General features: G+C 54.7%; 48 protein-coding genes and 1 tRNA gene (1 of these 49 running past the window's edge). 17 read left to right on the top strand and 32 right to left on the bottom strand.

All coding sequences use genetic code 11. The features are described 5' to 3' along the window. The 5 genes from K9N21_05570 to K9N21_05550 form a co-directional block, all read left to right on the top strand. Positions 1-420, top strand: partial view of a branched-chain amino acid ABC transporter permease gene (locus tag K9N21_05570; GenBank protein MCF8143371.1) — the 3' portion only. Its footprint begins 624 nt before the window's first position; 420 of the gene's 1,044 nt are visible here — the last part of the coding sequence; the start codon falls outside the window, past its left edge; the stop codon is at positions 418-420. Positions 421-551: 131 nt separating this feature from the next. Next, positions 552-1,730: an ABC transporter substrate-binding protein gene (locus K9N21_05565; protein ID MCF8143370.1), complete on the top strand. Its 1,179-nt coding sequence runs from the start codon at positions 552-554 to the stop codon at positions 1,728-1,730. A 174-nt stretch (positions 1,731-1,904) separates the two neighbouring features. After that, positions 1,905-3,809 (top strand): AMP-binding protein, encoded by a 1,905-nt coding sequence (locus K9N21_05560; protein ID MCF8143369.1) that lies wholly within the window; start codon positions 1,905-1,907, stop codon positions 3,807-3,809. 46 nt (positions 3,810-3,855) lie between these two features. Then, on the top strand, positions 3,856-4,662 hold the full coding sequence (locus K9N21_05555; GenBank protein MCF8143368.1) for an ABC transporter ATP-binding protein: 807 nt from the start codon (positions 3,856-3,858) through the stop codon (positions 4,660-4,662). Positions 4,663-4,762: 100 nt separating this feature from the next. Continuing rightward, the gene (locus K9N21_05550) at positions 4,763-5,566 is read left to right on the top strand and encodes an ABC transporter ATP-binding protein (GenBank protein ID MCF8143367.1); all 804 of its coding nucleotides are present in this window, start codon (positions 4,763-4,765) and stop codon (positions 5,564-5,566) included. Positions 5,567-5,630: 64 nt separating this feature from the next. On the opposite strand, the gene K9N21_05545 is transcribed toward K9N21_05550, so the two are convergent. From K9N21_05545 to K9N21_05485, 13 genes are all read right to left on the bottom strand, one after another. Next, the gene (locus K9N21_05545) at positions 5,631-7,274 is read right to left on the bottom strand and encodes an acyl--CoA ligase (GenBank protein MCF8143366.1); all 1,644 of its coding nucleotides are present in this window, start codon (positions 7,272-7,274) and stop codon (positions 5,631-5,633) included. Positions 7,275-7,338: 64 nt separating this feature from the next. Continuing rightward, positions 7,339-8,085: an ATP-binding cassette domain-containing protein gene (locus K9N21_05540; protein ID MCF8143365.1), complete on the bottom strand. Its 747-nt coding sequence runs from the start codon at positions 8,083-8,085 to the stop codon at positions 7,339-7,341. Positions 8,086-8,177: 92 nt separating this feature from the next. Further along, on the bottom strand, positions 8,178-8,948 hold the full coding sequence (locus K9N21_05535) for an ABC transporter ATP-binding protein (protein MCF8143364.1): 771 nt from the start codon (positions 8,946-8,948) through the stop codon (positions 8,178-8,180). Next, entirely contained in the window at positions 8,927-9,850 is a 924-nt protein-coding gene (locus K9N21_05530; protein ID MCF8143363.1) for a branched-chain amino acid ABC transporter permease, read from the bottom strand. The genes K9N21_05535 and K9N21_05530 overlap by 22 nt, the downstream gene beginning before the upstream one ends. Positions 9,851-10,013: 163 nt before the next feature. Then, on the bottom strand, positions 10,014-10,886 hold the full coding sequence (locus K9N21_05525) for a branched-chain amino acid ABC transporter permease (protein ID MCF8143362.1): 873 nt from the start codon (positions 10,884-10,886) through the stop codon (positions 10,014-10,016). Positions 10,887-10,918: 32 nt separating this feature from the next. Then, positions 10,919-12,199 (bottom strand): ABC transporter substrate-binding protein, encoded by a 1,281-nt coding sequence (locus tag K9N21_05520; GenBank protein MCF8143361.1) that lies wholly within the window; start codon positions 12,197-12,199, stop codon positions 10,919-10,921. A gap of 394 nt (positions 12,200-12,593) precedes the next feature. Continuing rightward, entirely contained in the window at positions 12,594-13,871 is a 1,278-nt protein-coding gene (locus K9N21_05515) for an ABC transporter substrate-binding protein (GenBank protein MCF8143360.1), read from the bottom strand. Further along, on the bottom strand, positions 13,868-15,289 hold the full coding sequence (locus tag K9N21_05510; GenBank protein MCF8143359.1) for a sigma-54 dependent transcriptional regulator: 1,422 nt from the start codon (positions 15,287-15,289) through the stop codon (positions 13,868-13,870). The genes K9N21_05515 and K9N21_05510 overlap by 4 nt, the downstream gene beginning before the upstream one ends. Beyond that, on the bottom strand, positions 15,286-17,118 hold the full coding sequence (locus tag K9N21_05505; GenBank protein ID MCF8143358.1) for a HAMP domain-containing protein: 1,833 nt from the start codon (positions 17,116-17,118) through the stop codon (positions 15,286-15,288). The genes K9N21_05510 and K9N21_05505 overlap by 4 nt, the downstream gene beginning before the upstream one ends. A gap of 405 nt (positions 17,119-17,523) precedes the next feature. Continuing rightward, on the bottom strand, positions 17,524-18,726 hold the full coding sequence (locus tag K9N21_05500) for a porin (protein MCF8143357.1): 1,203 nt from the start codon (positions 18,724-18,726) through the stop codon (positions 17,524-17,526). Between the two features lie 480 nt (positions 18,727-19,206). After that, the gene (locus K9N21_05495) at positions 19,207-19,632 is read right to left on the bottom strand and encodes an acyl-CoA thioesterase (GenBank protein ID MCF8143356.1); all 426 of its coding nucleotides are present in this window, start codon (positions 19,630-19,632) and stop codon (positions 19,207-19,209) included. 100 nt (positions 19,633-19,732) lie between these two features. Continuing rightward, positions 19,733-20,566, bottom strand: coding sequence for a phosphoribosylformylglycinamidine synthase subunit PurQ (locus tag K9N21_05490; GenBank protein MCF8143355.1), 834 nt, complete (start codon positions 20,564-20,566; stop codon positions 19,733-19,735). Then, complete coding sequence (locus K9N21_05485) at positions 20,563-23,556, bottom strand: phosphoribosylformylglycinamidine synthase subunit PurS (protein ID MCF8143354.1); 2,994 nt, start codon at positions 23,554-23,556, stop codon at positions 20,563-20,565. Before K9N21_05485 ends, K9N21_05490 begins: the two co-directional genes overlap by 4 nt. A 433-nt stretch (positions 23,557-23,989) precedes the next feature. Between K9N21_05485 and K9N21_05480 the strand changes: the two genes are divergently transcribed. Continuing rightward, positions 23,990-25,801: an AAA family ATPase gene (locus K9N21_05480; protein MCF8143353.1), complete on the top strand. Its 1,812-nt coding sequence runs from the start codon at positions 23,990-23,992 to the stop codon at positions 25,799-25,801. Between the two features lie 72 nt (positions 25,802-25,873). Here the strand turns inward: K9N21_05480 and K9N21_05475 are convergent, their stop codons facing one another. The 6 genes from K9N21_05475 to larE form a co-directional block, all read right to left on the bottom strand. After that, entirely contained in the window at positions 25,874-26,320 is a 447-nt protein-coding gene (locus K9N21_05475; GenBank protein ID MCF8143352.1) for a hypothetical protein, read from the bottom strand. Between the two features lie 169 nt (positions 26,321-26,489). Continuing rightward, a complete protein-coding gene (locus K9N21_05470) occupies positions 26,490-26,825 on the bottom strand; it encodes a hypothetical protein (GenBank protein ID MCF8143351.1) in 336 nt (111 codons plus the stop codon). Further along, positions 26,822-27,160, bottom strand: a complete 339-nt coding sequence (locus K9N21_05465) for a hypothetical protein (GenBank protein MCF8143350.1) — start codon at positions 27,158-27,160, stop codon at positions 26,822-26,824. Before K9N21_05465 ends, K9N21_05470 begins: the two co-directional genes overlap by 4 nt. A 139-nt stretch (positions 27,161-27,299) precedes the next feature. Further along, positions 27,300-28,607, bottom strand: a complete 1,308-nt coding sequence (locus tag K9N21_05460; GenBank protein MCF8143349.1) for a histone deacetylase — start codon at positions 28,605-28,607, stop codon at positions 27,300-27,302. Between the two features lie 2 nt (positions 28,608-28,609). Continuing rightward, entirely contained in the window at positions 28,610-30,277 is a 1,668-nt protein-coding gene (locus K9N21_05455) for a hydantoinase/oxoprolinase family protein (GenBank protein ID MCF8143348.1), read from the bottom strand. Between the two features lie 53 nt (positions 30,278-30,330). Further along, complete coding sequence (gene larE, locus K9N21_05450; GenBank protein MCF8143347.1) at positions 30,331-31,161, bottom strand: ATP-dependent sacrificial sulfur transferase LarE; 831 nt, start codon at positions 31,159-31,161, stop codon at positions 30,331-30,333. A 455-nt stretch (positions 31,162-31,616) separates the two neighbouring features. Here larE and K9N21_05445 point away from each other — a divergent pair, with 455 nt between their 5' ends. Beyond that, positions 31,617-32,630: a peptidylprolyl isomerase gene (locus K9N21_05445; protein MCF8143346.1), complete on the top strand. Its 1,014-nt coding sequence runs from the start codon at positions 31,617-31,619 to the stop codon at positions 32,628-32,630. A gap of 91 nt (positions 32,631-32,721) precedes the next feature. Continuing rightward, positions 32,722-32,807 (top strand) — tRNA-Ser (locus K9N21_05440). Positions 32,808-32,895: 88 nt separating this feature from the next. On the opposite strand, the gene K9N21_05435 is transcribed toward K9N21_05440, so the two are convergent. The 12 genes from K9N21_05435 to K9N21_05380 form a co-directional block, all read right to left on the bottom strand. Further along, on the bottom strand, positions 32,896-34,239 hold the full coding sequence (locus K9N21_05435) for a replication-associated recombination protein A (GenBank protein ID MCF8143345.1): 1,344 nt from the start codon (positions 34,237-34,239) through the stop codon (positions 32,896-32,898). Continuing rightward, positions 34,236-35,828 carry a PAS domain S-box protein gene (locus K9N21_05430; GenBank protein MCF8143344.1) on the bottom strand — a complete coding sequence of 531 codons (1,593 nt, stop codon included), beginning with the start codon at positions 35,826-35,828 and terminating at the stop codon, positions 34,236-34,238. Before K9N21_05430 ends, K9N21_05435 begins: the two co-directional genes overlap by 4 nt. 363 nt (positions 35,829-36,191) lie before the next feature. Then, positions 36,192-36,821, bottom strand: a complete 630-nt coding sequence (locus tag K9N21_05425; GenBank protein ID MCF8143343.1) for a GAF domain-containing protein — start codon at positions 36,819-36,821, stop codon at positions 36,192-36,194. A 98-nt stretch (positions 36,822-36,919) separates the two neighbouring features. Beyond that, positions 36,920-37,210: a hypothetical protein gene (locus K9N21_05420; GenBank protein MCF8143342.1), complete on the bottom strand. Its 291-nt coding sequence runs from the start codon at positions 37,208-37,210 to the stop codon at positions 36,920-36,922. A 100-nt stretch (positions 37,211-37,310) separates the two neighbouring features. Continuing rightward, complete coding sequence (locus K9N21_05415; GenBank protein ID MCF8143341.1) at positions 37,311-37,478, bottom strand: hypothetical protein; 168 nt, start codon at positions 37,476-37,478, stop codon at positions 37,311-37,313. Between the two features lies 1 nt (position 37,479). Continuing rightward, positions 37,480-37,701: a hypothetical protein gene (locus K9N21_05410; protein ID MCF8143340.1), complete on the bottom strand. Its 222-nt coding sequence runs from the start codon at positions 37,699-37,701 to the stop codon at positions 37,480-37,482. Positions 37,702-38,244: 543 nt separating this feature from the next. Next, on the bottom strand, positions 38,245-38,922 hold the full coding sequence (locus tag K9N21_05405; protein MCF8143339.1) for a response regulator transcription factor: 678 nt from the start codon (positions 38,920-38,922) through the stop codon (positions 38,245-38,247). Next, positions 38,915-40,060, bottom strand: a complete 1,146-nt coding sequence (locus K9N21_05400; GenBank protein MCF8143338.1) for a PAS domain-containing protein — start codon at positions 40,058-40,060, stop codon at positions 38,915-38,917. Before K9N21_05400 ends, K9N21_05405 begins: the two co-directional genes overlap by 8 nt. 131 nt (positions 40,061-40,191) lie before the next feature. Further along, the gene (locus K9N21_05395) at positions 40,192-42,288 is read right to left on the bottom strand and encodes a molybdopterin-dependent oxidoreductase (GenBank protein MCF8143337.1); all 2,097 of its coding nucleotides are present in this window, start codon (positions 42,286-42,288) and stop codon (positions 40,192-40,194) included. 351 nt (positions 42,289-42,639) lie between these two features. Further along, a complete protein-coding gene (locus K9N21_05390; protein MCF8143336.1) occupies positions 42,640-43,794 on the bottom strand; it encodes a (Fe-S)-binding protein in 1,155 nt (384 codons plus the stop codon). Next, a complete protein-coding gene (locus K9N21_05385; protein MCF8143335.1) occupies positions 43,791-45,179 on the bottom strand; it encodes an FAD-binding oxidoreductase in 1,389 nt (462 codons plus the stop codon). The genes K9N21_05390 and K9N21_05385 overlap by 4 nt, the downstream gene beginning before the upstream one ends. Before the next feature lie 17 nt (positions 45,180-45,196). Further along, complete coding sequence (locus K9N21_05380) at positions 45,197-46,210, bottom strand: (Fe-S)-binding protein (GenBank protein MCF8143334.1); 1,014 nt, start codon at positions 46,208-46,210, stop codon at positions 45,197-45,199. A 263-nt stretch (positions 46,211-46,473) separates the two neighbouring features. Between K9N21_05380 and K9N21_05375 the strand changes: the two genes are divergently transcribed. From K9N21_05375 to K9N21_05365, 3 genes are all read left to right on the top strand, one after another. Continuing rightward, a complete protein-coding gene (locus tag K9N21_05375) occupies positions 46,474-47,844 on the top strand; it encodes an FAD-binding oxidoreductase (protein MCF8143333.1) in 1,371 nt (456 codons plus the stop codon). A gap of 54 nt (positions 47,845-47,898) precedes the next feature. Next, a complete protein-coding gene (gene coaE / locus K9N21_05370; protein ID MCF8143332.1) occupies positions 47,899-48,516 on the top strand; it encodes a dephospho-CoA kinase in 618 nt (205 codons plus the stop codon). Between the two features lie 78 nt (positions 48,517-48,594). Further along, positions 48,595-49,569 (top strand): MBL fold metallo-hydrolase, encoded by a 975-nt coding sequence (locus tag K9N21_05365; GenBank protein ID MCF8143331.1) that lies wholly within the window; start codon positions 48,595-48,597, stop codon positions 49,567-49,569. 144 nt (positions 49,570-49,713) lie between these two features. Here K9N21_05365 and K9N21_05360 read toward each other — a convergent pair whose 3' ends face one another. Then, positions 49,714-50,403 carry a methyltransferase domain-containing protein gene (locus K9N21_05360; GenBank protein ID MCF8143330.1) on the bottom strand — a complete coding sequence of 230 codons (690 nt, stop codon included), beginning with the start codon at positions 50,401-50,403 and terminating at the stop codon, positions 49,714-49,716. A gap of 352 nt (positions 50,404-50,755) precedes the next feature. Between K9N21_05360 and K9N21_05355 the strand changes: the two genes are divergently transcribed. The 6 genes from K9N21_05355 to K9N21_05330 form a co-directional block, all read left to right on the top strand. Beyond that, positions 50,756-51,367, top strand: a complete 612-nt coding sequence (locus tag K9N21_05355) for a TetR family transcriptional regulator (GenBank protein MCF8143329.1) — start codon at positions 50,756-50,758, stop codon at positions 51,365-51,367. 47 nt (positions 51,368-51,414) lie between these two features. Continuing rightward, complete coding sequence (locus tag K9N21_05350) at positions 51,415-53,457, top strand: hydantoinase/oxoprolinase family protein (protein MCF8143328.1); 2,043 nt, start codon at positions 51,415-51,417, stop codon at positions 53,455-53,457. Further along, on the top strand, positions 53,454-53,783 hold the full coding sequence (locus K9N21_05345) for an acetone carboxylase subunit gamma (protein MCF8143327.1): 330 nt from the start codon (positions 53,454-53,456) through the stop codon (positions 53,781-53,783). Before K9N21_05350 ends, K9N21_05345 begins: the two co-directional genes overlap by 4 nt. Before the next feature lie 2 nt (positions 53,784-53,785). After that, positions 53,786-54,730, top strand: a complete 945-nt coding sequence (locus K9N21_05340) for a uroporphyrinogen decarboxylase family protein (GenBank protein MCF8143326.1) — start codon at positions 53,786-53,788, stop codon at positions 54,728-54,730. A 28-nt stretch (positions 54,731-54,758) separates the two neighbouring features. Further along, positions 54,759-56,903 (top strand): hydantoinase/oxoprolinase family protein, encoded by a 2,145-nt coding sequence (locus K9N21_05335; GenBank protein ID MCF8143325.1) that lies wholly within the window; start codon positions 54,759-54,761, stop codon positions 56,901-56,903. 68 nt (positions 56,904-56,971) lie between these two features. Further along, positions 56,972-57,671: hydantoinase B/oxoprolinase family protein (locus K9N21_05330; GenBank protein ID MCF8143324.1), on the top strand; the 700-nt coding region annotated here is incomplete at its 3' end.

Genomic DNA, 57,671 nt, shown 5'->3' with positions numbered 1-57,671 from the left:
TCGGCTGAGATCATCGGGATCAATCTTTTCAGGTATAAGCTCAGTTCCTTTGCCATCAGCTCTTTTTATGCAGGCGTGGCCGGCGCCCTGTGGATGACCTTTCTCAAGGTGGTGACGCCGGATCATTTCCCTTTCATCCTGAGCATTCAGTACCTGGCCATGATCATCGTTGGGGGACTGGGGAGTGTTTTGGGCTCTATCTTTGGCGCCATATTCATCACCTTAACGCCTGAATTCCTCAACTATCTGTCAGAGGTCGTAAAGGCCAGTGCCCCTGGGTATGAAGAAATCTTTGTCCCCATGAAAGAGGTGATTTTTGGTCTTCTCATTGTCCTTTTTCTGATCTTCGAGCCGAGGGGCCTGGCTGAAATCTGGAACCGGATAAAGGTGTTTTTCAGGCTGTGGCCGTTTTCTTATTAGGCAGGCCGGGTTGGTAAAGAGAGTCTGGGACCGACGCTTGGAGAATTTCTGCCAAATTTGTGAAAGGAGGTGAACCAGCATTTATTTCAGATAGGGGGAATCAACCATCCAATTATGCAAAGGGGGGAATCATGATGAAAAAAATTGGCGCTTTGCTTTTCTGTATCATGGTGACGTTGGGAGGTCTGAGCATCAACACGGCCATGGCCCAGGATGAGGAACCCATCATCTGTGGGGTCCACCCATTCACGGGCCGTTTTGCCTTTGCAGGCATTCACGGCGCGGATGCCATGGAAGATGCTGTCGCCATGGCCAATGAGGCAGGAGGGGTCAACGGAAAGAAGATCAAATATTTCTGGGCCGATGGGGAATACAAAAATGACGTGGGCATTGCCGCCTTCAAGCGTCTTTATGCACAGCACAAACCCCAGGCCATGTGGGGACAGAGCACGGGCATGACCGAGGCACTGGGACCGGAGATCAAGGACCGTTACAAAGTACTGTATTCTGCCTATACCTTTGCCGAAATTGCCGCCGACCCTGCGAAGAACCCATACCTGTTTCTTCCCGGACCCACCTATGTGGAGCAGTTCGGTATTCTGTTGAAATACATCTCCGAGCAGAAACCCGGGGCCAATATCGCCTTTTTTTACAGCGACACCGAGTTCGGGCGTGAACCCATCCCGGCGGGCCGAGAGATCTGCAAAAAGCTGGGTCTCAACCTGGTTGCTGAGGAGGTTGCCAAGGTAGGGGGCGTTGATATCTCCACCCAGGTTCTGGATATGAAGCGGAAAAAGGTGGACTACTGCATTTTCCAGGGGTTTGTCACCACGCCGATTACCGCGGTGATGAAACAGGCCAAAGATTACGGATTGAAGGCCCAGTTTATGGGGACCTTCTGGTCAACCGAGAAACACCTGCTGGACCAACTGGGACCCATGGCCGATGAATATGTGGGCGTCACAGCCTATTCCTATTACTACCAGGATGAAAACCCGATGATCCAAAAGATCCGTGCCTGGACTGAAAAGCATCACCCAAAAACAGCCGCATATCGTTCTCAGGCCTACATGCAGGTCTTCATGGGGACGCAACTCATCATTGAAGCCTACCGGATTGCGGCCAAAACCGGCGCCATCGACGGGACCAGTCTTGCCAAGGCCCTCCAGTCCATCAAGGGTTTTGACGTGGGCGGTCTCATGCCCCCGGTGACCATGAAGAACAACAGCATCCCCGTGGGAAGGATCGTGCGGGGCAATTCAAAGACCATGCAGTTTGATCCGATTTCCGACTGGATGACGCTGGATTGAGGTAACCGCTCAGCTTACAATAAAACCCTGACGGGTAAACTCCTTAGCCGGTTTTAAGCCCTGGTGTATTAATTCTTTGGAGTTAAGCCTTTTGCATAACCGGTCCATTTCAATGATTCTCCTGTCCTTGAAACCGCACAGGACAGGAGAATCTTGGATCATGAGATTGCTTTTATGGACATACTAACGCTTCCAGCCCTGTTGCATCGGAACGCCCAGACATACGGCGATTCCCGTGTGGCCATCCGGGAGAAAGAATACGGGATCTGGCAACCGGTCACCTGGAGGGGGTATTACGAAAACGTGCGGGATTTCGCCCTTGGACTCCACTGTCTGGGCTTCAAGCCGGGGGACAAGCTCGCCTATGCCGGGGACAACCGGCCCGAGGGACTTTATTCAGAACTGGCGGCCCAGTCCCTGGGTGGGACGATTGTGGGGATCTATCCCGACAGCAATCTGGACCAGGTGGAATACATCCTGAATCATTCAGACGCCGTTTTTGCCGTGGCGGGCGATCAGGAACAGGCCGATAAGATCCTGGACATCAAAGAGAAATGCCCCCTGGTTCAAAGGGTGATCGTGGATGATCCAAAGGGGATGCGTCGCTATGATGACCCGATCCTTCTCTATTTCAGGGATGTTCAAAAAGAGGGTCGCGAGTTATTTGAAAAGGAACCGCACCTCTTCGAAGAAATGTGGCGTAAGATCACCCCCGATGATGTCGGCATGATCAACTACACATCAGGAACGACCGGAGTCCCGAAGGGGAGCATGATCACCCAAAAGAACATGTACAGTGTGGCCAAGGGCCAGGACGATGTGGATGCTGCAGAAGATACCTTCGAGTATGTATCCTTCCTCCCCTTTCCCTGGATAGGGGAACAGGAATTCGGCGTCTACTGGTCACTGTATAAGGCCTTTACAGTCAACTTTCCGGAAAAGGTGGAAACGGTGCGCGAGAATATCCGGGAGATCGGCCCCCATATCATGCTGGCCCCACCTCGAATCTGGGAGCGCATGTGCTCGGACATTCAGGTCAAAATCCAGGATGCCGCCTGGATCAAACGCCTGGCGTACAAGATTTTCCTTCCCGTTGGCTACCGGATGTCCGAATTCAAACTCAAGAAAAAGGCCCTCCCCTTTCAATGGAAGCTGCTCTATGGATTGGGGCATTTGTTTCTGTTTCGTGCACTCAAAAACTACCTGGGGCTTGCCAGGCTGAAACACGTGTACACCGGTGGGGCCCCGCTGGGGCCGGAGATTTTTCAGATGTTCCAGGCCCTCGGCGTCAACATCAAGCAGGCCTACGGCATGACCGAGCAGACCGCTGCCTCCATCATCCATCGCACGGACGACATCCGTCTCGACACGGTGGGACAACCCTTGCCTGGAATCGAATTTAAGGTATCCGATACCGGCGAACTCCTCTCACGGGGGCCCACCATCTTTAAGGGGTATTACAAGAACCCCGAGGCCACTGCAGAGGCCCTCAGAGAAGGATGGTTTCATTCGGGAGATGCAGCGCTTATCGAAGAGGACGGCCACATCATCATTATAGATCGGATGTCCGATGTGATGAAACTGGCGGACGGGAGCAAATTCTCGCCCCAGCTCATTGAAAATAAATTGAGGTTCAGTCCCTACATCCTGGATGCCGTGGTCATCGGCCAGGAACGCCCGTTTATTACGGCCATGATTGCCATCGATATGCCCAACGTGGGCAAATGGGCGGAGAACAACCAGATCCCTTATACGACCTTTACAGACATCTCCCAGAAGCAGGAAACCTATGATCTGATTGCCCGGGAAGTGGCCAAGACCAATGAGTCATTGCCAAAGGTGGCCAAAATAAGGAAATTTGTCCTTCTCTACAAGGAACTGGATGCGGATGACGATGAATTGACCCGAACCCGCAAAGTGAGAAGAAAATTCGTTGCAGAGCGGTATAAAGATCTGATCGAGGCCCTGTATGGGGACAAGGAAGAGCTGCAGATTGAAGCGGATATCCGATATCAGGATGGAAAGGGATTCCGCATGAAGACCACTGTCAGGGTCAAGCAGGTGGACCCCGGTGAATAGAGTAGAAATGGACATCCAACATTCAACATCGAACGTCGAATCCTGAATGGAAAATAACGAAGAATATCAGCTTCAAGTTAAGGATATTCACCTCAGTTTCGGGGGCCTCATGGCGCTTAATGGGGTGACCACCGGTGTCAGGAAGGGGGAGATCTTTTCCATTATCGGCCCCAATGGTGCGGGCAAGACCTGCCTCCTGAACTGTATCAATCGATTCTACCATCCTGAAAGGGGGAGCATCCTTTTCGAAGGGCGGGACATCTCCCGGACGAAGCCGCACAAGATTGCCGGAATGGGCATCGCACGTACATTTCAGAACGTGGAACTCTTTGCCCATATGACGGTTCTGGACAACATCAAGCTGGGTGCGCACGTCCATTTGCGATCGGGGTTCCTTTCCGGGGGGATTTATTACGGAAAGTCACGAAAAGAGGAGATGGAACTCCGTAAAGAGATAGAAGAAAAAATCATAGACCTCCTGGAAATCGAACCCATCCGGAAACAGGTGGTCCATGCCCTCCCTTATGGGCTCCAGAAGCGTGTGGAACTGGCCCGTGCCCTGGCCATGAAACCGAGGGTCCTCCTCCTGGATGAGCCTGCCACCGGAATGAACCTGGAGGAAACCGAAGATATCGCCCGCTTTATCCTGGATATCAACGAGGATTGGGGGGTCACCATCATCCTGATCGAGCACGACATGGGGGTGGTCATGGACATCTCCGACCGGATCTGCGTCCTCGATTTCGGCCAGAAAATTGCGGAAGGCAAACCCCAGGAGATCCGGCATGATGAAAACGTCATCAAGGCCTATCTGGGCGAAGAGGACATTACCTACTCAAGGTTGGGTGCGTGATAGCGGCGTAAGGCATCAGGCGCGCCAGGCGTGAGGCATCGAAATCAATTTTTTTGTCCTTTGGGCCCCTCTGGTCCCTTTTTCGGTTAGAGAGCACTTAATGGAACCGCTGCTAGTCGTCAACAATATCGAGGTGATTTACCATAATGTGGTCCTTGTCCTGAAAGGAATGTCCCTCCAGGTCAATAAAGGACAGATCGTTACGGTCCTGGGAAACAACGGGGCGGGAAAGACGACCACCCTCAAGGCGATTTCAGGGCTCCTGAAATCCGAGGACGGCGAGGTCACCGACGGGTCCATCCATTTCCAGGGGCAACGGATCGACCGGAAATATCCGGAAGAGATCGTACGCATGGGAATATTTCAGGTCATGGAGGGTCGCAGGGTCTTTGAGGACCTGACCGTTGACGAAAACCTCATGGCAGGCGGTCACACCAACAAGGGAAGGGGCCTGATGCGAACGCACATGCGCATGGTCTATGATTATTTCCCAAGGCTCAAGGCCCGAAAAAATGTCCTGGCCGGCTACATCAGCGGCGGAGAGCAACAGATGCTGGTGATCGGCAGGGGCCTCATGTCCACCCCCATCCTGATGCTCCTTGACGAACCGTCCATGGGTCTCTCTCCCCTGCTGGTCTCTGAAATATTCAGGATCATTCAACAGATCAACAGGGAGGAGGGGGTGAGCATCCTGCTGGTGGAACAGAACGCCCGTCTGGCACTCTCCATTGCAAGCCACGGGTATGTCATGGAAAACGGCCGGATCGTCTTGGATGATTCGGTGGAAAAGCTCAAGGAAAATGCCGATGTCAGGGAATTCTATCTGGGTCTTACGGAAGTGGGAAAGAAAAAGAGCTACCGTGACGTCAAACATTACAAGAGAAGAAAGCGATGGCTGACATAGATACCCTAGATACCCGCTCATGAGGACGACTTGGTTCACACCGGGCACGAAACAAAGTCGATCCCTACCCCCGTGCCCGTCGGTCCTCTTCGCTTCGAATCTCACGACGCAGGAGTTTCCCCACCTTTGACTTGGGAAGCATGTCTCTGAATTCGATGTACTGTGGTATTTTATAAGAAACGAGCTGCTTCCGGCACCATTTCATGAGATCGTATCCCGTGATTCCTTTGACATCCGTTTTCAGGACCACATAGGCCTTGATGCGTTCACCCACCTTTTCATCCGGAATGCCCACCACACAGGATCCGATCACAGCGGGATGTTCCTGAAGCACCGCCTCGATTTCAGAGGCTGATATCCGATAGCCTTTGTGCTTGATGGTATCCACGGTGCGGTCCACGAAATAGAGATTTCCTTCTCCATCCATGGACATGATGTCCGCAGTGCGGTACCATTTTCTCCCCTCGATTTCTACAAAGGCCTCTTTGGTTTCTTCCGGTTTGTTGAGATAGCTCGTTACCATGAGATCGGAATTGACGAGGAGTTCACCCGGTTCCCCCTGCTTCACCGGCTCGAGGGTAGCGGGATCCACAAGTTTGATCCGCTTGCTCGGCACCACGCGGCCGACGCTCTTCGGGGGATTTGTAATGTTCGTCGGGCACATGGCGACCCCGCCGCAGGTTTCCGTGGCGCCGTAGCCTTGATAAATTATCCTGCCGAACCTCTCCTGCCACCGTTTCCCCACCTCTACGGGAAGAACATCGCCGGCACTGTACCAGTAAACCACGGAACTAAGATCATACTGGTCGAGCCGGTCGTGTTCCAGCATCATGCGGTACAGGGTAGGAACGCCGATCATGGAGGTGGCCTTGAACCGTTCGATCGATTCAAAGGTGGCGTCGATGTTCACCTTGGGCTGGAGCATGAGGGTGCCGCCCATAAACAAGGAGCCCAGGCTGCATGTCTGGCCGAGGATATGAAAAAGGGGGGCGTTACCAAATACGATGTTGTCCTCTAAAGGGACAAGATCCTTGCTCACGGTGATCTGTTCGGCTACGGACACCAGGAAAAGATCATGGGTGTAGGGAACGCCTTTGGGAAACTTTGTTGTGCCGCCGGTGTAAAGGATCTCGCACCTGGCCCGCCCGTCCCTGGTCAATGGCGGGAGCTTTGCGCCCGCCCCCCGGTTTTGGCTGAGGAGGGTCCGCAGAAAATAGGTGTTTTCCCCGAGAGTGGCCTTTCCTTTCGGAAGCACATCGAAGAGGGTGCCGAAGGCCCGCTTCCACCACGGCAGGAGGTCGGCCATGCGGGTGACGATTACATTCTTGAGTTGTGTCTCAGGCAATACCCGCTTTACATATCCGAAGTTGGTGTCTGCGCACACGATCGCTTCTGCCCCGCTGTCGTTCGTGATATAACGCAGGTCATGGGGGGTATAGATGGGCGTGATGGGTACGGGCACGGCGCCTGCCCGCTGGATACCCAGCCATGTTATCACCCACTGGACTGTGTTCGGGATATAGAGAACGATCCGTTGCCCAGGACTCACACCCAGATGGATGAGCGCGGCTGCAAAGCGCTCGGCCAGATCCTTGATCTGGTGATACGAATATCGGGTACCGAGGTAAATGACGGCAGGATGGTGCCTTCGCCTTTCGGCAGCGGCCTCAAACGCCGCATAGATGTTGTTTTCTTCCTTGTTACTCATTTGGCCATTCGATCCATTCAGGTCACTTGATGCCGGGTTGAGGTCTCCTTGGAAGGCCTCTTTGTTAAACCCCGAAATAGGCGGCCTTGATTTCGGGATTGTCCATCAGCTCCTTCCCTGTCCCGGACAGGGTCAACATTCCGTTTTCAATGACATACCCCCTGTCAATGATGGGAAGGACCGGCCGTGCGAACTGCTCAGTGATGAGCACCGTGATCTCGGATTCCTTTTGAAGGTTGCAGATGGCGGTTACCAGGGATTTTTGCATCATCGGGCTGAGGCCTAACAGGGGTTCGTCCAGGAGGAGGAGCTTGGGCTTTACCATAAGACTCATGCCGATGGCGAGCATCTGCTGCTCTCCGCCGCTGAGGAATCCCGCTTTCCGTGATTTAAGGGGGACAAGGGCCGGAAAAAGCTTGAAGGTATATTGGGTCACTTCTTTTATTTCCGACCGGGTCCGCAGGTAACCGGCGATCTTGAGGTTTTCCATGACGCTGCTTTCCGGAAATATAGGATGCCGCTCCCTGGCAAGGGCAATCCCCCTCCTGACCCTATCGCTCGGCCGGGTGGTTGTGATCTCCTCTCCCTGGTAAAGAATGCGTCCGTAAACCGTGATTCTTTCCCCGCCCTTTCTTCGTTCCTTGATAGCCATATCGATAATGAGGCCCGAAAGCGTATTCATGAGGGTCGTTTTCCCGGCACTGTTGGAGCCGATGACGCCCACTATCTCGCCTTGCTTCACGCTCATGGAAAAGTCGTTGAGCGCCAGGGCGTTCTCGAAGAAAACCAAGAGATTCTGAACTTCAAGCATGGTCAGTCCGTTTCACCGACAGAACCCTGCCGACGCAAAGACACATCGTTCGGGTGGCATCTTTCATATCCGCGGGTTCCACCCTTGAATTATTAGTCCTCAGAGCCAAGGTAGGCCTTCTTGACCTCTTCATTCTCCATCACCTCTTTGGAAGGACCATTGGCGATCAGCCTCCCGTAGTTGAGGACCACCACCCGATGAGCGATGCGGAACACCTCCTTAAGCCGGTGCTCGATCATGATGATGGTCTTTCCCGCGACAAGGAGTTTCTCGATGATAGGAACAATGCTTGCCACTTCGGCAAGGCTGAGCCCTGAAAAGAGCTCATCTAGGATGATGAGGTCGGGCTGCAGGGCGATGGCCTTTGCCAGTTCCAGCCTTTTCAGATAGCCCTGGGGGAGGACGCTGGCCACCTTGTAAGCCACCTGGGCATCCCTTTCAAAGCCGACTTCTTCCAACAGGTCAAGGGCCACCGCACTCCTGTCGCCGTACTTGCCGCCCACAAGCTGCTTTACCCGGGGGGAGTAAAGGGGGATGATAATATTTTTAAATGCGGGGAGCTGGTAAAACGGCTTGACCATTTGAAATGTCCTGGCAATCCCTAAGCGTACGATCTTGTGAGGGGCCCAGCTGGTGATGTCGCGGCCCTGGTAGATGACGCTCCCAGAGGTCGCTTTCACAAATCCCGTGATAAGGTTTACGGTAGTTGTCTTGCCGGATCCGTTTGGGCCGATGATCCCGAGGAGTTCGCCCTTGTGGAGGTCGAAGGTGACCCGGCTTACGGCCTGCACCCCGCCGAAGGACTTGGAAAGCTCCACCACCTGCAATAAGGGTGCGGCATTCACTTTTCCACCTCCACCCATCTTTCGAACTGATGATACTTTCGGGTGATGAAATGAAAGATCCCCTCAGGGAGGGCCACGATGAAAAAAACGAGAAAGGCGCCGTAAAAAACGATTCTTAATCCGCCCAAGGCCCTGAGGGCCTCGGAAAGCGGGACCAGGATAAATGCCCCGAGAACCGCGCCGGCAAGTGAACCCCCGCCCCCCACAACCACCGCAGCGATAGGAAGGATGGAATAATCGAGGGCAAAGACAGGCATTCCCACAAACATATAGACATGGGTCATCATTGCCCCGGCAAAGGCGCCGACAGCGCTTGACAAAAACAGGGCCTGGGCCTTGAACCAGTAGATGTTGATGCCCGCATTCATCACCGATCGGTCATTGTCGTTGATCCCTTTGAGCACCAGACCGTAATCGGAATCCATGAGCCTTCGAAACCCGAAAAGGGCGGCCAGGAGGGCGGCCAGGCTCACATACGACTCGATCCAATGAGAGGGAAGCGGGGTCAGCCCGCTGATCCCTTCGGTTCCGCCTAAAATCTTGGTGGCCTCAATGATCCGGACCAGCATCAGCGGAATAATGAGGGTAACCATGGCAAAGTAGATCCCCCGCAGCCGCAAAACAGGGAGAAGAAGCGTCGTGCAGATAACCCCTCCCATGATGGTGGCCAGAGGGATGGTGATGAAAGGGGAAAGGCCCCAGTAATGGTTCATCGCCCCGGAGCAGTATGCACCCATGCCGAAAAAAAGCGCCTGTCCCAGGGAAACCATGCTGCTCTGCGCAAGGATATCCCAGCTGATGGCCAGCAGGCCGAATACCGCCACTGACAATAACACTCTCTGCCAGTAAGTGCCCAGAACAAGTGGCAAAAGGGCGCAAGCGATCAGGGGAAGAAGTCTCGGCCCTGAAAGATAGACCATCTCTTTCCATGAGAGGAGGGCAAAGACATCCTCAGACCTCACCTTGATGCCCCGATCAATTCTTTCTTTTCGCTTTTTCACCCTGTCTCTTTACTCCCTGAAGCGAGTGCGACTCCTCATCAAATTTGAAGAACTGTCATTCCGGTCGAAGTGATCCGCCGCATCAAATTCTTTCCTCCAGCTCCTTTTGCTTTCCATAAAGCCCCGACGGCTTGATCACCAGTACCAAGAAGATTGCCACCAGACTGACGATCATGGTCCAGTGAGAACCGATATAGGTGTCCGTAAACCGTTGCGCGAACCCGACGACAAGACTGGCTACGATCACCCCGCCTGTGCTCCCCAATCCACCGATAATGCAAACGGCCAGGGCATTGATGAGGACATCGTAGCCCTCGCTTACCGAAATCGTGCCCAACGGAACGACAACGGTCGCAGCGATTGCAGCCAGCCCCCCCCCGATGGACACGCTGAGCATGGCGATCCAGTCCGAATCAATACCGAAGGTCAGGGCCGTCCGTTCATCCTGAGCAATCCCGCGAAACGCCAATCCGATTGAGGTATGATGGATGAAAAGCCACAGGAGGAGGATGAGGACGATGCTGAAGAGCACGATCAGAATCCGCTGCATATCGACGTAGGTTCCGGCGATCACAAAGCTCTGGTCTATGAACACCGGAAGGGAGTATTCAATCCCCACAAAACCCAGATAACGAAAAAACTCAAGGATGATCAGGCCGATGCCGAAGGTCGCAATGACCTCCGACAGGACCTGACCGCGAACACGAATGAGAATGAAGCGGTACATGACGGCCCCGACAAAGGCCGTGAAGACAATCGAAAGGACAGCCGATAGAAAATAGGGGATGCCAATCCAGTTTATGAGCATCCAGGTGACAAAGGCCGAGAGGATATAAAAGGCCCCATAGGCAAAGTTGGACACTCCGCTGATGCCGAAGGTCAGGTTGAAGCCGATGGCCATCAGCAGGAGGATCACACTGTTGATCAGCGCGTATACACAGGTGCCCAGAAACACGAAGAAATCCCCTTCCTACCAGGATGTCCGCTCTATTTGGCTGGTTTCAACCCAGCCGGCAATTGAATGTTTCCATCGGCAATCGCCTCTGGAAACACGTTGACGCGATTGCCATCGTCCGTCCACTGAAAGACGCAGGCCACCGCCGACTCCTTGGGATCCATATCGAAAATCGCCTGGTGACCCTCATCGAATCGAATTCTTCCCATGACGCCGGTACGGTCTGTTTTCGCGATCTCGGCCGCAATGGCGTCCGGATCGAGAGACCCTGCCCGCTCAATGGCCTCGGCAAGGATGTAAACCGATTCATAGGTCGGCGCCGGTCCATGGCCCGCCTCCATCGGTTTGCCGTATTTTTTCTCGTACGCTGCGAGAAAATCCATTGACTGGGGCACCTTCGAAGACCCCATGGCGCTTCCTAGCTCGAAGTTGCAGTTGACGGCCCCGCCGATCTTCTGATCAAACGTCTTCCATGCCCCCGGCCCGGCCAAAGGAGAAATGAACCCTGCCAGTAATGCCGGCACCTTCATGGCATTCCACTGCTTAACCAGGATCCCGCTCTGGGGCATGTCAAATATGGGGAGGATCACCTGAGCGCCCCCGGCCCGGACTTTCATCATGGCCGACGAAAAATCCAACGTCCCGGTGGGATAGGCCTCGTGGCCGACCACCTGCCACCCGGCCTTTTCAAAATAGTTCTTTCTGATGAGGTCTGCCGTGGCCCGGGCCCACGCCACATCCTGGTTCATGATATACACCTTGTTGAACCCGAATTCCTTATTGACGAAGGCCATGATGCCCACAAGGTACTTGACCAGGTATTTGGCGTTGAGGCAGGTTCGGAAAACGTATTTATATTTATCCGGATCTTTCTTGATTTTTGCTTCTGAGGCAGGGCTCATGGCGATGGTTCCCAACATGGGGACTTTGTACTTGGCGAGAATATCCATCCCGGCCAGGAGGGCCTCTGATCTGAAAGGCCCGATCAGCAAGGCTGTCGGCTTCTTGTCAAGGATGATCTTCTCCAGACCCAGGAGGGCTTCAGGGACCGGCACGCCCGGGGCTGCATCACGTATGTCTATGGACTCCACCTTGAAAAGCCTTTTCTCAGATCCGACCGTGACGCCGCCTTTGGCATTGATTTCCTCAACCGCCATTTCCACCACAGCAAGGCCTTCCTTTCCCTCTACAAATCCTGTTGAGGTGGGAACCCCAATGACGATCGGGTCGGCTGCATGGGCCGTCATAAACGGAGATGCCAGAACACACACCAAGGCCAGGAAAACAGATAGAGAACAGATTATTTTTTTCATGGATTTCCTCCTTGAGATTGGGTAACACGCCCGCCTTCTGAAAATATGGTGCACTGTCCAGTAGTCCACCACCTCTTTATCAGAAAGCCACCATGCTACAAGAATGGAATTTACTCCAACACCCCCTATCATCTTTTAAACAGAGCAAAGAATATGCCACATAGCACTGCCAATGTCAACTGGCTAAAATCAAATGATATATTGCGGCCACGCCTTGGTGGCGAAATGGGTAGAGGGTGTAAGAATTGGTTACAACCGGGCAGCAGGAAAGCGGCATGAACGTTTGAGACAAACAAAAATGAAATTATAATCCACAGGTTAAATATCCTGCCGATAAAATGTTACCAAAGGTGACGAAATATGAAGAGTGTGAAAAGAGGTAACGTTCGCGTTGTCAGCGAGGATGCCCGGCGGATTCCATAAAGGACGGAAGGGTCATTTGTCCCTCGGCGATGCGGTGAGGGTAAACAATGACCCGTTTGCCGGGTGCCTTCCATTGAACCACGCAGGCCAGGACCTCTTGTTCTGGATTCCGCCCGAAAATTGCCTGGTGACCTCTGTGGAAAACCACGCGTCCCATAACCCCTTTTCGATCGGTGAATTCCAGCGCTGTTGCCACCCGATCCGGGTCCAGGGTTCCGGCCCGCTTAAAGGCCTGAGCCAGAATATATACCGATTCATAGCTTGGGGCCGGTCCGTGGCCCGCCTGAATGGGATGGCCATACCTGGCTTTGTAGGCCTCATAAAAGGCTTTGGCCGGAGGATACTTGGATGAAGGGAGGTTTCCCAACTCAAATATGACATTGATCACCCCTTCCAGGCCGCCGTGGAAAGCGGTCCAGGCATCGGGTCCGGAAGCCGGTGAAATGAAGCCGCATAACAAGGCTGGCGGTTTCATCTCGTGCCACTCCATAACTAGGTTTTTGCTGGTGGGCATGTCAAAAACCGCCAGGATAACCTGGGCCCGGCCAGCTGTTGCCCGGGCCAGTGCCTTGCGGAAATCCCTTGTTTCCGCAGGAAAGTTCTCCTGCCCCAAAACCCGCCATCCGGACCCATCCAGGTACAGTTTCAACATCAGGTAGGCCGTGGAGCGGGCCCATGCCACGTCCTGATTCAGGATGAACACCTTTTCAAAACCAAATTTCTGTCTCATCAGTTTCATGGTTTGAATAAGATACGCCACGAGATATTTGGAGCTGAGACCGATGCGAAAGATGTACCTGTATTTGGGATGGGTAAGGACCTTGGCGTCCACCGCCGGAGACATGGCGATACATTCCAAGGTGGGAATCTTTTCTTCAGCCAAAAAATCCATGGAAGCCAGAAGCACCTCGGAACGAAAGGGGCCTATGACCAAGGCATGGGGCCTTTTCTCTTTTATGAATGCCCGAAGCCTCGCCACGGCCTCGGCAGTAGGGGAATCCGGCTCAACCTCCTTGAGATCAAAGGGTTCCAGTCTGAATTTGTGCGTCCGTCCGCCTATGTTCACGCCCCCAGCGTCATTGATTTCCGCTACGGCCATTCGGACCGCCTGCAGACTCTCGGACCCTTCCACGCTTTTCAAGGAGGTGGGCGCGCCCAGGATGATCTCCCCGCTCCCGTCTACGGCAACAGGCACCATCCAACACAACGCCGTCACAAAAAGGGCGATGATGCGTCGTGAGGGGCTCATTCGGGCATCTCCCTTCGGGAATCCATGGTGTTTCTGATCCCCAGCCGCGTCATCTTTTCGTAGAGCCCTTTCCGTGAAATTCCAAGAATCTTGGCGGCCAGCGTCTTGTTGCCATGACATCGTTTCAAGGTATTGATGATCAGATCCGTCTCCATATCCCTGAGGGTAGGACCCTGGGAGGAACCCTTCCGGATTTGGCCACCGAACAATTCTTCGCCGGCAGGCTTGGGTTTTCCCATTTTTCTGGGAAGATCTTCCGGAGAAATGAACGACTTTTTGGACAAAATAACGGCCCGGGCCAGGCAGTTTTCAAGTTCCCGGATGTTGCCAGGCCAGTGGTAGTCCATAAGCCTTCCCATGGCCTCCGGGGATATCCCTTCCATTGCCCGCAAATACCTTCTGGCGTACCGGGCCACGAAATGTTCGGCCAAGAGCGGAATGTCTTCCATCCGCTCCCTGAGAGGGGGGACACGAATGGGGATAACTTCGATACGGTAAAGCAAATCACTCATGAACCGGCCGGAAGCGATTTGCTCCTCAAGGTCCACATTGGTGGCGGCCACCAGCCGCACATTGACCTTTCTTTCCCTGTGATCCCCAACAGGTTGAAAAATTCCGTCCTGTAAAAATCTCAAGAATTTGGATTGGAGGCCCAGGGACATATGACCGATTTCATCCAGAAACAGGGTCCCTTCATGAGCCGATTCAAGCCGGCCCGTTCTGTCCGCCAAGGCCCCTGTGAACGCCCCCTTTGCATGCCCGAACAGCTCCGCCTCCAGAAGGCTTTCCGTAAGGGCCGCGCAATTGATGCACACAACAGGATTTGCCCGTCGTCCGGACTCCGAATGGAGCGCCCTGGCCAGGAGTTCCTTTCCGGTGCCGGTCTCTCCGGTGATGAGCACGGATGCGTCCGTAGGGCCCACCGTACGCACCATCTCAAAAATATCCCGCATGACCGAAGCGGCGCCGAGAATTCCGTGAAACATGCTCTCCTTTTTGACCTGTCGCCGCAACGACGCCAGTTCGAGGCTCATTTCCGCCTGCCGGCATGCATTGGATAAGACGATGGGAAGCTCCTCATAATTGAGGGGCTTGATCAGATAATCCGTTACGCCCTCCTTAAGGGCCATAATCGCCGTTTCCACCGAGGCATAGGCGGTCATAATGACAAAAGGGGGCGTGGGGCCGTACCGGACCATGGAGCGGTAAAGCTCCAATCCGCTCATCCCCGGCATTTTCAAATCCGCCAGCACCACATTGATATCCGTATCCGTGTGTTGCTTAAAGACACTCAACGCTTCCTCGCCGCTGGAGGCCTTCAGAACGCGATAGCCCTTATCGGCCAAAAACAGCATCAACACCTTCAACGTGTTTATTCTGTCATCCACCACAAGGATGGTCTTTTCCGGCGCAATCACGTTATGATGTCCTCCTTGTTTTTGGTCAGCGGCAGAATGATGGTCGCCTGGGTCCCTCTACCCCACCGGCTGTCCAGCTCAATGGTCCCCCCATGAGCTTCAACAATGCCGAGACTGAGCGGAAGCCCCAGCCCCGTACCGTCTTCCTTTGTGGTGAAGAATGGGTCGAAGACATTGGCTAGATTCTTGTCTCTGATGCCTGTGCCGTTATCTTTGATCACCACCAGCAGCTTCTTTTCGTTGTCTATCTCCATGACGAGCGTACCCACTTCAATTTCACCGCCCTGGGTCAGTGAATCCATGGCATTAAAAAAGAGATTAAGGAGAACCTGTTCCATCTGATGGGTATCCAGCCGCACCAACGGCAGCGACGGCTGCAACAGATTTCGAAATATGACGCCTCTTTTTTGCGTCTCCCTGGCCAATAGCTCCTCGGTTCCCAGAATGATTTCGTTGATGTCAACGGCCTCCAACTTGGGCGGGGCCTGTTTGGAAAAATACAAGAATTCCGAAACCACCCGGTCCAAACGATCAATCTCTTCGCCCACCAACTGTGTATACTGCTGTATCAGGGGTTCATGCCCCCATTTTTGTCCCAGATGCACCATGGCGCCCTTCATTGCGTTCAACGGGTTTCGAATCTCATGGGCCACGCCGGCCGACAGTCGCCCAAGGGAAATGAGTTTTTCCGAACGCACCAGCTCCTTTTGTATCCGGGAAAGATTGTTGACCATGCGGTTGAAGGAACCGGTCAAATCCCCCAATTCGTCCCTGGACTTCACCGGAATTTCCTGGTTCAGGTCGCCGCAGGCCAGCCGGTTCGTGGCCGTCACCAACCGGCGTACAGGCCTGAGAAGGTGATATGAGAGGATAAACGCCCCCACAAGGGTTATCAGGAGCGTTACCACAACCAACTGAATAACATTGGTCCGGATGGCCTGGGCCTCCTTACCGAATTCCTCAATGGGGATGGTTACGGCCATGGACCAATTCATGGTGGGAATGGGCGCAAAAGCCGCCACCTTCTTTTGACCCTGGAACGTGTATTCCTTCCATCCGGTGTCACCCGAGGCCATGTCTTTGGACAAATGGATCAGGCTTGCGTCCGGACCGTCCCTGGCGTCATACTTGTATGGCCCGTAGAGAGGATGGGCCAGGGTTTTTCCCTCACGGTCTATCAAGAATGAATATCCCTCTTCTCCCACGCGGATGGAGCGTATAAAACGGGTAATTCTTTCAAAATCAACATCAATAACAATAACTCCGGCGAATTCCTTCCAACCCGTAAAGAATGCCTTGCTGCAATGGACAATAAAGCCCTTCCGTTCCCGGCAATGGATCAGTTCTGAAAAACGAACGTCTGTCGGTCTCATGCCCGCGGTTTTTCCGAAAAAAAGTTCCCGGCTTTGATTGTCCAAGGGATCGACGGCGCCGGGGCCCCCCACGCCGATCAATTTCTCCCCATGTTCGTTCAACACCCGTATTCCGGAATAAAAAGGGGTGCGGTCAAGAATATCTTCAAACAATTTCCTAAGGTTATCCCGATTGAAGTCAGCTTCGGCCTCCAGACGGAACAACCTGGCGAGATGATATTCAGCCAGGACCGGAGACCGCGAAATGGTGGTCAGATCCACCCGGCAATTATAGAAAATATCATCTATCTTATTGGCTGCCGCCTCCACCTGGACCATTTGTTCCTGGCGAACCAGACGGTTGACCCTTTCCACGGATGCCTTAATGGATGAGTAGCCAACCACCGCAACAGGCAGGCATACCATCGGGATAATGAACATCAGCAATTTACTGAAAATGGAAATGCGGATCCTCAAACATCGCCTCCATCCCACCCTGGTTATCGGGACTCAAGCCAGCAGGGCCAGCCATTGATTTTCAGTGGATATGGATATCTACCCTTTTTACCGATGAGAGTCAATTGCCCGCAAGAACGCCCGTGTTCAATGAAAATATCACCAGGCGAGGGTGTAAACAAAAATGTTTGGCGACGCGTAGGACCGGATCACAAAAAAGACTGGCCTGCAGAGCAGAAAATGATCTGTTAGGAAGATGAAAACCCCAATTCTCGTTCCGCGCGGTTCCTTCTCCTCCCCTCAATTCCCACCTGACAGCAAAACGGCCACAAAAAAAGCCCCCTTCCTGATGCATCATAGGAAGGGGGCTTTTTGATTCAGCAGGGGCCTGAGCTTCCAGACCCCTGGATAGATACACTCAAGTTTTTAGAAGGTGATCTGGAACTGCACACCGTAGATGGCGTATTTGCCGTAATCTACGCCCAAATCATCACCATCGTCATACCACATCAGTTCTGGTCTCACTCGGAAGCCTTTGGCCAGATCGATCGGGACGCTGATACCCCACATCTGTGTCCTGATATCTCTATCTACACCGGCAGCGGTCTCATTTTCCGATTTCTGCTGCCCGTACATCAGGCTCGGGGTGATCGGACCGAATTTGTAGGAAAGCTCAACCCAGAAGGAGTAGGTCTCTGCATCGTGGATCTGACCGTTGTTCTTCAGCGTAGCGCTTGCCATACCGCCTATGATAGACGGGCTGGTGCCGGCGAGGCCGCGGGTGTTGCCCCAGTTCTCGCCGTAGTTGAATTCGCCGGAGAGCCCGAAGGGGCCGAGTCCGAGTTTGGCGCCCAATGTACCGATCCAGGTATCGATGCTGTTGTCCACACCCGCGTAAGCGGTGCCCAGTCTATCCACGGTCCTGTGCTGATACAGGAAACCGGGGTAGAGATGAACCGGTCCCAAATAGATCGGGACGCTGATATCGATTCTTGGGATCTTGGTGTTGGTTTGATAGCCTACGGCCTCACCGCCTTGACCTGTCCAGGGACCGTAGCTTCCGCCGGCGAGCGTACCATTGGGATCCACCAGGGCAATCTCGAGCCGTGCGGCCTTACCGAATTTAAAGGTACCTCTGACCTGAGCAAAACGGCCGGAGTAGAAGTCACCGTAACCCACGCCGATGATGTTGACAGATCCCGACCTTGTCCCTATCAACTGGGAGGGGTTCAGGGGTGAGAAGGGGGTGGTGGAATGACCCGCCATAATCGTGAACATGGGGTTGACATCCCACCAGCCGTACGCGTGACGCACGACAGCGCTGAAGTCATTATCGGAACTGGAATTTATCGTGTTTCCGGTCCCCTGGCCCAGACCAAACTCAATATACATGCCCACGTTGTCTTCATTGGTCCACCTGCCGTACAGACGGGTGATATTGGGGACTTGTATGGCCGTCTGGGTAAAGGAATCTCCACCGTATCCTCTCCAGGTTGAGTTTGCCGTATCCCGATCAAGATAATAGAAATCGGTAAAGATGATACCGCCGATTTTCACATCTGCCATGGCAGGCACAGCAAAGGCGACCAGCAATAAGGCAGCCATACCCAATACAAATAGTTTTCTCATTACTCTCTCCTCCTAAAAAGTGTTTATGGTTAAAATGTTTCTCAACTCAATTCCCCACTAAAATATAGTAAAACCTATCGCCTCCTTTCTATAAAAAAGTATAGACAGTTTTAAGCAACTCCTCATTAATATTACAAGTAATAAAACTTCGTGACCAGGTATTTAACAAGTTATGAGAGAAATGTCAAGCATTTTTCTCATGTTCAGGCCATTTTCCCCGTACCCGCGGGGGAGATTTCAACAGGATACCCGCCCGGATTTCTGTTGTGGTCCCGACCTTTGATAACTGCGCCGCATCTTTCCCCTTCCCGCTGCTTCACAAACGGCCGAAAGTCGCGATGTTCATACTTTATTTCCCATTGAAAGTCAAGAACAAATGAAGTCCGGCTTTTTGTTCGCCCGCACAAGGATGGCGAATTTCCATGATCCCTCTTGGCGTAGGCTTTCTTCTCGCGAGATTTGCTCGGATTGGTTGTGGGCTCAGTCTTTCATCACATCTTTGAGCACTGCCAGGATATCAGCCGGGATATCAATGGCGCGGAAATTGTCCGGGTTTGAGACATCGAGGCAAATCCGCTTTTCATATCCCTCAACAAGGAGGGTCCCGGTGAAATGTTCCGTGATAACGTGTTTCAAGGAGACTGTCTTTTCAGACAATCCATCCACATGGGTGCTGATCCGGATTTCCTGATGATATCTCCCCGGCTTCTTATATCGGCAGGAGGTTTCTGCGAGGCCAAAGAGGATCTGCCTGCTGCGCCACATATCACCGAGGGTCAGCCCGATGGCTTCGAAAAAGAGATGGCCCGATGCATCGATCCATTCATAGAACCGGGGATAAAATACGATGCCGAGGGAATCCAGATCTCCCCACATGATCTTCCGGTCAACCGTGTGTGTCTTCATTGATTGCTCGCTGCGCCTTTTCGTCCGGGTTCCAAGGGAATACGGCCTATAAATCGTATTGGACCTATATTTGCCTGCTCCCCGCTCCTCGCTCCCTCTCCTATGCCCCCCGCATGTAATCGACCGCATTGCGGAAGATTTGAATGCCCTCTCCCTCATTGGGAAGGGACGTCTCCCCTTGACGCGCAAGGGCCTCCTTCTTTCGGAGCCAGTCGGGGTGATTGGTAAAATGATTGAATGCCTCGGGATGGGGCATGATTCCGAAGATCCGTCCGGTCGCATCGCAGATCCCCGCAATATCCCTTAGCGACCCATTGGGGTTGAAGGGCCAGGCCCCGTCGGCCGCCTTTCCGTGGTCGTCGGCATACTGCAACACCACCTGGTGATTCAGAAAGAGCTGCTCAAGGATCTCCCGGGGAGCATAAAACTTTCCCTCGCCGTGCCGCACAGGGAGTTCCAGATCAGAGATCCCCCGGGTGAAAATCCCGCCGGATTCCGGGTCGGCCTTCAACCGGACCCATGTATCAATAAAGTTGCCCGAATCGTTATAGGTCAGGGCAACGCTCCGCTCCCGGCATCGATCCCCAAAGCCCGGAAGGAGGCCCATATTGACCAGAGCCTGGAAGCCGTTGCAGATACCGATGATGAGATTGCCGTTTTGAACAAATTCATTCAGTTCCTCGCCCAGATGATGCTTCATTTTGGTGGCCATCAGCACGCCGGCGCCGTGATCATCTGCCCAGCTGAACCCGCCTCCCAGCACCAGGATATGATAGTCGGATAATCTGATTTCAGCAGGATGACTTTTGCCACTGATCAGTTCATTGATATGTATCCTGTGGGAATCCGCCCCCGCCAGCTTCAACGAGTAATCGGTCTCGTAATCGCAATTGAGTCCGTAGCCCGTGAGGACCAAGGCCTTGATCTGTCTCATATCAGTTCTCCAAACGGCCGTTTCCAGGAACCCTTCAATTCCGCAATGTTTTCCCGTACAAGAGGCACCCCTGCATCACCCCTTATGATGAACATCGGCGATTCAGTGGTTGTCCCGATCCGGCCGATATTCAAATTGGAAAAGATTGATTCAAACCGTTCCTGCCGGTCGGGGGCAACCGTGATGATAAATCGGCCGCACGATTCCGAGTAAAGTCCCTGGCTCGGGGTTAACGCGTCGGCACCGGGGATCCGGGAGAAATCGACATCCATCCCCAGTTCGCCGGCCATGGCCGTAAGCGCCAGATGCACAGCCAGCCCCCCCCTTGACACCGCGTGACAGGATGAGACCAGGCCGTCGGTTATGGCCAGGTGAAGCGCTTTGTATTGAGGCCATAGCGCCGGCACAACCACTTTAGGGACATTGAGGCCGACCGCCCCCATCAGCTGGTAATATTCACTACCGCCCAGTTCGTTCCGGGTTTCGCCCAGGATGTAGATGATGTCTCCCGGGAATTTAGAATCCATGGATACGCACGTGAAAATATCCTCGATGACACTCGATACCGTAAACAGGAAAGTGGGCAGACCCGAGACCTTTCGCCTCTCCCCGAAGGGGCCTTTCAGATTACCGTCAATGTACATGCTGTCTTTTCCGGAAAGGAGCGGGATCCCATAGGCCAGACAATAATCGCGAAGGGCCCGGTTGGATCGGACCAGTTGACCGGCCTTGTACCTGCCGTCGGGATTTTTCACCGGGTCATATTCGATGGTGGGCCAGCAGAAATTGTCCACCCCCCCCAGATGGTCAGGATCCCCGCCCACGGCCAGGACCTTTCGGACTGCCTCGTCAATGGTGGCCGCGGTCATGTGATAGGTATCGACCAGGGAATAGAACGGGTTGAGGGCCTGGGAAACGGCCAGCCCTCTTGGGGATTCAAGGATGGGCCTTATAACCGCCGCATCCGAGGGGATGTCCCTTTGTTTCCCTGTCAGGGGCTTGATGACGCTGGTTCCCTGGACCTCGTGATCGTACTGACGTGCAATCCAGTTGCGGCTGCACAGATTGGGCCGGGCCAGCATCGCATGGAGGAGGGCCCCATGATCAATGGGTTCGCTGATAACCGGCTCCGCAAGCCCCCTGATCTCGGGCGGTACCCAGTGGGCGTCAAACTCCCACTGGGGAAAGTCGGATTCCAGAAGATCCATTCGGATATAGGCGCAGGTCTTCCCCTTGTACAGAAGATGAAGATATCCGGAATCCGTATATTCCCCGATGACCGTGCTTTCAACGGAATGCTTTCGGGACAGTGCCATGAACCGATCGATATGGGTCGGCTGGACGGCAATGGTCATCCGTTCCTGGGATTCCGAGATCCAGATTTCCCACTGATCCAGGCCTTCGTATTTCAAAGGCACCTTGTCGAGATCTACCCTGCACCCGTCGCTGAACCGGGCGGATTCCCCCACAGAGGACGAGAGCCCACCGCCGCCATTATCTGTGATGAACGCGATGAGTCCTTCGTCTCTGGCCTCCAGGAGAAAATCGTGCATCTTTTTCTGGGTATAGGGGTCTCCAATCTGGACGTGACCTGCCGGGGTGTGTTCGCTGTAGGTCTCGGACGCGGCGGTTACCCCGTGGATGCCGTCCTTGCCGACCCTTCCCCCGGACATGACAATCAGATCCCCGGGGGTGGTGGTCTTATCATGGGAAGACTTCCCCCCGATCCTGGCCGGCATGATCCCCATGGTGGTTACAAAGACGAGGCATTTGCCCGTGTAGCTTTCGTCAAACAGGAGTAATCCGTACGGGGTGGGTATCCCGCTCTTGTTCCCCCCGTCCCGGACCCCCTCGATGATCCCGTCCAACAGGCGCCTGGGATGCAAGTGGGGGGTTAAGTCGCCCTGATAATCCCGGTGCCCCACACAATATCCATACATCCCCAGGATCAGTTTCGCCCCCTTTCCCGTGCCCAGAGGGTCCCTGTAGATGCCGACAATCCCGGTGATGGCCCCGCCATAGGCCTCCATATTGGAGGGGCTGTTGTGGGTCTCTCCGGTAATTACATAATAGTGATCATTATCAAACCGCCCCACGCCGGCATTATCCCACAACACGGAGATGACCCAATCCTTTTCTTCCTTAATTTTGAGGGTAGGGGCCTCGATGCACGACTTGAAGAGGCTGTCAACCGTCTCCTTCTCACCGGTGGAGAGGTCGTGGTATCTGAAAAGGCCCCTGAAGGTGTTGTGGTTGCAGTGATCGCTGCGGGCCTGGGATATGTACTCCAGTTCCACATCTGTGGGGAGATCGAGGCCGAACTTTTTCCGTTCATTTCTAATATCCTCCCTCATAAAGTAGAACCGGATAACAGGGATATCCCTTGTCTGGAGCGCGAGATTCCGTTCAAGGGATATTCTTTTGAGTTCCTCATCGCTGTCAATCGAAAGAGTATTGACCTCAGGACTGTGGTCGAGCATGACCTTTGGAACAGGGAAACCGATGCCCTCCTCAGGCCGCCAGTCATTCCGCGAAAAAATCTTCCATTGCTGGATCACCTCATTTGCCAACAGATCGCCTGCAATCCGACGCACCTGTTGTTCCTTCAAATCGCCCCGGAGTTCATACAGTTTTGAGGTGTAGACGGCCTCTCCCGATTTGAACGGGACGCCCAGAAGGTCTTCAATCGCCTCTCTGGCCGTGCTTCCGGCGGTATCCCTCACCCCGGGACGCAATCCGATCCAGATCAGCCAGTCGAAATCGTGTGCCATGGGGGCATAGGAGGAGATTTCGGTAACAGGATTAGTGAATATTTCGGTCTGGATCCGGGCCAATTGGTCTGCGTTTAATTGTGCGTCGATGGTCAGGACCCGGATCACCCGGATATCGTCCACGCCGAATCCGAAATACTCCCTTGCGTTGCGCCGAATACCGGCGCCCTCGGCATCTGTCAGCTCATGTTTCAGCCTGATTTCCAACCTGAAGGGCATCGCCAATCACCTGCTTTCCGGGACAAGTTCAGGATCCCGTTCAACATTATCTTTTACAAAAGATTATACGTCGTCGTAAATTTCACCCTGTGCACAGCCTATCCCGACCGTTCTCATCCTGCGATCCAAAAGGGGCCAACATATAGATGTGCTCCCTATTGGAACCCGCTTCCAGCATGGCACAAACCACACCCGATTTCAACAGATTCTTTGGGAGAAACCCTCCGCACCTCTAATGCCCTGCGCCTTTCCGGCACAGCTTTACACCTGTCGGCGGTATGTCCGCTGGGGTCGTCACGCTTGCAATCGAGGGACTGATGAATATATTTGAGTTATATTATTTTATGAATCACCAGGCAGCGCTTCTGATTGCGGGCCATTTTCTCTGCAGACTCCCGCACTTTGGAACTGCTGATTTCTAAGGAGTAAAAGAATGGAAAAAGAAGGTATATTTGAAGCGGAAAAGGGCGATACCGGAAGGATTCCGAATCAGCGCGAACTCGAAAAAGAGTTGAGCGACTATCTCACCAAAAAATATGGCAACCGGATCAAGATCATCTCCCCATTTATCATCCCTAAGAAGGATGAGGCCCTGACCGACGGTCAGAACAGGGGCGCGGCAGATGGAACCGTAACCCATTTTGACATGATGCCTGAGGAGCTGGAATCCTACTTGCACAGTTTTGTGGTCAAACAGGACCAGGTCAAGGGGGTTCTGGCCACCAAGGTCTGCACCCATTTTAACAGGATCAAGTTTAACAGCGAAAAAGATGCCGGGGAAAAGAAAAGGACAGGCGTCGGCATGATCAAGAACAATGTCCTCATGATCGGTCCCACCGGCGTTGGAAAAACGTATATCATTAAACTCATCGCCCAGAAACTGGGCGTCCCTTTTGTAAAGGGGGACGCCACCAAATTCAGCGAAACCGGCTATGTTGGCGGAGATGTGGAAGACCTGGTCCGGGACCTCGTCTATGAGGCCAATGAAAATATCGACCTGGCGGAAAATGGGATTATCTATATCGATGAGGTCGATAAGATCGCTTCATCTCAGAATCTGATCGGTCACGATATTTCCAGAACCGGCGTACAGAGGGCGCTTCTCAAGCCGATGGAGGAGACCGATGTGGATCTCAAGGTCCCCCATGATCCCATATCCCAGATCCAGGCCATTGAGCATTACCGGCGTACCGGGAAGCGGGAAAAGAAGGTGGTCAACACCAGAAACATCCTGTTTATCATGAGCGGCGCCTTTGGTGACCTGGCGGAGATTATCAAAAAACGACTCCAGAAACAGGGAATCGGATTCGAGGCCGATGTGAGACCGACCGAGATCCCCTGGGAGATCCTGAAGGAGGTGCGGGCGCAGGATTTGATCGAATTCGGTTTCGAGTCCGAGTTTGTTGGCCGTCTTCCGGTGGTAGTGGTTTTCGATGAACTTACCAAGGAAGACCTCTTGGAGATCCTCGGAAATCCCAACAACCCCATTATCCTCAGCAAACGGATCGATTTCAGGGCCTATGGCATCGACATCAAATTTGAGGACGATGCATTGGCGCGGATTGCGGAGATGGCCGCCGAGGAAAAGACCGGCGCGAGAGGCCTGGTGAGCGCCATGGAAAAGGTCCTGATCCCCTTTGAGAAGAAACTTCCTTCATCGACTATTCGAAAGTTTCTGGTAACGCCGGACATCGTGAAGGAACCGGAAGCCCAGCTCAAGATGCTGCTGGCCAACCCGGATGATCCGGAACGGGCGGATCGTTATGAAAAGGCGAGACAGCATGAGCATGAAAGAATCAAACAATACCTCTCAGACCGGGTGGAAAGTCTCAGCAAACGATGCGGTTTGGAAATCTCTTCGAACAGGATGGATCTCATCGCAGAGTTATATCTGATCAACATCACAGAGATCGATACGGCGATTGAAGATTTCAACACCATGTACGATCAGGTCAAGATAGAAGAGGCCTCACTCATGGAAAAGCTTGAGGTAACGTTAGCGTTTGATGAGAGCGCCGTGGATGAGATTATCGGCCAGGCCATCCGGACCGGCCAGGAGCCCGGTCCCCTCACTTTTCAACTGGCAAAGCGGCTCGAATATGGTCTGAGGCTCGTGAAAGATCGATCGGGCATTGACACATTCAGCATCAGCGCCGATGCGGTTAAGAACATGGAAGGATTCATCAATGACCTGATCAAGAGCACCTATCGCGAGGACCCGATGGCAGCGGATCTTTCCAAATAGTCAGGTCCATTTCTTAGACAGGATGCCCGAAGGGGCATCCTGTTTCTTATAAACCTGTTCCCCATCGCCAATTCAGTGGGCCAGGCTGTTCCTGTGCGCCTCTTCGATCCGCTCCTTTAAATATGAAATCATCTCACCATCATATTCGTACAGATCAAAGCAGTAGCCGTCTTCTCCCAGCAAACCCCCCGGCACCAGATCGCCTGTCTCGTCCGGATCCGTAATCATATCCCCGTAAAAACATACCGAAAGCCATCTGTTTTCCGGATCATCGTCAACAATATCCACCATGACAAAAAGCCGATCCGCTGTTTCGCCGCCTTTTGGCACATATGCCCTGAAGGAATGGCTGATACCTGCTCGCGATTTAAAATAAAAAATTGCCTTCTCCCTTTTTGAGAGGGAATCCCTGAGTTGGATAAATGCCGCTTTGACATTCCCCGGATCCGCTGTCCATGTGTCCAGGAGCCCTGCCATCTCAGCGTACTCCCCTCTATCGGCAAACATCTCCTGTATCATTTCTGAAACCTCCCTGTCCTTTCAAATAGCCAGACCTAAAAAGGCGTTCGTCCCACATGGAGACGCAGAGACCCGGAGAATTCTTAACCGGATATTTTCCGGTCCTTTTCCTGTGTGTCTCTGTGGCCTCGTGTGATCATAACAGATTTTCCGGCGCCGGCTCCAGAACTCAGGGTGCAAGAAGCACCTGGTCGCCAAATCGATCCCGCAGATCAACAGAGAGGGCTTGGGCCTCTCTTTCGTTTTCAAATTCCACCATCAATTCGCCCTCATCGCCTACAACCAGGCGGCCACGGGACTCCACGATCTCGGCCACCAGAGAAGGCTCAACCGTCCACCAGCCCCGTGTCCTCATGAGAAGTTCCTTTCCCTTCAGGCGCCTGGAGGTTACCAGATCGATGGTCCTGAACCAGGCATCCCACCCGATCTGGGCAGGTGCGCGGAGGACCGGGCTTACCGGATCGTGATAGATGCGGCACCTGCCAAACAGCCTCAGCCGGATCATTTCATAATCTCCCGGAACAGTTCCTCAATCGGGCTGTCTTTCTGGAAAGCCCCGGCCGGGACCGGCAGGCCATGCTGTTTCAAGGCCCGGATCAGGCAGTGAATATACAGGGCGGCGGCATCCACCTCGCTCTGTTCACGACCTCTTGCCGCAGAGAGGGAAAGCACCCGTTCAAAAAAATCCCTGGCCTCTTCACGGCAAGGTCTGAGTCTGCTGTCATGGGACGAGATCCCCACTTCTTTAAGCAGATCATCCTGGCCGGCCTCCATCCTGGAAAAAAGCCCGCGCATGGCCCTTACAGCGGGATCACGGTCCCAGTCATTACGTGTTGTCATGTGGCCGCCTTTACGTGCCGTTCCCAAGGAGCGCGGAGTAGAAACCCGCGCGCGCCTGGAAACTCCTATTGGGCTTTACGCCCTCCTTTTTGGTTGCGGCTGTGCCGCTTTATGCCATTTATGGTCACTTTTCAGACCCTCAGGTCTTCTCGTACACGCCCCTTACCCGATCCTGCAGGTATACGTGAGTAAACGCCCCCCGGGTCCCTTCCTCAAACCAGGCGGACCCGATGTCCCGACATGCCCGGCACGCCCCCAGGGGAACATGTACCGCCAGAATATGCTGGCCACGGTTGGAGGTGGACGCGATAGAGAAGGCCCCCGGGCACGCCTTGCAGCATCGGATCTTCTCGTGCTGCCGCTCATGGATATTGTCCGTGTCGTAATAAATATCCCTGCTCCTTTGGACGACCTCCCCCTCCTCGCAGGGGACCGTTTTCAACCCGCCCTCTAGGAAAACACCCCTCAGCCGGTCCACCAGATCTGCGATATACCCCGTGATCTCAGACGGTTGAGGCCGATAGTCTGTGTCATAGTTAGGCTCCTTTACACAGGATGTGTCCATTCCGGCCATGGCCATGATAATCCCTACATTCACGTAGGGAAGGGCGTTTTCCACGGCGTATCCCCCTTCCAGAACGGCGATGTCCGGTCTCAGGCGGGCATTGAGGGCCGCGTATCCCCGGGCCGAGAAATTCATGTTGGTGATGGGGTCGTTGAAATGGTTATCCTGTCCCGCAGAATTGATCACCAACTCCGGCTCGAATTTCTCCAACAGGGGCATCACCAGCTCTTCCAGCACATATAGAAAGCCTTCTTCTCCGGTCTGCGGGGGGAGAGGGATATTGATGGTCATCCCCTGTGCATTGGGACCGCCTGTTTCATGGGGAAATCCAGATCCCGGATAGAGGGTGCGGCCGTCCTGGTGGATGGAAATAAAGAGGGTGTTGGGGTCGTGCCAGTAGATATCCTGGGACCCGTCGCCGTGGTGGCAGTCTGTATCCACAATGGCGACCCTTCGGATTCCATATTTTTCCCGGATATACTCGATCATGACCGCTTCGTTGTTAATATTGCAGAAACCCCGGTTGCCGTGAACCACCCGCATAGCATGATGACCGGGCGGCCGCACCAGGGCGAAGGCGCTCTCCACCTCGCCCTTGAGCACCGCATCAGCCGCCACCAGACACCCACCCGCAGAAATCAGGTGACTCTCCGTGGTGACCGCGGCCTCATCGGGCACGCAGAAGTGAATGCGCCGGATGTCCTCAAATCCGGCGGGCCGGACCCGGTATTCAATAATCCCGTCGATGTCCAGAAGCCCCTCTTCCAGAACCTGATCCTGGGTATACAACAGGCGCTCCTCCCGTTCCGGGTGGGAAGGGCTGATCGCCCAGTCATAGGCGGGGAAAAAAACCAGACCTGTTCGACGCACGGCATGGAGCATATTCAGCCTCCTCTCTTCCATTCCGGGATGAGCCCAGGCGTGATGCCCATCTTGAGACGGATATTCCGGCCGGTTCTCATGTAGCCCCTTATCATGGTGAAGGCCTGTCTCTCGAGGATAGAGATTTCCAGCCCCTTTTCATCGGCCCCGTTAATTGCAGCCTGCCGGCAAAGGACTGCCCGGCCGAGGGACATGGCCTGATCCATAGTGAAGCCGGCGTCGATGTCATTTTCCACAGCTGCTTCGGAGATAATCACCGAGCCCCTCTGGGTATCCGCCTGCAAGGTGATCTCTGAAGTAACCCTGGCCACGGCCGCGCCCACGGCATTTGCCACACCGTAATGCCGGGGAAAACGGCACGGCAGGCCCAAGGCCTTCCCGATATACCCGGCAATCTGGGGCGCAGGCCCGCCGATAATGAGAACCGACGTGGGTTCGACCCGTTGATCCGCCAGGACCTCATGGATGGTATAGACCGGTTGTGCATTGATGTCGTATACAAAGGCCCTGGCAGATGCGGCAATGGCCTCAGCCATTCCCTGCAAGATCCTTTCGGCCGTGGCAGCGCCGTCCCACCCCGCAGTCTCCCCCACTTTTTCCATGGCAAGCCTGGAGACATCCCTCTTTCCTGCATCTAATAAACCAAGGGTAATCATCGCATCCGTGGGAGTCGGCGCCGGGCCGCCAAAGCCCGCAGGTTCCCCTCTGCGAACCGGCCCGATTTTGAGTTTGCCGTCTTGCGCCATGCGGACCTCGCTGTCCCCGCCAATCCCGATGGAATGGGTCAGCAGAGAGCGGATCAGGGTCTGATAAGGACCTAACCGGATGCCGAGGGGCTTGAGCAGCGGCGTGCCATCGATCACTACTGACATGTCCGTTGTGGTTCCTCCCACGTCGAGGACCAGTGTGACGCCTTCACATCCGTCCAGGGCCAGGGCCCCCATGACGCTCGCTGCCGGACCCGACTGGGCGGTCTGCGCAGGCCGCTGGATGCTCATGTCCAGATCTATGGTCCCACCGTCGGGTTTCAGAAGATAGCGGGGACCGGAGAGGCCTTTCTCCCTCAGAATATGGATAAGGGCATCTGAGAAGTTCTTGTGCAGCCTGTAAAGGGCGGCATTCAGATAGGTCGTGGCAATCCGCCGGGGGAAATTGAGGGCCCCCGAGATCCGGTGTCCCATGGCCACGTGGGAAAAAGAGTGTCCCACCCAGTCTGCGGCCTGGAGTTCATGCCATGGATTCCGAACAGAGAACTTGCTGACTACGCCAAGGACCGGAATGCCGGCGTTGAGGATGGATGAGGCGGCGTTCATGACCGCTGACCGGTCCAGAGGCTTGGTCTCAAACCCCTGATGGTCCAGGCATCCATCCACCACATGGTACGACGGCCCTACGGAGAACCATTCCGGATTCAATCCCGGTCCCGAGGATACGATCATCCCGGCATCATCCAGACGGTCTTCCACAATGGCATTGGTGGCCATGGTGGTCGAGAAGGCCATCCGTACCAGTCTTCCCGGATCCACATGGCCCAGGGTGTTTTCGAGGGCGATCCTCAGGGTAGCCAAGAGATCTCCGGTGGTCGGGGTTTTGGCGGCAGCGACAACCCGACCTTCCTGGATTAATACGGCATCGGTCTGAGTCCCCCCCACATCAAGGCCCAATATCATGGTTCACCCTCGATCCCATCCGCAGATTTCGCAGATAGTCATCACTTAATCCTCTAATCCCGCAATTCCTCTATCCCCCGGTTCATCTTTCCGGATATGTATCCCTCCAAGTCCAAGGCAACATGATCAAAACCGATTTTTCGGAGCCTCTCCACAATGGCGTTCCTTGTTTCCTCCCTTACTATCCGATGTATCTCCGAAGAAGCCGCCTCTACCCTTGCAACAGGGCCGTGATGCCTGACTCGAACGCCCCTGAACCCCTGGGCTGAAAGGAATGCCTCAGCTGCTTCAACCATTCCGAGTCCCTTTTCAGTAATAGGGCATCCATAAGGAAACCGGGTGGCGAGACACGCCATGGCAGGCTTGTCCCATTCGGAAAGACCCATCTCTTTCGCCAGAAAACGGATCTCCTCCTTGGACAAGTCTGCGTCGATCAAGGGGGCGATGATCCCGGCTTCCCTGGCAGCCCTCTGCCCAGGACGATAATCTTCCAGATCATCCACATTGGCGCCGTGTGCCACATGGCCTATCGACTTTTCTCCGGCGATCTGAAGGAGTCTTTTGCTGAGCGCTTTTTTACAATGATAGCATCTGTCCATATGGTTGGCTATGAATTCCGGGATCTCCATTTCATTTGTTTTAAAGAGAAAATGCGCAATCTTTCTGTCTCCTGCAAAACTGACGGCGTCATTCTGCTCCCGCCGGGGGTGAATGGGGGAGACTGCCGTAGCCGCCGCCACCTTTTTCCCCAGGGCTTCCCGGGCGACAGTCAAAAGGAATGCACTGTCCACACCGCCGGAAAACGCCACCAGCAGGGAATCGAACTTCCTCAAGGAACTGACAAGACGATTTTTTTTGTCTCTCGCGGCTGTTGTATTCATCATACAAACCGATTGCAACCTTTCTGCCCCGGTCTGGGAATCCGGGAAAATAGCGCTTTCATGTTAGGCCCAGGGCCACACAGTTTGCATAATGCTAGCAGGTTTGAGACCGAATGTGAAGCCGCAGTTTCCAGACCCTCTTCTACCCCTGCCCCATGGCTTCCCGCCGAATCTGCAGCAAGGTGTAAGTGATTAGATCTTCAATCTTTTATACCTTTCAGAATGGAATCCTTCGAATCTGTTGTCGAAGTTTTCCATAGATATCGCTTGCTAGGCCGGCTGAAAAGGTGCTATACAGAATGTACCCTAATTTGTTAAGATCGGATAGAAAATATGGAAACTTTGACCTGTGCAGTTTCGGTTCAGGTTTTTTTATATTCGGTCGCATTACAGACACTCAAGAGAAAACAGGCCTTCTAAAGGTGCTTTTTGGGTTTTCACAAGGAAAGGAGACATCAATGCAAGACAGACAGAAGACACGGGTGAAGGCGATGATCATCGCACTTGCCTTCATCACGGTAGGATGGCAGGCATCTGCAGCAGACGAAAAGGCTTCACCAGCCAAGGATTCATTACCCGGCCAGGGGGAAAATGTGGCGATGGTAAATGGGACCCCGATCACTCAAGCGGATTTTGACCGGGCATTAGGCTTCGCAAAGCAGCAGTTTTCCAAGATGGGGAAAACAGCCGATGATGCCCAAATGAAAGAGGGCGTGCTCGATCAACTCATCGGGAGTGAGCTCTTGTACCAGGAGAGCAAAAAAGAAGGCATCCGGATTGATGAAAAGACGGTTAATGAACGACTGGAGCAATGGAAAAAGCGATTCCCCGATGATGAGGGTTACAAAAAAGCATTGCAGCAGATGAATCTTTCTGAGGCCCAGATGAAGACCGACATTGAAAAGGCCCTGGCTACAGAGAAGTTTGTTGTGGATAAATTTGTGAATAACATATCGGTTCCCGAAAAAGAGATCAGGGACTATTATGACACTCATCCTGATATGTTCAGGCAGGCCGAACAGGTCCGGGCCAGTCATATCCTGATAAAAGTAAACCCGGACGCCAAGGAATCTGAAAAGGCCGAAGCCCTCAAGAAGATCAAGGATATCCAGGGGAAGGAAAAAAAGGGTGAGGATTTTGCCGAATTGGCAAAGGCCAATTCTGAGTGCCCGAGCAGTTCCAAAGGAGGCGATTTGGGATATTTCGGCAGGGGCCAAATGGTGCCCCCTTTTGAGGAGGCCGCATTTAGCATGAAACCCGGCGAAGTGAGCGATATCGTTGAGACACAGTTTGGACATCACCTGATCAAGGTTACCGATAAAAAACCTGAAAGTACTGTTCCGTTTGACGAAATAAAGGAACGGATTAGTCAATATCTGAAGCAGGAAAAGGTCCAGAAAGAGGTGATGGAATTCGTGGCCAAACTCAGAAAAGAAGCAAAGGTGGAGACCTTTTTGAAGACGGAACCCTGATGCGCTTTTCTCTTGTCTTTGATCAAAGTGTACCTTACATTTTACGCAGATACGGGTCCGGCGTCGGGCACAATGCCCCTCGACGGACGCCGGAGGGATGGCCGAGTGGTTGAAGGCGGCGGTCTTGAAAACCGTTGAGCGAAAGCTCCGGGAGTTCGAATCTCCCTCCCTCCGCCAGAATAATCCAAAAGATCCATAAGTGAGTTAACATGCTTATGGATCTTTTTTTGGGGGCATTGATCTGTCTTTTCCGGCCTGATCTGTTTCACTCCTTCGTCTTTGCGGCGCTCCTGGTCTCTGCATGCGCCGCCCTGCGAAAGCTGTCCATCCGCCTTCTGATTTCCTGCTCAAACCCCCTTTGAGTTGGCCGGTAGAAGACCCGGTTCCTCAGGTTTTCAGGGAGGTAGTCCTGACTGATCCATGCCCCCGGATAATTGTGAGGATAGCGGTAGCCCCGGCTGTAGCCCAGCTTCTTCATGAGGCGGGTCGGGGCGTTCCGGATGTGAAGGGGAACCGGAAGTGACCCGGATTGCCGGATCTCCTCTTTGACGGCCTTTTCGGTCAGATACAAGGCGTTGCTCTTGGGCGCCGAGGCCAGATAGACCGCAGCCTCGGCCAAGGCCAGTTCCGCCTCGGGAGGACCTATCTTCTGCCAAGCCTCGAAGGCGGACAGGGCCATGGGCAGGGCGCGGGGATCGGCCAATCCCACATCTTCAGAGGCAAATCGGATCATCCGCCGGCAGATGAAGAGCGGATCTTCTCCGGCCATGAGCATCCGGTAGAGCCAGTAGACCGAGGCCTGGGCATCACTCCCCCGAAGACTCTTGTGAAAGGCGGAAATAGTATCGTAATGGTGCTCGCCGTCCCTGTCATAGGGGAGCGCCTTCCGATCCAAGGCTTTTTCAAGATCTTTCAAGGCCAGGTGCACGGGACCGTCAGGCCGTGTATCCATAACAGCGTAGGCGGCTGATTCCAGATTATTGAGGGCCACGCGGGCATCCCCCTGGGCCAGTTCAACGAGGTAGTCCATGGCCTCGGGAGCGACCCGGACATCCAGAGTTCCCAGACCTCTGGTCCGGTCTGAAACAGCCCGGCGCAGGAGGGTCTCCAGATCGTCTCTGTCGAGCGGGTGAAGGACCATCACCCTGGCCCTTGAGAGGAGCGGCGGAATCACCTCAAAGGATGGGTTTTGGGTAGTGGCGCCGATGAGGATGATGAGCCCATTTTCCACATGGGGGAGAAAGGCATCCTGCTGGGCCTTGTTGAACCGGTGAATCTCATCTACAAAAAGGATGGTGGGCCTGTTGGACTTACTCCTTTCCACTTCAGCCTCGGCAATAACCCCCCTCAACTCCTTCAACCCGGAGGTCACCGCAGAAAATGAACGGGAAGCACATTGAGCGGCCTCTCCCATAAGCCTGGCAAGCGTTGTTTTACCGGAACCCGGAGGACCCCAGAAGATGACTGAAAATATGCGACCGCTTTGCAGGGCCCTTCTTAAAAAAGCCCCTGGCCCCAGGAGGTGTTCCTGCCCCACTATCTCATCCAGACTCTTGGGCCGCATTCTTTCAGCCAACGGCCTGACCGGGCGATCGAGTGGGTTGCTCATTCGGGGGCTCCCCCTTTTTCCATCAGAAGCGCTACCTGTGAGAGAAATCTGTCCAGGTCTATGGGCCTGGCCATGGTCAGATCTGCGCCCGTTTTTCCTTCCATGTCCCATGAGCCGGGCATCTTGTCGGCATTGATGAGGACAACGGGGAGGTCCGGCCGCAGCTCTTTTATCCGGCGAGCGATCCTGCTCGTGTCGTTAGCGAAGGCGCCCTGGTCGGCTATGATCAGGTCGATCCGCGTGTCTTGCAGGAGTCTGAGACCATCCCTATCCGAAGAGACCACCGTGACACCATCACATTTGTCTTTAAAAAGGGTGTAAAGGATATCTGTCAGGACCCCCTCATCTCCGATGATGAGAATGTGCGCATCCCTTAACCCTTTTCTGAGGGTCACCCGCTTCACAAGTGAAGCAACATCCCGGGCCAAGGGAAGTTTAACAACAAAGGTGCTGCCTCTCCGCTCCTGGCTGACGACGCTGATCTCTCCCTGGTGGCGATCAATGATGGCGCGGCTGAGGCTCAGACCGAGCCCCCTCCAAGTCCCATCTTTGGTGGTGAAAAAGGGATCGAAAATCTTTTCGATGATTGCTTCGGGCATCCCCACCCCATTATCCTGAATATAAATATGGGCAAAACCGGAATGCGCCTCAGTCGTCAGATACACATCCCCCCCGTCCGGGAGGGCCTCTACGGCGTTCAGGATAAGGTTGGCAAAGGCCTCCTGCAACTCCCGGCCGCAGCCATAGACACTGGAGGGAGCTCTCAGGAAGGTATTCATCGTGACGAGTGCATCTGGCCGGGATCCCGTATTGGTCGTCGGACAGGCGATGTCTACGGCTGTCTCGATGAGTTCCTTCAGACCGACGAAGGTCAGTTCCGACGGGTCATACTCGGTTTTGGCCAGACATTGAAGGCGCAGTGAGAGGCGTGACTCCTTTTCTCTTATCGCCGCGATCCCCTGGCAGGATGTTGGGGCATTGTTCCCATATACGCCGGGGCCTGGATTTCCGGGGGTATCCTCCTGGAGCAGCCTACGGTACCGGTCCAGTTCCTGCCTGAACCCGGAGGCCATCCTTAGAAGGATCTCCGCATTTGCGGACGCTGTGTGCCGTTTTTCCTGGGCCTTCCTTTGGTCAAGGGAGATGATATGGAATAGAATGGCCGTTTTCCCCCGGTACAATATCTTGTCTGCCCGGAGTTCGGCGGGCAGAGATTGACCCCCTTTGGTTTTCAGACAGGTCTCATGCTGATGTGAAGCGGGCTGAGCCCGGGTCTGTCTCTGATAAAAGGAAAGTGTAGAGGAGACCGAATCAAAATCCAGAAGATCAGAGACCTCCAGGGACAACAGCTCGTTCCGGGTGTACCCTGTCTCTTTGCATGCAGTTTCATTGGCAAAGAGGACCTTCTCCTGCTGAACGAGGATGAGACTGCCCGGAACACGGTCTAACAATTTCCAGGTGTTCCGAAGCTCTCTCTGCAGGCTTCCCAATTCCTTTCGAAGGCTGGTGAGTTTTTCCCTCAATCCACGATTTTCCTCTTTAATGCGGTGGCCCCAGCCCGTTGAGCCGTATTGCTCGTCTCCGCTCATCCACATATCCTTCAATCGGGGCGGCAACAAGGAATGATGTCTCACCGCCAGGAGGCAAGAGGACGCAGAGGAAACCGATTTTTCCTTTGCGTGCTCGGCGCCTTTGCGGTGAAAACAGGAATCGACATACTCATTACCGCGATGTATTCAGGATTCGTCTGTAACTTACATCAGATTGCGGTTAGCGGCAATACCGAAGTGAAGCAAATTGGAAATCATGGAAGGCGTGGATGGATATGAAGCTTATGGAGATTGTGAAATGAGGCATCACCTTGGCAAGGCGCCGCATTTTTCAATGCGGCGCCTTGTTCCAGCGCATACCGTCGGTTTCTGCTGCTGCCACAAACCTACGGCCAAAGGATCTCATTGGATCTGTTGGGAAATGGGACCGACCTTCCCCACACTCTTGGGAATGCCCTCGTAAGGGGTCCACCCTTTCGATTTAAAGGTCTTTGGATCCCGCATATGCTTCAATATCTCGATGCTGTCCTTCATCCCTTTATGCAGGCGGGACATCTCCAGGGCCATGCCTGCGATCTGGGCCACGGCCTGAACAAAATTCACATCTTCCAGCGTGGCCTCCCAGCGCGTGGCCGAGTAGACCCTCAGCACGCCGATAGGTTTATCCCGGACGACGATGGGCACCGAGAGAATGGAGGCGATACCCTCTTTTTTTGCCGCTTCCGGGTATTGGATTCGTGGATCCTCTGTTACGTCCGAGATGGCAACAGGACCATCTTTCAGAGAACCTGCAATGGAGTGCATCGCGCTGAGCGGGCCCTTGTTCAGATACTCGTTGCTCAGCCCCATGGATGCCGCCACCTCCAATTCGTGGGTCTTCCGGTTGAACAGAAACAGGGCACAGCCTTTAACATCCAGTGCGCTCTTTACCGCCTCGACAATCAGTAAAGCGGATTCTTCAGGGTCCCTGGACAGGACACAGCCATGCGTCACCTTTAAAAGGGTTTCGTAGTTCATGATTTCGTTTTTCATGGCGCCCTCCTTTCGATGAGGTTCCAAAGGGTTTCTTGACACAACCCCGCCATAGCCGCTGGACAGACTTTCATCGGCAGCAGGGAGTTTCCCATCGGTTACATGCATGAACTCTTCTCAGGTGCGATCTGGCTTGCGTTCTCTCCTGTGAACAGAATAGGAACCGTGGCGGTTTTCAAGTGGCGCAGGTTTTCCTGAAACGTATCCCTCCCAAAGGGATCGATATGTTTCAAACACCCCGTATGAATGATGACCCTGTAGACGCCCCTTGCGCTCTTTTTCAACATATTGAGGACTTCCCATGCCGAGGACCCATCAAAATCCCCCATCAGTTTCAAATGGAGATTATCACTGTTCCGATGAACGAAGATCCGAAAATTGGCTGCCATCACAGAAACTCCTTTTTTCACTGCATCCCGTATTCTCATCCGTTATCTCTGAAATCTCATGTCTTCTGTCTTGCAGAGGATCAACGGTCAGTGAACGTCATCATTGAACATGGCCTTCGACACACAGCGCTTCACGGTCTTCAACCGCCCGTCTGATGGCTATTTTCAGTTCGTTGAAATCTGAACTCCTGCATACGTAGGGCTCTGCAGTCATCGACTTCACATCCGGCCCGGCGGCCGCATAAACCGTGGACAGAATAACCGGCAACTCATCGTAGACGCTCCTTTATATTCCGGCAAAGGCGCATATCCTCACCCTCGCCGGGCGGCATATCCAGTACCACCAGGTCGGGTCTCTTCTTCTCAATCAGTTCCATCAGACCGATATCGCCCTCTCTCGTGATGACCTCATAGCCTTCCTCGGTGAGTTCATCGGTGTAAAGGAGCCGGATGGCCGTGTCATCGTCATTGACAACCAGAATCCTGTTCATATGCCCCTCCCCTCCAATGCGTTAAAGGGATTTTGTGGATGGGAATTTTTAATCCTGAGCGGCTCCTTTGCCTCCCCAGCGCCGCCGTCCCCTTCACCCTTTTCGTTCTTTCCCTAAGCAATATGGTCGCCAGGCGCAATTCAGCTGGTCGCAATGACCGTTTCTCTTCAAAAAACAATCGGGATTCCCTTCGGATCGCTGAATGCTCCGGATCAATGTGATGATATCCAGATAATTTCTTGTCTTTTTATTCTTGACGTGAATGGATGGCTTGGTCATAGATTCAGCTCCGACGGGCCTGCTTGGATCGTTTATGGTCACATGGGTACTCATCGGGATTTCCTCCGCAATTGCAGGGCTCATATCCTCAGGATGAAAGAGCGCTTTCAAATATCCGCACGGATCCCGGATCCTTTAAAAGAAATATGAGTAATTTCAGCCAGGTTGTCAATAGTGGGAGAGGTTCAATTGAATGGGTAAAAGACCTAAAAAAAAGGGGGGATATCCCGGGTGCGATCGGGGAAAACCCTGACGCGGGGCGGGTTACTCTTTCCAGAGATCCACGTCGATCAACCCCAGTTTTGCAGAATAGCGGATCAGATCCATGGTGCTGTGAAGGCCGAGCTTGTTCATGATGTTGGTCCGGTGGTTTTCCACGGTCTTGGGGCTGATAAAGAGCTTCTCAGCGATGGCCGTCCTGGAAAGTCCTTCGGCCAGAAACCGCATCACCTCCTGCTCCCTGGGGCTCAGCGTGCCATAGCCGGCGTCCGAGATCCTTTCATCTCTTGCCGGAGACGCCATCAGCTTCTTTACCACCTGCTGGGACACGGAACTGTCCAGGAAATAATCGCCCCTCAAGACATACTCGATCCCCTTGAGAAGTCTTTCGGCCGCGGATTCCTTGACCACATATCCTGTAGCCCCGGCCTGAAACGCCTCGGCGATATAATCGATCTTGGCGTGCATGCTGACGATCAGGACCCGTGTATCCGGCAGGAGACTTCGTATGTCCCGCGTTAGCTGGATGCCGTTTTGATCGGGCAGGGAGATATCCAGCAACACCAGGTCGGGCCGGAGCTTCTTGGCGATCCGGAGTCCCTCCTGTGCGGTTCCCGCCTCTCCCCTCACCTCAAAACGTGCGTCACGCCCGATAATGGCCTTCAATCCCTCCCTGAAAAGGGGATGGTCGTCAATGATCAGGATCGATGTCTTCTCAGGCACCGCTCTTCTCCTTCAAGGGGATTTCGATACGTATTTTCGTGCCCCCCATGAGGCGTGACCGGATCCTCAAATTTCCGTCAAGAAGGCTGACCCTCTCCTCCATGCTTCCGAGTCCCATCCGTTTTTCACTGGATGCCCTGAGCAGACTGCCTTCCACATCAAACCCCTTGCCGTCGTCTTCGATGCAAAGGATAATATTGGGATGGGATGCCACCATCCGGATCATCACGTGGTCGGCATCGGCATGTTTTTCGATATTGTTGAGGGCCTCTTGGAACAGACGGTACAGGTTGATCTCGATATCAGGGTCCATCTTTAGATCATCCATTCCAGCGGCCTGAAAATCGACCTTCAAGCCGGAATTTTCAGAAAAATCTTCGCAGAGCTGAAAGACCGCCTGGGCAAGTCCGAGCTGATCCAGACCCGGAGGACGCAGATCATATGCCAATCCACGCACCGCAGTGATCGTCCCCTGGACGGTCTTGGACAATCTGGCCAACCGGTGGCCAACCTCAGGGGCGACGTCGGGATAACCATCCAACAGGGTCTCACATCCTATTTTTATGAGAGAGAGTTCTTGGCCTACGTGGTCGTGGAGATACTGCGAGATCCTCTCCCGTTCATTCTCCTGGGCCTTCAAGAGTTGCTGGCTGAGGGTGTGGATCCGTGCTTCAGCCATTTTCTGCCGGGTAATGTCCCTTCCGATCTGAATGAACCCTTCGACCTCGCCCCCACTATTCTTCAGGGGAACGCAATAGGTATCCCAGTACGTCTCTCTATCGAGGCCCTTTATCTTAGGATGATACATCACGGTGCGTTCAAGCCTGCCCGTTTCCCGGGCCTTCAGGGTGGCGCATCCTTCGCAGGGGGTGTCTCTCCCGAGAAACATCTCATAACAGGTCTTGCCCACCAGGTCCTCCGGGGACATGCCGTGAAACAAGACCGTTGTCTTATTGCCCCAGATGATCCTCAGATCCTTGTCCACATACCGTATCCGGTCGACAGAGGCGTCCAGGATGGCGCGCTTCTGTGCCTCGCTCGCACGGAGCGCCTCCTCGGCTTCCTTCCGCCGGGCAGCCTCTTTTTCCAGTTCCCTGACCCTCTGTTCCAATTCTCCATAAGTCGGCGTATCGGTCACAGCCGTGTCCTCCGTAATTGAAACGTGATGCCGGATAGGGGTGATTGTTCACGGGTCCAGAGGCCTAGGCAAACCCGCCTTGCATTGAGATTTCAGGGTTCAGGTCCAAAGCTCATCAGCTCAACAACTTATCAGCCTTCCTTTTTCCTTTCATTCGCCGGCCGGATCCTGCACGGGATGCCTTTGAGATTAGGGGTGCCGAATTCCTTCCCCAATTCTTTTGCAGAGGTGAGCATGTTGAAATTAGACCGGGTCCAGGTATCCTCAGAGGTGATATCCGCCTCTGGGAACCACCAGCCATAGGCGGCATTCACCACATTGGGATGCACTCCCTCGGTCAGGCGCGCCACCTGGGTGATTGCTCCCTGACGGGTCTCGATCGCCACCTGTTCCCCCTCATGGATATTGAGGTCTGAGGCGGTTTCAGGATGAATCTCCACCACCGGGTCGGGGCTCCTTTTTCTGAGGCTTTTCACCCATCGATAAGAGGAATGCATGTAGAAAGGGTCTTTTGCGCTGGTCAACACCAGGGGATAGTCCGGATCATCCGCGGGCAAGGCCGTAAATCCCGGCAGTGCCTTGAGCCCGAATTTTTCCGTGGTGCTCAGGCAGAGTTCCACCTTGCCGGTCGGCGTCTTGAAGCCGCGGGATTCATATTTTTTGAATCTCTCTTCCCCCTTCAAATACCCCTCCTCGACGAACCGGCCATAGCTGAGGCCGCTTGGCTCAAGGAGGGCCTCCAGAAGGTCATCGGGGTCGTCACCCCAGAATTCCTCCGGGGTCATGGCCCGGCCCAGCGCATTGAGGATGCGGATGTCGGACCAGCACCCCTCCGGCGGCTCGACCACCTTGGGCCGGGCCAGGATATACCCGTGACCCAGCCCATAGTGGCCGATGTCGTTGAACTCGAACTGGGTGGCAACCGGGAGAACCACATCGGCCAGGGAGGCCGTCGGCGTCATGAATATGTCGGCCACTACCAGAAAATCGAGCTGATGCATGGCGTCCACGGTCATACGGCTGTCTGCGTAGGCCATGACCGGGTTGGAGCACTGGACATAGGCCCCCTTGATCGGATAGGGAAATTCCTCCAGTATGGCCTTTCTCAAAAACGCCGGGGGCACGGTCATGAGCTTGGGGATGGTGTGATGGGCAGTGTGGATCATCTCCTTCCATTTATCGGGGAGGAGGTCGGCCCGGACGAATTTCCCCAGGGGAAGGATATTGGGTTCGTTCGCCTGAATATTGCCGCCCGGCACATCCAGGTTCCCGCACACAGCCATGAGGCACACCAGGGCCCTGGCCGTGTCAAAGGCGCTCGTATGCTGTTCGATGGCATTCCCCCACTGGATGGCGGCCGGCCGGGAGCGGGCGTACAACCGGGCGGCCTCCCGGATAAGGTCCGAGGGGACCCACGTGACTTCCGACACCTTTTCCGGTGGATACCCATTCACATGCCGGGCCAGATCTTCAAATCCATATGTCCAGGCCACCACGAAGTCCTCATCAAACAGCCCCTCTTCGATGATCACATTCAACATCCCCAGGGCCAGGGCCGAGTCCGTGCCCGGTCTCAACTGGAGCCACAGGTCCGCCTTTTTTGCCAGTTCGGTCTGCCGGGGATCCACCACGATCATCCGGGTGCCGTTCCTGAGCTGATCCAGGAGGAGGCTGCAGATTTCGCCCTCCTCATTGGTGCTGGTCACATTGCTCCCCCACACCAGGGCGAGGCTGCTCTTTAAGTGGAAATCGGCCACCGGATAGAACCCGCACGTATGGAGACCGGTCACTTCCCTGGGGGCATGGCACACGTCCTGGACCGATACCACATTGGGAGAACCGAAGATATTGGCCAGCCGGATCAGCACAAAATGCTCGATCCCTTTAGGCATTCCCTGGCAGAAGGCCACCCCCCTGGCCCCATATTCTCCCTTGATCCGCTGGAAATTCTCGCTGATGGTCTTGATGGCCGCATCCCATGAAATGCGCTCCCATTTACCTTCTCCCCGGCCGCCGGTCCGGCGGAGCGGGTGTTTGAGTCGATCGGGATGATCGAGCCGGCCGGGTGAGGCCAGCCCCTTGGGGCAGACATAGCCCCGGTTCAGGAAACCTTCCGGGTCGCCCTTTATTTTTACAATGGTATTATCCCTGACGCCCGCCAGAAGGGCGCACCCCCCATGGTCCATCCGACCGCAGTGGGTCTTTATCCATTTAAGATGGTCATCCATTTTTCCTGCCGTCTTTCACGGAATTGTTGCTGTTTTCTCTTCCGGCCGTCTCTTGGGGCGAGGCTTAAACATCCAGGGAAGTGCGCTCCAAACCCGGAGTCTGAGAACAATGGGCAACTTTAGTTCAGTTTAGCACCCTATTTCCAATAACCCTGTAACAGAAAACAAGAAAATCTGTTTCTATCTCAGTACGCCTTATTTTATAGACTCACACGGAGCCACAAAGAACACAGAGAAGAGGGGATGTTTCCGTTTCTTTACAAAAAAATCCTTTGTGTGCTTTGTGTCTTTGTGTGAGTCCCGCCTGGGCGGGATTGGTTGCGGGTATCCGCTTTAGCTCACGTTAGCACTTCAAATGACGCACCCGTTCACGATTTCAGCGATGTCCATGACCTTCAACCGGTCGTCCATCTCCTCTGACTTGACCGCGTCCTCCAGCATCTTGGCGCACTGGGGGCAGGCCACCGCGATAATTTCGGCGCCCGTATCCAGGGCCTCCCTCACCCTCAGCCGGGCAGGGCTCTCCTCGCCGCCGCCCAGGATATCTGTAAAGAAGTTCCCGCCCCCGCCCCCGCAGCAAAAGGCATTCTCACCGTTTCTCTCCATCTCCGCCAGTTCCAGGCCGGGGATGGCCTTGAGGATGGACCGCGGGGCCTGGTACTCGGTGTTGTGCCGCCCCAAATAACAGGGATCATGGTAGGTGACCTTGAGGGAGCACTCCTTGAGCGGGACCTTGCCTCCCTGAATCAACGGGGCCAGGACCTGGGTATAGTGGTAGACCTCGAATTCCCCGCCCAGACCCGGATAGTCATTCTTGAACGCATTGAAGGCATGGGGATCGAGGGTGATGACCTTTTTGACGCCCAGGTCCCGGAATGCCTGGATGTTTTGCGCGGCAAGCTGTTCAAAGAGTCCGGCCTCGCCCAGGGCCCGCACCTCGTTGCCGTCGCAGGTCTCCTTCTCCCCCAGAATCCCGATGGAAAGGCCTGCCTTTACCAGGAGCGTGCCCACGGCCCGGGCGATCTTGACGGCCCGCTCATCGTAGGACCCCACGCACCCCACATAAAAAAGATACTCCTGGCCGGCGTAGGCCTCCATCGAGGTCCCTTCGGCCCATTTTCCACGCTCGGCCGCGGGGGCCTTGTAAGGGTTCCCGTTGACGTGGATGTTTTTGAGATAGTCTCTCACAGGGGGCGGAATAAGACCGTCGGCCACCAGCTCCTCCCTTGCCGCGATGAAGATGTTGACCAGGTCGTCGCTGAAGGTAAATACGCAGTGTTCCACGCAGTTGGCGCAGGTGGCGCAGGAAAAGAGGATCTCCTGAAAACGCTCGCTGTTCTTGATATCGCCATTGAGCCAGCCCCTGATGAGCCACATCCGGCCCCCGGGGGAATAGGTCTCAAATCGGAACTTGCGGTAGGCCGGGCAATTGAAGTCGGTATAATCGCTGGTAAACTTGCAGTAACCGCACCTGAAGCACCTGTGAACCATGTCTGCGTATTTCATACCTCGGTAACCTCCCAGTTTCCAGGATTCATAATGCCGTTGGGATCCATCTGTTCCTTGATCATCTTCATGAGTCCGAGGGTCACGGGATCCATCTTTTCCATGGCCATTCTTTGTTCGTCCACAGTGGCCTTCCAGAATATGCCCCCGGCCTCCAGGGCAAAGACGCTCACCTCGTGGAGGGCCTTCCGGGTCCGCTCCATCATGTCCGGGTCCGCCCGGTTGAAGGTAAAGGCGAATCCGTACATCATGGCGTGACTCCTCCCGATGATCCGCGCCATGCCCGAGTACCCCAGATCATATTTTTCCGCTAACTCCAGGATTTTCTGCGCGCAGGCAGGATATTTGTCCACCATGATGATCGGGCCCGAGTACTCAAATCCCCCGCCCTTTGTCACATCCGCAAACCGGCTGACGCTCCGCTGGGGCATGTCCAGGAGGGTCGGCTTCATGACCGGCGGGACCCCCATAAATCCGCCGTCCTTGTTGCGGATAAACCGGTCAAGGGAATGCCAGATCGTCTTCCGTTTGAATTCCAGCTCCTCGTCCGTATCCCCGGTGAAAAAAAGGGTGATGTGATGGTTGTCCTTGAAAATCATCGGCTTTGGCTGGGCGAACACATTGATGTCTTCCACCATCTCCGTATGGGTCAGTTCATAGATCATATCCGGGACCAGGTCTGCCCGATCCGTAAGGAAAATCTCCACGTCCCGCAGCTTCTTTTTGGGGTAGAGTTTCACGCCGATCTTGGTGATGATCCCGGTGGCCCCGAACCAGCCCAGGAAAAGCCCGGTCAGGTCGGGCAAGGGCGCCCCCTTTGAAAACCAGTCCGGAGAAAGGGCGCAGGACCCGATCCGGGAGACCTGGCCCGATGCCAGGACCACCTCCAGCCCGGTAATCATATCGGAATTGAATCCGTACTGCTGGGTCAGCCGTCCCTGGCCGTGGATCATGACATTGGCTGCGATGGTGGCCGTGGCCGGGGAATCGGGGATGCTGTGCCGAAGACGGGGATGATGTTTTTCCAGATAGGACTTGAGAAGACCTTGAGAGGTGCCTCCTTCGACAATGGCATGCCGGCCCGTCTCATTGACCTTCAGAATCCGTGTCATCCGCTTCATGTCGATCACGATCCCCCCTTTCAGGGGAATGACCAGACCGGTCAGTGCCAGACCGGCCCCCATCGGCACGACCGGGATCTTTTCGCGGTTGGCCAGGCTGACAATCTCCTGGATCTCTTCCACGACCTTGGGCACCACCACATAGTCCGGGGCATGGGGGGGCATCAGCCCGGGGTCCCGGGCATAAAAATAGGCCTCCTCAGGGTGGTTGGAAACATAGGCCTCTCCCACGATCCCGGCAAGCGCCTGGGTAATATCCGTCATGGCGTCTCCTCCCATTTTCACATCTCGCCGATGGCCTTCCGGCAGAGGTGGATCATATGTATCGGTTTTATCCCTTGCTTGGCCACCAGGGGTCCCAGCGTGCTCTGGCACGCCGGGCAGTTGAAGACACAGAACTGGGCCCCGTGGGCCGTCATGTCATCAATGTTCCTTTTTTGGACATCGTGGGCCAGGTCATAACCGTAGTTCATGCTCAATATCCCGCCGCAGCAGAGGGCGTTTTCATCCTGATACTCCCGCGCCACCAGATCGACGCCGATCAGGTCCATAATATCGGCGAAAAAATGGTGCTGGTCGGAAGAAAGCCGCGATGAACAGGGCCTCTGGTAGGCGACCCGGATATTGAGCGGCCGGATGAGGTCTTTTAATTCCTGTAACCGGTGATACAGATATTCATAGTAATGAATCGATTGGAACGGTACATCGATCCCAAAGGCCGGGGCCAGCTGGGTGAAGGCGCCGTAGCATTCATCGTGGAGAAAGATCACCTCCTTGACCCCCAGTTTTCTAAAATTGTCCACCACCTGGGGAAGTCTTTCCTTGATGACGGCAGTATCCGCAAAATGGATGTACACCACGTTGCAGAAGAACTCCTGACCGAAGATATAGGAGGGCATGACATCTTCGAAGAGCCGTCCCTTGATCCAGCCCAGGAATTCCGGCATGAAGCCAAAGGAGAGCACCCGCTCCTTGACCTCGCCCAGCCGATATTTTCCCTGGGGCTCGCCGATGTTGATCCACTGCCGGGTGATGGCCCTCGGCGCGGTCAGGATCCCCTTTTCCTGACGCCGCTCCGTAATGAGGTAGAAGGGGTGATTCCCCCTCCGGCAGTACTCCTCGCAGGCATAACAGGTGACACAGTCGTTGAGGACAAAGGAATCCGCCCCCTGACCGATCTTCACCATCTCTGCCACGGCCGTCTCCTTGTCGAGATGGAGATACTGGCACTTGACCAGGCAGTCGCCCGTGGGGCAGGTCCGGCACACGTTTTCATCAAATTTCAGAGTATACATCGTCTTCCCCTCTTGAGAAATGAGTTGAGGGTGGGCGGTTACCGGGGTCCGGGATGAATCTTCGAACCCTGAAAAGGTGAACAGTTAAGAAGCTGCGACAGACAATAGATATATGAAGCGTTTCCGCCATGTCAAGGAGAAAGCCGATTTCCCGTTTGACATTGTGAAAAAAGTAGCATAAGAAAAATCCCCTGAAACTCCAGTATGGGAGCGCCTTACCTTCCGCGTTCCCCTTTCCGCGTTCCGCGTTCAAAGGAGGCCCTATGGACATATCCAGCCAGCTGAGGGAGATCGTCGGGGAAGACAGGATGTCGAACCGGCCGGAGGAGCGTTTCATCTATTCCCGGGATTCCGGGGCCCAGCCCCCCCGGCAGGTGGATTATGTGGTCATGCCCAGGACCGCCCAAGAGGTCAGGCTGATAATTCTTCTGGCCAACCGGGAAAAGATTCCTGTGACGCCCCTGGGCGGCGGCTTCACCCTGTCGGCCCTGGTGGTTCCCAACCGCGGGGGGATTGTCCTGGACATGAAACAGATGGACCGCATCATTGAGGTCAACGAGATCAACCGGTACGCCCTGATCGAACCGGGGGTATCCCAGGCCGGGCTCCAGTCCTATCTCAAAAAGCACCATCCCCGTCTCCAGCATTCCACCCCCGAGGCCCCCCCTACGGTGACGGTGGTGGGCAATGCACTGATCCAGGGGCACGGGCATATATCGCCCCGGTACGGGATCAACTCAGACATGGTGAACGGCATGGAGGTGGTCCTCCCCACAGGCGAGATCTGCACCATAGGCGCCGGGTCTCTCGGGCCTTCCTGGTTCTCGAGGGGGCCTCTCCCGGACCTTCCCGGGCTGTTTATCGGATGGTTCGGGACCACCGGCATCGTCACCAAGCTCTCGCTCAAGCTCTTCCCCAAACCCGCCTTTCGAGAGGTCCTGGCTTTTTACACCGATGATGTGGACCTCATCTCAGAAGGTATCTTTGAGACGACCCAACTCGATTTACTGGAAGATTTTTTTCTCATCAGCCAGGAAAAACCCGACTGGATGAACCATGTCTTTTTCATCATCATCATCTCGGGCCATTTCGAAGATGAGCTGGCGTTCAAGAAGGAGGCATTCAAACGGTTGTTCCGGGAGTTCAAGGGCGGGGGGAAGTTCAACTTTGTGGAAGATCTTCATCCGGCATTGAACAAACGGTTTCTGGATGTTCCTCCCCTGGCGGCCCTGGCCGCGGATTTCAGAAAAGGCGGCGGTTTTGAATATACCGGCGCCATCCTCCCCATCGACAAGGTCCCGGACGCATGGAAAAAAGGGATCGAGATCTCCCACAAACACGGGATGATCTGCTCCTATGTCCACCAGGTTCTCCTGGGCCACAGCGTCATGTTCGGGTTCAACTATTCTTTTAACCGGGCCGATGAGGAGGACATTGAAAAGACCCGCAAGGCCCTGGAGGAGTCCAATCAGGTCACCCTGGATCTGGGCGGGATGATCTGGAAGGGGGAGGTGGGGGCACAGCAGATGATGCTGAAACAGATGGATCCGAATACCGTGGACCTCATCCGGAAGGTGAAAGGCCTCCTGGACCCCAACGGGATCATGAATCCGGGCAACTGGGAGATGGGCTGAGATATGGCGGAGAAGAACCCTTTGGATCTTTCCCTGCCGGCAACCGGCGATCTCCTGGTCTTGGGCGTTACCGGCGGGATCGCCAGCGGCAAGACCACCGTGGCCCACATGTTGGCGGAACTGTGCGCCCCGATCATCGACTTCGACCTCCTTGCCAGAGAAGTGGTTGTCCCGGGCCAACCCGCCTTTCAGGAGATCGTCGGTTATTTCGGGGAAGCGGTCATCGGGGAGGACGGAAACCTGGACCGGAAACGGCTTTCAGGGATCGTGTTTCAGGATCCGGAAAAGCGGCGGATACTGGAGGCTATGACCCATCCCCGCATTCTGGAGGCATTTGTCCGTCGAGTCAGGCAACTCGGCGACGATAATCCACAGGGGATTGTCCAGGCGGTGATCCCCCTCCTGTTCGAGGCTCATTTAGAGCCCCTGGTTCACAAGGTCCTGGTGGTCTATGTCTCACCCGATACCCAGATCGAGCGACTCATGAAACGGGATCGGATCAGTCGGGAGGAGGCGAGGCGCATCCTCGACGCCCAGATGCCCATCGATGAGAAGGCGGCCCGGGCCGACTTTGTGATCCGTAACGAGGGGGACGTGGAAGGAACTCGAAAACAGGTCACGGCCCTCTGGAAGCGCCTCAAAGAGATGCAGAACTCGCAGCGGAAAAGATAGCTCCGACGTGCTTTCCGGCAATCATCAATCAACAATCAAAAATCGCCAATCATCCATCCCATCTCAGGAGGAAGAACCATGAATCAGAGAACCACACCCATCCAGGCCGTAGACCGCGTGGAGATCCAGACCCTGATGGAAAACTATGTGGATGTACTCCTCACCAATAGCGAGGTCGTCACCCGGCCCCCTTTGTCAAAGAGCGGGACCATCCCCGCGGACACCCTCCTGGCAGAGCATGGACTGTCGCTCCTGGTGACGGTTTATGCAGGAGATGACACCCACACGGTCCTCTTTGACACCGGATACAGCAGCATCGGGGTCATGCACAACGTAGACATGCTCGGGGTGGATCTCGGCCGGGTGGAGGCCATGGCCCTGAGCCACGGCCACATGGACCATACCGGGTCCCTCTATCCGGTATTGGACAGGCTCCCGCATAGGATCCCCCTGGTGTTGCATCCGGGGGTCTTTGACGCTCCCCGCTTTTTCGGTCTGGCCGACGGCCGCAGGCTCCTCTTCCCACAGACCCTGGTGAGGGAGGATCTCCTCAAACAAAACATTGACCTGGTGGAAAGCACCGGACCCACGCCCCTTGCGGACGGGACCATTCTAGTCACGGGCGAGGTGGAACGGGTCACCCCCTTTGAGAAAGGCCTCCCCAACGCCAGTATGGAACGGGACGGAGAGACCGTCCCCGATCCCATTGCAGACGATCAGGCCTTGGTGGTTCATGTGAAGGGAAAAGGACTGGTGATCATCGCCGGGTGCAGCCATGCCGGGATCATCAATACGATTCTCTATGCCCAAAAGATCACCGGCATTCAGGAGGTCTACGCGGCAATTGGCGGATTTCACCTCTCCGGTCCCTTTTTTGAAAAGATCATCGAACAGACCATCGAGGAGTTCAAAAAGATCGGCCCAAAGGTTCTCTCCCCCATGCACTGCACCGGCTGGAAGGCCATCCACCAGATTTCCCAGGCCTTTCCGGAGGAATTTATCCTCAACAGCGTCGGATCCGTGATCGGATTACAGGGAACAACAGGAGAATAATCCATCAAGACACGTCACCGGAAAAAGAAAACTTTCCATACGCCCTCGCCAAATAGACATGCGCATGCACGGTCTCCTGCCATTGCAATGGACGCACCACGACCGCAACTGTCTGCACCCGTTCTCCGGGCAATGGGAAAGGCATCAAGATGCGTCAGCCACGCAGAACAGCAAGAAATATTCCTTGGGAAGGAAGTCAAACCGCTGGATCAGGACAAACCCCGCGCTTCTCATTTCATCAATGACCTGGGTTTCGGAGAGGCGGTCCGCAAGTTCAGGTCCAAGGAGCCCGCGGTCTCTGTAAAATTCGATAATGGCCACCTGCCCGCCCGGCTTAAGGGACCTGCGCACCTCTTTCATATATTGGATACGGTCGTCAATTTCCTTATATACGCTCGAAAAAAAGGCGATATCCATCGCGTGGCAGGGGAGCATGGGGGTTTCAAATTTCCCTTTGATGACCGTCACGTTTTCCAGGTTACGGTCTTTGACCCTTTTTTTCAGCAGCCCGATCATAACGTCCTGAACATCCACCGCGTACACATGTCCGCGCTTGCCCACCTGGTTTGAGAAACGCTCGGTAAAATAACCGCCGCCGGCGCCTATATCGGCGATTACAGCGCCTTCGGGGATCTGGAGGGCCTCGATGACCTGGTCGGGCTTCTGCCATCGGTCCCGGTCCTCTGACTCGAGATACCAGGTGTATTCCGGATTGAAGACCCGATGCCCTTCCATCTCGATCATCCTGGACGCGCATGAGGTCCCGGCAACCCATATCAGTCCGGCCATCCCAATCCGTATCAGCACATTCATATGTATCAAAGCATTTCTCACGATTCGCGACCTCCCACGGACTGGGCTGCATAAACCATCCATCTTCTTCACCTGATTCTTCACCCCATGTTGCGATGATATTAATAAAAACATCCATATCCCTCAATATGATTCCTCGGCGGATCATCTAAAGGACCCTGTCATCAAAAAAATGATACTGCACGCACCGTCATCCTGACGACGCCAGAGGGCGCCACGCCCGGGCAGATCCACCAGGTAACGGCATTTTCTTCTTGGTGAGATTTTTTTCTTGACAGTATATCGATCGTTCGATATATGCATATCGAACGATCGATATACTCCGGATGGGCGATCTCCACCATCCTCTGCGCCGGGCAACAGGAGGGACAACATGAACGATCCGAACAACACAAAGGAAAAGGTCATCAGGTGCGCCATCGATCTTTTCGCCACCAAGGGCTTTCGGGGTACCTCCATCCGGGATATCGCCAGTGCCATGGGAATGAGCATTTCCAATATTTACCACTACTTCGGGAGCAAGGAAGGCTTGCTCCTGGCCATCCTGCAACATTCATCCGAAGATCTGGTGAAAGAACTCAGGGAAGCCGCGCAACTGGATATCCCTCCCATGGAACGGTTCAGGAAACTGATTGAGACCCATGTCAGGCTCTCCGAACGCTACAATAATGAGGCCAAGATTTTCTTTCTGGACGAGGAACACCTCTCTGAAGAAGGGGCGAAGGTCAACCGCCATATTCAACGTCAAATCTACGGATTTTACAAACAGGTTCTGCGGGAACTGGAGGATGCGGGGCTCATCCAATATAGGAGCATCAAGGTCCTGGCATTCAATATCTTCGGCATCATTAACTGGCAGTTTCGCTGGTACCGTTCAGACGGTTCCCTGTCCATGGAAGAAATCAGAGAGGAGATTGTTTCTTTCATCATGAACGGGGTGTTGGCGGGCGCATGGGCCCAGGGTAACGGAGAAGACGTTTCATAGGAGGTTTATATTCTTCACGTATTAACACAAGCAAGGAGGGAAAGGTCATGGGGTATACGATTGACATTGACACGGGCGGCACCTTCACCGACGGGTTTTTTGTTTCAGGGGACCGGGTCGAACCTGTGAAAGTGCCCACTTCACCGCACGATTTGACCATCTGTTTTCTGGAGTGCATCAAGGCGGGCGCTGAAAAGTTCGGTATGGCGGTGGAGGCCCTTCTGTATGAAACGGATATCATCCGGTTTTCAAACACCATCGGTACCAACGCCATCATTCAGAGGGATGGCAGCCGCTTGGGTCTGCTGTTGACCGAAGGGCACGAAAAAGAGGCGCCTTACGGTGAGGGCGACGGAAAGAGACCGCTGGTGGATCCGGAAATGATTCTGACGATTCAGGAGGAAATGTCTTCCAATGGAGAAATCGTGCGTGCACCGGACAAAAAAGCCGTCATGGCCGGGGCCCAGAAACTCATAGACCGCGGTGCTCGATGTCTGTTGGTGGCGCTGGCCAATTCCGATGCCAATCCGGAGCATGAACGGTTCGTTCGGAAAGCCATCAAGGAGGAATACCCCAGAGATTTCCTGGGCTCCGTACCGGTTTTTCTCTCTTCTGATATCTCCACCCGAAAAGGGGAAGGGGAGCGAATTAATGCCGCGGTGCTGAACGCCTACATTCACGGCAAGTTGGTGAACATGCTATACAAAGCGGGGGAAGACCTTCGAAGGAGAATGTACCGGAAAAACCTGCTCATCGTTCACAACAACCATGCCGTTGCCAGGGTTGCCAAGACCCGTGCCATCAATACCTATAATTCGGGACCGGCGGCTGGGCTCATGGGGGCTCGGGTGACGGGATCGGCCTACGGCACGGATCAGATCATTTCCGCGGACATGGGCGGAACGTCTTTTGATCTGGGTTATGTGCAGCAGGGCCAGGTCAGTTACACGCTAAAGCCGGATGTGGAAGGTTTCAAGGTGAATGTCCCCATGGTGGAGATCAGGGCCGTGGGCGCCGGCGGCGGATCCATTGCATCGGTTCAGGAAGGAGTCCTTCGCGTGGGACCGCAATCCGCCGGGGCGCTTCCGGGGCCTGTTTGCTTTGACCTGGGCGGCATGGAACCCACCGTGACGGATGCGGACCTTCTGCTGGGGACTTTCGACCCGGATTATTTCTTAGGGGGGACCATGAAGCTGAACCGCGAAAAAGCCTACGGTCAGATGGCGGATAAAATCGCAAAACCGCTGGATATCCCCGTTGAAGCGGCCGCCGCCGCGGTGAAGGAGACCATAGACCAGGCCATGGGCCGGGAACTATTGGCGATCCGGAAAAAATTGAAAGGAGAAGGGGAGCCGCTCCTGGTCGTATACGGCGGTGCCGGCCCGGCCCATTGTTGCGCTTCGGCGGAAGTTGCGGGGATCAAAAAGATCGTCATCACCCCCTTTTCGGCTGTTTTCTCGGCATATGCCTCTTCCGGGATGGACGTGGGACACATTTACTATGCGAGGGCAAACATGCCTTTTCATGAAAAAAGTGACCTTTCGAGCTTGGGTGAAACGCTCGCAAAACTCAAAAATGAAGCGGCTCGCGATATTCGGGGCGAGGGTTTTGCTTTTGAAGATATGAAACTCTCCCTGGAACTCATGGTGGAAGGGAATGAAGGCGGCGATGAAATAAAGTTCGGTGCGGACTTCGATTCTTTTCTATCACCAGAGGGTTTAAGGACCGCTGTTTCCGAGGCGCGCCAGCTGCTGGGAAGCAACGGCAACGGATTTGACGGTGATTTGAAACTCAATACGGTCAGTCTCTTGGCCCAGGCGGAAACCCCCCATTTTGAGGTACAAGAAATCCTCAGGGCCCAAACGGATGTGTCGTCAGCGAAAAAGAGTATTCGATCCGTGTTTCTGGACCGAAAAAAAGGGTTCGAGGACATTCCTGTATATGACCGCGTGCTGCTTACCCACGGCCACAGCATATCCGGTCCCGCGCTGGTTGAATCGGAGCAGACCACGATTCTGGTGGCAACTGGTTGGCGAATGACGGTGGACAAATTTAATAATGCCCTTTTGGAGGAGGTGAGCGCGTCATGAAAGTAAGAATCACCGAGTATCTGGAGATCGATCTGGACCAGGAAAAATGGTGCTGCCAGCGTTGCGGCCACGCACTTATCGGGGCTCGGGAGAACTACAAAAGAGGGTGCCTTGTGGCGGAAAAGCCCTTTGAGGAAGTCCACCCGCCCCTGGTGGAAGGAAAAGAATACAGCTTTTCACCGGACCCCAATTACTGCCGCCTTCTGGAGTTTTACTGCCCTGCCTGCGGCGTCGTCATCGAAAATGAGTACCTGCCGCCGGGGCATCCCATTACCCATGATATTGAGCTGGACGTGGATGCACTCAAAAAACGGCACGGGGTGTAGCCATGGCCACGGGTAGGGAGCTTTTCAACGCTTTCTTGAACGACGAACCGCTGTCCAGACCGGTCTTTGTCCCTATGATCCGCGGACTTTTGTCCAGGGTCGAAAACATGCCCATGGAACAGCTCATGAACGATCCGACGCTCTGGGCCAATGCGTTGGTCAAGACCCACAAACTGTTTCGATTCGACGGCGTCGTGGTGGGGCTTGACTTCACGCTCATGGCCGAAGCCTGCGGTTGCGGCATATCATGGAAGGATGATCGGCCGGTTGCCGCACACCCGGAAAAGGTGCTTTTTGAAAAGCCGGAAGAAACAGGGCGGATGAAACATGCCTTGGAGGCAGCGTCCAGGGTGTTTGAGGTCAGCCGGAACGAGCAGGCATGCATCGCGGCAATGACCGGCCCCTTGACCCTGGCGGATATGCTGTTTGGACGCGGGCATGGTGTCGAACATCTGGGAGAAGTGAAACAGTTGATGGTTCCTGTTGCCGAAGCCTTTTGCAAGACAGGTCCCGATGTGCTCATATTCATGGAAGGCCGCTCCCTGGCTTCGGAAAAAATCAGCCTTGCCCACAAGAAGATCTACAACACCCTCAGGAACATCACCGGTTATTACGACGTGAAAGCCGGGCTTTATGTCCAGAAATATGATCCGTCCCAGGTGGATCGGTTCAGTTCCCTCAAAATGGACCTTTATGTGCTGGGTCCTTCAAGTGATGGAAGTCTGCCGGAGGTCTCGCGCATATGGGATCTGGGAGTGGGGGCGCTTGGCGTGGGTCTGGGCCTGCCGCTGGACGATCTGGAGACGGCAGCCAGACTTGTTCGGGAAGGCCGGGAGTTGTATGAAACCACCGGTGGGCGCGGTATCTTTTTCACCAGCCTGGGACCGACGACTCGGAATGTGAAAATGGAAACGCTTCATAAAATAGTTCAAGAATTTTTTCACTGATAACGAAACCAAGACAAGGAGACATGTAATGGGGATCTCAATCAACGTCGATATCGGCGGAACATTTACGGATTTTTACGCCCGTGGAGATGACGGCAAAACCCAAATGACCAAAACTCCCAGCACCCACTATGATCTCTCCGTCGGGTTCATGAAGGGGATGCGGTCGCTGGCCCGATCCTTTGGGACGGGCCTCTCCGAATTTTTGGGGGAGAGCGATGTTGTTCGCTACTGCACCACCGTGGGGACCAACGCCCTCATTGAGCGTAACGGCCCCAAACTGGGCCTCATCACCACCGCCGGGCACGAGGATGCGATCTTTCTGGGTCGAGGCCGGAGCTGGGCCGACGGCGGCGACAGCGCGGCCAACAAGGACCTGGCCCGCATCAACAAGGCCGAACCCTTGATCCGTCGGAACATGGTGGTGGGCGTACGAGAGCGTATGGACTCCTTCGGGAACCCGGTCTGCCCGTTGAATCGGGACGAGATTCTCGTTGCCCTGCAGGAATTGGTGGACAAAGGGGCCATGGGTTTCGTCGTCTGCCTGCTCTGGTCCTTTGTCAATCCGACCCATGAGCAAATGATTAAGCAAGTGATCGAAGAGGAATACCCCGAGGACTACCTAGGCTCCCTGCCGGTGATTCTATCCAGCGACGTCTCGCCCAAATCCGGTGAATACACCCGTTTCATCACCACCGTGGTCAACGCCTATATCCACGGGGTAATGGCCGACGAACTCAACAAGCTGGGCGCCGAACTGAGAGACGGCGGGTACAAACGCCCCTTGATGCTGGTGCACAATACCGGAGGCATGAAAAAGGTCTCCCGCACCCGGGCAGTACTCACCCACAACGCCGGACCGGTGGCCGGTTTGCACGGGGCCCTTACCCTGGGCCGGGAATACGGTCACGAGAATATCATTTTCACCGACATGGGCGGTACTTCGTTCGACATCGGAGTGATCAGCGGCGGTCGCCTTCGCACCTACGACTTCATCCCGGTGATCGACCGATGGCGAACCAATATTCCGGCCATTGAAGTGAAGTCCATCGGGGCTGGCGGCGGCTCCATCGCCTGGGTCAACAAACTGATGGGCGACGCCCTGGAGGTGGGTCCCCAGTCGGCCGGGTCCATGCCCGGCCCGGCCTGCTACGACCTTGGAGGACAGGAGCCCACAGTCACGGATGCGGACCTGGTGCTGGGCTATCTGAACCCGGAGAACTACCTGGGCGGCCGGATGCTGCTGGACGAGGAACTCAGCGCCAAAGCCATCAAAAGCAAAATCGCCGATCCCCTGGGCATCGACGTGGTGGAAGCGGCCCGGCGCATCCGGGCGGTGGTGGACGCCCGCATGGGTCAGGAAGTCTTCAATGAGGTGGCCTTAAAAGGCCACGACCCCCGCGACTTTGTGATTTTCGCCTGCGGCGGAGCGGGCGCGACGCACGCCTGCGGCTTCGCTCCCTACCTGCAGGTGGACAAGGTCGTCGTGTCGGGCCATTCCCCCGTATTCGGGGCCTTTGGGGCCTCCACGGTGAATATCCAACAGGTCTGGGACAAATCCCGCACCATGAAGATATTTTACTATGCGGAACAGTGTTACTCCCAGGATTATGACGGCTTTAACAATGTGGTGGAGGAACTCAAGGAACTGGCTGTCAATGACCTGAAGCTGGAAGGTTACAGCCCGGACCGCATCGGTTTCCGATTGGAATTGGACATGCGTTACGGCATGCAATACAACCTCACCAAGATTATCAGCCCGCATTTGAAGGTGACCGGCCCTGAAGAGTACAAGGATATCTGCGACCGTTTCACGGAAGAGTATTCGGCCATCTACAGCCCCGAGGCTACGTTCCCCATGGGCGGGGTGAACGTGGAGTGTTTTTACCTTACGGCCTATGTGCTGGCCGAGCCCAGACCCATGGATCAGAGGCCCCTCGCGGGAGAGACCCCGCCCGAGGCCGCCGTGCGCGCGCCCCGGAAGGCCTTTTGGCCTGAATTGGGCGGATTCAAGGAAACCCTCGTGTATGACTTTGACCGGATCGAGCCCGGGAACAGCATCGATGGTCCGGCCCTGATCGAAGCTCCTGACACCACTTATGTGCTCGAACCGGGCTGGAACTTCAAGAAAGACGGACTGGGCAGCGCCGTGTTGCGACCCGACCGCGATTAGGGGCAAAGGACGTCGACACTCATAAAAAAAGCGCGGGATGAAAGATTCCTGCGGAAGGGAGACAAGCCATGTGCGCAATGGTTTACGCAAGGGACATGGAGGTAGTGCAGCAGCTCAAACCCGAGCCCATGACGGCTCGGGAGACCGAGGCCCAGGAAAAGATGGATGTCGTCGAGTACGATATATTCGTCCACAAGATGAATATGGTGGCCCAGGAGGGCAAAGAGACCACCATGAAGCTGGGGGCCTCTTCGGGCATGCGCTGGGGCGACGTGGCCTTCGGCATCTACACTGCCCGGGGTGATCTGGCGGTGGTGGCCACGGGCATCTGGTTCCACGCCGTCCTGGGACAGATTCCGGTAAAATATATCGTGAAACACTGGATCAATGACAGCTCGGTGGGGGTGAAGGAGGGCGACAGCTTCTTCTTTAACGATCCTTTCTATGGCGGCGTACACCCGGCGGACATGGGCCTTTGCGTCCCGGTGTTCCACGAAGGGGAATTAATCTGTTTCGTGGGTGCGGTGGTGCATACGGGCGAAAACGGCGGGACCGACCCGGGCGGCGTCTGTCCCAAGGCCCGATCCAAATATGACGAAGGCCTGATCACCCCGCCCATAAAAGTGGGTGAGAACTACACCCTTCGTGAGGACATCCTGAACATGTTCGCGGCCATGAGCCGGGACCCCCGCACCATGGTCCTGGATATCAAGGCCCGTTTGGCGGCCTGCCGCATTGCGCAGCGCCGCGTTGTGGAATATGCCGATC

It is taken from the genome of Deltaproteobacteria bacterium, assembly GCA_021737785.1.
GTDB lineage: Bacteria > Desulfobacterota > DSM-4660 > Desulfatiglandales > Desulfatiglandaceae > AUK324.
Note: the sequence above shows the minus strand (reverse complement) of the source record. Positions and strands in the feature narration are given on the sequence as shown.

Bases quoted from the DNA above. Each gene is read 5' to 3' on its own strand.
- K9N21_05530 (MCF8143363.1), bottom strand. From the start codon at position 9,850: ATGGTCTATCTTTCAGGGCCGAGACTTCTTCCCCTGATCGCTTGCGCC.
- K9N21_05455 (MCF8143348.1), bottom strand. From the start codon at position 30,277: ATGATATTGGGCCTTGATGTGGGGGGGACTCAGACCGATGCCGTATTA.
- K9N21_05365 (MCF8143331.1), top strand. From the start codon at position 48,595: ATGAATCAGAGAACCACACCCATCCAGGCCGTAGACCGCGTGGAGATC.
- K9N21_05335 (MCF8143325.1), top strand. From the start codon at position 54,759: ATGGGGATCTCAATCAACGTCGATATCGGCGGAACATTTACGGATTTT.
- K9N21_05435 (MCF8143345.1), bottom strand. From the start codon at position 34,239: ATGAGCAACCCACTCGATCGCCCGGTCAGGCCGTTGGCTGAAAGAATG.
- K9N21_05355 (MCF8143329.1), top strand. From the start codon at position 50,756: ATGAACGATCCGAACAACACAAAGGAAAAGGTCATCAGGTGCGCCATC.
- K9N21_05350 (MCF8143328.1), top strand. From the start codon at position 51,415: ATGGGGTATACGATTGACATTGACACGGGCGGCACCTTCACCGACGGG.
- K9N21_05540 (MCF8143365.1), bottom strand. From the start codon at position 8,085: ATGCTTGAAGTTCAGAATCTCTTGGTTTTCTTCGAGAACGCCCTGGCG.
- K9N21_05420 (MCF8143342.1), bottom strand. From the start codon at position 37,210: ATGGCAGCCAATTTTCGGATCTTCGTTCATCGGAACAGTGATAATCTC.
- K9N21_05490 (MCF8143355.1), bottom strand. From the start codon at position 20,566: ATGAGACAGATCAAGGCCTTGGTCCTCACGGGCTACGGACTCAATTGC.
- K9N21_05470 (MCF8143351.1), bottom strand. From the start codon at position 26,825: ATGATCCGGCTGAGGCTGTTTGGCAGGTGCCGCATCTATCACGATCCG.
- K9N21_05385 (MCF8143335.1), bottom strand. From the start codon at position 45,179: ATGACGGATATTACCCAGGCGCTTGCCGGGATCGTGGGAGAGGCCTAT.
- K9N21_05560 (MCF8143369.1), top strand. From the start codon at position 1,905: ATGGACATACTAACGCTTCCAGCCCTGTTGCATCGGAACGCCCAGACA.
- K9N21_05425 (MCF8143343.1), bottom strand. From the start codon at position 36,821: ATGAAAAACGAAATCATGAACTACGAAACCCTTTTAAAGGTGACGCAT.
- K9N21_05495 (MCF8143356.1), bottom strand. From the start codon at position 19,632: ATGAAGACACACACGGTTGACCGGAAGATCATGTGGGGAGATCTGGAT.
- K9N21_05375 (MCF8143333.1), top strand. From the start codon at position 46,474: ATGGACATATCCAGCCAGCTGAGGGAGATCGTCGGGGAAGACAGGATG.
- K9N21_05565 (MCF8143370.1), top strand. From the start codon at position 552: ATGATGAAAAAAATTGGCGCTTTGCTTTTCTGTATCATGGTGACGTTG.
- K9N21_05460 (MCF8143349.1), bottom strand. From the start codon at position 28,607: ATGCTCCATGCCGTGCGTCGAACAGGTCTGGTTTTTTTCCCCGCCTAT.
- K9N21_05500 (MCF8143357.1), bottom strand. From the start codon at position 18,726: ATGAGAAAACTATTTGTATTGGGTATGGCTGCCTTATTGCTGGTCGCC.
- K9N21_05535 (MCF8143364.1), bottom strand. From the start codon at position 8,948: ATGGGTGGAGGTGGAAAAGTGAATGCCGCACCCTTATTGCAGGTGGTG.
- K9N21_05485 (MCF8143354.1), bottom strand. From the start codon at position 23,556: ATGCCCTTCAGGTTGGAAATCAGGCTGAAACATGAGCTGACAGATGCC.
- K9N21_05445 (MCF8143346.1), top strand. From the start codon at position 31,617: ATGCAAGACAGACAGAAGACACGGGTGAAGGCGATGATCATCGCACTT.
- K9N21_05395 (MCF8143337.1), bottom strand. From the start codon at position 42,288: ATGGATGACCATCTTAAATGGATAAAGACCCACTGCGGTCGGATGGAC.
- K9N21_05480 (MCF8143353.1), top strand. From the start codon at position 23,990: ATGGAAAAAGAAGGTATATTTGAAGCGGAAAAGGGCGATACCGGAAGG.
- larE (MCF8143347.1), bottom strand. From the start codon at position 31,161: ATGATGAATACAACAGCCGCGAGAGACAAAAAAAATCGTCTTGTCAGT.
- K9N21_05410 (MCF8143340.1), bottom strand. From the start codon at position 37,701: ATGAACAGGATTCTGGTTGTCAATGACGATGACACGGCCATCCGGCTC.
- K9N21_05380 (MCF8143334.1), bottom strand. From the start codon at position 46,210: ATGTATACTCTGAAATTTGATGAAAACGTGTGCCGGACCTGCCCCACG.
- K9N21_05520 (MCF8143361.1), bottom strand. From the start codon at position 12,199: ATGAAAAAAATAATCTGTTCTCTATCTGTTTTCCTGGCCTTGGTGTGT.
- K9N21_05340 (MCF8143326.1), top strand. From the start codon at position 53,786: ATGGCCACGGGTAGGGAGCTTTTCAACGCTTTCTTGAACGACGAACCG.
- K9N21_05550 (MCF8143367.1), top strand. From the start codon at position 4,763: ATGGAACCGCTGCTAGTCGTCAACAATATCGAGGTGATTTACCATAAT.
- K9N21_05430 (MCF8143344.1), bottom strand. From the start codon at position 35,828: ATGAGCGGAGACGAGCAATACGGCTCAACGGGCTGGGGCCACCGCATT.
- K9N21_05555 (MCF8143368.1), top strand. From the start codon at position 3,856: ATGGAAAATAACGAAGAATATCAGCTTCAAGTTAAGGATATTCACCTC.
- K9N21_05465 (MCF8143350.1), bottom strand. From the start codon at position 27,160: ATGACAACACGTAATGACTGGGACCGTGATCCCGCTGTAAGGGCCATG.
- K9N21_05475 (MCF8143352.1), bottom strand. From the start codon at position 26,320: ATGATACAGGAGATGTTTGCCGATAGAGGGGAGTACGCTGAGATGGCA.
- K9N21_05545 (MCF8143366.1), bottom strand. From the start codon at position 7,274: ATGAGTAACAAGGAAGAAAACAACATCTATGCGGCGTTTGAGGCCGCT.
- K9N21_05515 (MCF8143360.1), bottom strand. From the start codon at position 13,871: ATGAGCCCCTCACGACGCATCATCGCCCTTTTTGTGACGGCGTTGTGT.
- K9N21_05390 (MCF8143336.1), bottom strand. From the start codon at position 43,794: ATGAAATACGCAGACATGGTTCACAGGTGCTTCAGGTGCGGTTACTGC.
- K9N21_05345 (MCF8143327.1), top strand. From the start codon at position 53,454: ATGAAAGTAAGAATCACCGAGTATCTGGAGATCGATCTGGACCAGGAA.